Genomic DNA, 40,449 nt, shown 5'->3' with positions numbered 1-40,449 from the left:
TGCAGCATAACTAAGACGATGATCATGAAGAGACATCAACGCATCGCAAAACTATTTGATGAAAATTTCTGGGTGAATCGTTGACGAAGTCAGGAAAAAGAGTTGCCTGACCCCAGGCAACTCTTTTTTTTTGTATTCATGTTTGTGTTTTCAATCTTTATTACTTTCTGCCTTCATTTTTCACCACCCCGGCAGGGGTGAAATTATGGATAACCCCGGGTGCCAACCCGGGGTAGCGAATCTATCCTCTCTCTTTCTGAACCCCGAAGTGGGTTCAACCCGCTTCGGGGTTGCGTTGTGTGGGGATGGACAATCCACCCCGGGTTGGCACCCGGGGTTATCCATGTGAAAGCCCTTTCGGGCTTTTCTGCTTACAGTATCTAAGCTATTGTAACTTAAGAATAAGTTGACATGTCATTCCTCATTCCTCATTCCTCATTCCCCACTATCTCGGTGCCTTCGTATAAAGGAACACCGCAATGACCGTATAGATGATATTCGGGATCCAGGCGGCTACCATGGGGCTTACATAGCCATTGATAGCGAAGGTGGAGGTGACGGTCGTAAAGAGGATATAGGTGAAGCTCAAGCCGATCCCGATCCCGATATTCAGCCCCATGCCCCCTTTTACTTTGCGGGAAGAGAGTGAGACTCCAATGGTGGTCAGGATAAAGGCCGCCATGATACCGGCATATCGTTTGTGGTATTCTATTTCAAACTGCTGGATATTGCCGATCCCTCGCTGCTTCTGCCGTTTGATATAGGTATAGAGCTGCGGGGTGGTCATCGTTTCGTTATCGTTGACTGCAATCATAAAGTCGGAAGGGATAATCGGAATGATGGAGTCTATTCGCGAGCCTTCGGTGATGGTCTCACGCATGCCGTCGAAATCGCGGATCATATAATCCATTACCGTCCACTGGTACAGGGTGTCATACTTGATAGAATTCGCTGTTAGGCGAGACACCAATTGTTTGTCTTCAAAATGCTCCAGGGAAAAACGATACCCCATGCGTGATTTCGTTTCGTAGCTGCCGAAATAGGCAATCACCCCCGGCTCTACCTCCAACTGAATATCCCGGGCATATTCCACCCTTTTGTTCTTTATGTAGTTGTTTTGAAACTCAATACGTGTGATATTGGCCGGAGGGATAATAAAGGCATTCAGGATAAAGGTCGCTATGGCAATCACTGCCGCCGAGATCATATAGGGCAGCATCAATCGCTTAAAGCTCACCCCACTCGCCAGCATGGCAATGATTTCCGACTTGTCGGCCAGTTTGGAGGTGAAAAAGATAACGGCAATAAAGGTAAACAGCGGGCTGAACAGATTCGCGAAGTAGGGAATGAAGTTCATGTAGTAATCAAACACAATCGCCCGCAACGGCACTTCCGGATTCAGGAACTTATCGATCTTTTCGTTGATGTCGAATACCACCGAAATAGAGATAATCAGGGCAATCGCGAAAAGGTATGTGCCCAGAAATTGTTTGATAATATACCAATCGATCCGTTTGAGTCCCAAGGTGAGTTTCATGCTTACAGGCGGTTTGAAAGTTGAACAACCATGTCGCGTTTCCATGCAACAAAATCCCCGGCGATAATGTGCCGGCGCGCCTCTTTGACCAGCCATAGATAGAAGGCCAGGTTGTGTAACGAAGCAATCTGAAGGCCTAATAGCTCTTCCACCTTAATCAGGTGGTGCAGGTAGGCTTTACTATACAGGGTGTCAACATAGGAATGGGCATCCGGATCGATGGGCGAGAAGTCGTCTTCCCATTTTTTGTTCCGTATGTTGATGGTACCATATTGTGTGAACAGTTGCCCGTTGCGTCCGTTGCGTGTCGGCATGATGCAGTCGAACATATCAACGCCCCGCTCGATGGCCTCCAACAGGTTCACCGGTGTGCCAACGCCCATCAGGTAGCGCGGTTTGTCTTCCGGCAATATCTCGTTCACCACTTCAATCATTTCATACATCTTTTCCGTCGGTTCGCCCACTGCCAGGCCACCGATCGCGTTGCCATCCGCGCCTTTCGAGGCCACATTCTCCGCTGCTCTCCGCCTAAGGTCGGGGTATACACAGCCTTGTACGATAGGGAAAAGGGTTTGTTTGTATCCGTATTTCGGTTCTGTCTCGTTGAAACGCTTGAAACAACGATCCAGCCAGCGCTCTGTCAGTTCCAGTGATTGCTTGGCATAGGCATACTCGGCATCTCCCGGCGTACATTCGTCGAACGCCATGATGATATCGGCTCCGATAGCCCGCTGGATATCCATCACGTTCTCGGGTGTGAACAGGTGTTTGGATCCATCGATATGTGAACGGAATTCAGCCCCTTCCTCTTTGAGCTTGCGGTTTTCCGAGAGGGAAAAAACCTGGAACCCGCCGCTATCGGTCAGGATCGGGCCGTTCCAACTGTTGAACTTATGCAGTCCTCCTGCCTTTTCCAAGATCTCGATGCCCGGGCGAAGGTAAAGATGATAGGTGTTTCCCAGGATGATCTGCGCACCGATATCGCTTGTCAGCTCAGGCATTTGCACCGCCTTCACTGTGCCCTGTGTTCCTACGGGCATAAAAATAGGCGTCTCGATCACTCCATGGTCTGTTGTGATCGTTCCGGCTCTGGCATGGGAGTGAATATCCTTTTGTTCTACTTCAAATGTCATCTTGCGGTAAATTGTCAGCAAAGGTAATATTTCCGTTGGTATTTGGCAATAATATATCTGCGTACTATCTTTGTTAAGAATATAATTCCATTTATGAAAGAATCATTTCAGGCAGGATTGATGGATGATGTATTTATCCTTAAATTAATACAGAAAGGCGACAAGCAGGCTTTTAAGTATCTGTTTGATTCTTTTTTTGCTGCTTTATGTCGCTTCCTGCGTATCTATGTGGGGGATCATTCGGTGGCGGAAGAGATAGCACTGGATGTGTTTACGGCCGTATGGGAAAAGCGGGAAAGCCTGGAAATCAAAATATCCTGGAAAGCCTATCTCTTCCGGGCGGCTCGGAATAGAGCGTTTAATTATATACGCGATAATGATCGTTTTGTGTTTGTCTCCGACTGGTCTTTGCACGATAAAACAGAGATTGATCATTCTCTGGAACTGAAAGAACTCGAACACCTTATTCAAGAAGCCGTCTATACGCTCCCTGATCTTTGCCGGGATATTTTTCGGCGAAGCCGCATGGATCACCAAACGAATAAAGAGATTGCCGGCGAGCTGAATATATCGGTGAAGTATGTGGAAGCCCAGATCACCAAAGCCTTGAAACTGATTAAGAAATACCTGGGCGATTCGTACCATTATCTGTGGTAGTGAAAAAATAATTCTCTTTTTTTCTGAAAATTTGTAGGGTTCTATTGTTTTGTTGTGTCTTACCTAAAAAGCATCAAACAATTATGGAAAGACATATACCTTGGGATCTATTGATTGCTCACCTCAAGAAAGAAGCGGATGAGGAGGCGGAAGAAGCGTTGCTGATATGGCGCACTCAGGCTGACAATCATATACTGTATAACGAGATCGCCTCTTTATGGGAGGAGATCATAAAAGAATCGGCCGCCTATAACCCGGATACCGATTATTATTGGAAACAATTGGAGATGCGTATGGAGGCGATGGAAAAGAAGCGGAGAACTCTTTCTATACCTTTGCGCAATATACGAATCGCTATGGCGGCAGCCTCTGTTTTATTACTTGTGGCCATCTCTTCTTCCTATTTTATTACCAAAAAATATTTCCAGCCGGCTGTTAGCCTCCAGACTTATAAAGCCTTGAATGGTAAATCGCAGATGATACTGCCGGATGGGAGTGTCGTTTGGCTGAATGTCGGGTCGACATTGACCTATGAAACCGCTTTCCTGAAGAATCGTCGGATCGACTTGGAGGGACAGGCCTTGTTCGAGGTTGAGCGAGATGAGAAACATCCTTTCGTTGTATCGACGGGCGACGTAACCGTGGAGGTGCTTGGTACCCGCTTTCATGTAGAGGCCTATCCGACAGATGAAGAGATACGGGTTGCCTTGCTCGAGGGGCGGGTAGAGGTGTCTGCTTTCGAGCAGGCATTTGTTATGGATCCCGGTGAGGTGGTTGCTTTCGACCGGCATTCCCGGTCGCTCTCTAAGATAGAGGGGGATGTTGTCTTTGAATCGTTCTGGGCAGACGACTCCTATACCTTCGATGCCAAGCCGTTGAGTTATATCTGTCGATACCTGGAGCGTTGGTTTAATATCGATATAGAGCTCGATCCTGCTATTGCCGACTCACAGGTCTACACCTTCACCATCACCGACGAGCCGCTGGAAACCATCTTGCAAATCATGTCACGGATCAATCCGATTCAATACTCTTTTGAAGACGATAAACGTGTATTTATAAAGAATGTGTCACCCGTTAAAAAGTAAATGCCTATGATATAGTGAGCCATAGAACAAAAAAGCTGCCCGATAAATACTACCGGACAGCTTCCCGGAGGAAACCTCCGTTGTGAAAACACCCTGAGTCTTATTCAAAATTGGACCTTTGGAGAGACTCAACATGTTAACTTTTAATTTCTACAAAAATATGAATAATAAAAAAAGATTCACGCATAAAAGATTATATTTTGCTTTATTTCTGCTTTTATTCCTTTTCTCATTACCCATACATGCTACACAAGCACCCGGAAAAATCACCATCCGTTTTGCAGACATTCCCTTGTCAGAGGCGATCAAAAAGATAGAGACGGCGAGTAATTATAGCTTCTTCTATGATGTAAACAAGACCGATCTGCAGCAGCGCGTAAGCCTTACGGCAAACGATTTGCCTATGGAAGAGGCTATCGCCCAGTTGCTTCGGACGACCAATCTGACATTTAGTATCACGAACCGACAGATTGCACTCATTTTGCAGTTGCCATCGAGCGATTTGCCTGTAAAAACCGTTACAGGGATCGTGACCGACCATCGAGGTGAGCCGATTATCGGTGCCAATATTGTGGAAAAAGGTACCACAAATGGTGTGGTGACAGATATCGATGGCAACTTCTCCATCTCCGTGCCGGGCAATGCCACCCTGCGTATCTCTTACATTGGTTACATAGGGCAGGAGCTCTCTATCCTGAATCAATCGAACATTTCTGTTATATTGAAAGAAGACCTACAACGCCTGGAAGAGGTCGTGGTCGTTGCCTATGGTACACAGATCAAACGAAATGTGACCGGAGCCATGGAAACGCTTGACTTCAAGGAATTGTCGGATATGCCGGTGGCACAGTTTGCTCAGAAGATGCAAGGACAAATCGCCGGCGTACAGGTGAACCAGACGACGGGGATACCCGGACAGGGAATGAATATCCGTGTGCGAGGCTCAGCTTCTATCTCTACCAATTCTTCTCCGCTCTATGTGGTAGACGGTTTTCCTATTGTGGGAGATATAAACAATATCAACCCCAATGAGATCGAGACCATGACCGTATTGAAAGATGCGGCAGCCACCTCTTTGTATGGATCCAGAGCGGCTTTTGGTGTGGTGTTGATTACCACGAAAGCGGCCAAAGGAGGAAAAACCCGGGTGAACGCGAATGCCTATATGGGGATTCAGCAAGTGCCGCAGAAGGGAAGAACGGAGATGATGGACGGAACCGAGTGGGCGCAATTCAAGAAAGAATACTATGAAGACTTAGGGCGCGAGGTGCCCGAGGCTTTTCGGAATCCGGAACAATACGGTAAAGGCTATGATTGGTATGACGCCATGCTGCGTACGGCGATGATCAGTGATTACAGCATCACCATTACTTCGGGCAATGACAAGCTGAATACCTCTGTTATCCTGGGCTATTTCCGTCAGGAGGGTGTTGTGCATAATTCAGATTACAATCGTTTGTCGATACGTTCCAATACCACCTATAACATCACCAAGAATCTGAAAGCAGCCTTCAATGTGGCGCCCAGTTTCAGTTATGAGAACAGCCCCTCTTCCGATGGTGCTTTCTTTAGTGGCGGTGGTTTCCTGGCCAATGCCGAGTTGACACCTCCCATACTGCCCTATCGAAATGAAGACGGCTCTTATCCTGTCTCTATCACAACGCCGGGCATTACCTCTTTTGAGACACCCAACTGGGTTCGTTCCATACAGGACATCACCAACAAACGCAAGGTGAACCGTCTGTTGACTAATGCCCAATTGGAATATGAACCGATCAGGAACCTGATATTAAAGACCAGTATTAATGTCGATTTGGGACAAACCTTCCATCATGTGTTCCAACCGTCGACTGCCGGACGGGCTTTTGCTGCCGCGCCCAGTGCTATTATGGCCAATCTTACCGAAGCCAACAACAGGTATTATTCCTGGTTGTCCGAAAATACCGTCTTCTATTCCAAGGAGATTAACGATCATTATTTTGACATCTTAGGCGGTTACACGGCTCAGAAGTTTCGGAGTGATTATCAGTCCATGAGCGGATCGAATTACCCGGATGATAGAATCCAAACGATAAATGCCGCGTTGGTGAAGAACAACCCGACAATGGATGTGCAGCAATGGAGCATGATCTCTTACCTGGCACGTTTGAATTATAGCTATAAAGGAAAGTATTTGTTGGGTGCCAGTATCCGTCGCGATGGCTCTTCCCGTTTTGGAGCCAATAATAAGTGGGGTAATTTCCCGGCTGCCTCTGCCGGTTGGATTGTTTCGGACGAAGGATTTATGGACGACTTCAGATGGATGTCATTCCTGAAGCTGCGTGGTAGCTACGGGATGATTGGAAATAACAATATTGGTAACTATACGCATTATAACACAGTCAGCAGTTCTGCCAATGTCGTTTTTGGCAATACGGCAGCCAGCGGTGTGGCGGTGACCAACCTGGGCAATGATGATCTCGGGTGGGAGAAGACAAGTCAGCTGGACTTGGGTGTTGATGTTGGGTTCCTGAACAACAGAATCAGCTTCACCTATGACTACTACAACAAGGTGACCACCGACCTGCTTTATTCTTTGTCGGTACCTCGTGAGTCGGGCTTCTCCAATCTGATGGGGAATGTTGGGGAAGTAAAGTTCTGGGGACATGAATTCAGTCTTAACTCCCGCAATCTGGTGGGCGACTTCAAATGGACGACCAACTTTAACATTGCCTTTAGCGATAATAAAGTATTGGCCTTGTCGGGCTTGAGCGATGAATTGTTTGCCTATTCCGGCTTTGTCTCTACGGTCTCTCGCGTAGGGGGACGGATCGGCCAATTCTACGGATTGATTCAAGATGGCGTCTATGTCAATCAGGCCGATTATGACAACTCACCCAAAGCGGTAGATTCGCAGGTGGGAACGATTAAGTTCCGCGATGTAAACGGAGATAAAGAGATTACTTTCGGTGATGTCGATGGCGACAAAACAGAAATAGGGAATCCTTTCCCTAAATTCACTTTTGGGATGACAAACACTTTCTCGTATAAGACTTTTGATCTTTCCATCATAGCCGCCGGTTCCTATGGGAATAAGATCGCTACCCCTTCTGAGCAGGGCACGGCGAATCTGGATGGACCGTTTAACGTCATGAAAGAGGTGAAAGACAGATGGCGTTCGCCCGAAAATCCGGGAGCCGGTTTGTACGGAAAAACAACCAGTGGCACGTCGCGGGAACGGGATGTGTTCCATTCTCGCTTTATCAAAGATGGTAGTCACATTACCATCAAGAACATCACGTTGGGCTATACCTTGCCTTCTAACCTGATTAAGCATATCAGCGATCTTCGCGTGTATGCCAGCGTGCAACAGCCGTTTGTCTTTACCAAATATAAATATGCCAATCCGGAGGTAGGAGTAGGCTTTAGCGGAGAAACACCCAGTTCACTGTTGCAGGGGATCGACTATTCGACTTACCCTGTTCCGAGAACATTTACGATTGGCTTAAATATTACGTTTGAATAACTAAAAATGAAAATATAAGATGATGAAAATACAAAAAATAATCCTGCTGTGTTTGGTTGTTTTAATGAGTAGTTGCGATGACTCATTCCTGGATTTGCCATCAAAGACATCCTTGAGTACACCCGTTTATTTTAAGTCGCAGAGCGACTTTGAGCAGGCCATCAATGGCGCGTACGCTCCTTTGCGTGGTTTCTATAACGGTTCGCATGCCGCCTGGGTGATGGGAGAGATGCGGGCCGATAACTCCACATATAAGTATAACCCCAACGACCGCGGAACGATCGATGCCGAGTTTATCTGCGACTATTTAAGTGATGCGTCGAATCCGGTGATACATAATAAATATGTGAATAACTATACGATTATCTCCCGTGTCAACTACCTGTTGGATCCGATTGACAACATCGAATTCGACACGAATGTGAAGAACAACATCAAAGGGCAAGCCTATTTCCTTCGGGCGCTTGCCTACTTTGATCTGGTGCAATACTTTGGAAGCGTTCCGATGCATCTGAAGCCGGCGAAGACATTGGATGATACGGCTCAGCCATTGGCTTCCACCGAGGCTATCTACAATCAGATTATCGCAGACGCGAAAGAGGCCGCCTCATTGTTGCCTAATAAGGCAGCGCAGGAACCGGGACGCGCGACTTCAGGCGCAGCCAAGACTCTGTTGGGCAATGTCTATATCGCACAGAAAAAATGGGCGGAGGCAGAATCTGCTCTGAAAGAGGTGACAGGCTATCGCTTGATGGATAAGTACGAGGATGTCTTTGATCCGTTATATAAGAATCATGCCGAGTCTATTTTCGAAGTGCAGTATAAAGAGGGCAATGACGGTTATGCCAGCCATTTCTTCTATACCTTCCTGGTGCAGCCGATCAGTGCCGAAGAGGCCTCTGCCATTACAGGCATACCTGAAATAGCCCGCACGGTAGAGGGGTATAATATCCCAACGCCCGATATGATCGACGCCTATGAAGCCGGTGACCTGCGTAAGGATGCTTCGATCGGCATGTTGATTGCTCATGGCATGCCTTATCCCTATATCAAGAAGTATTGCCATACGCATGCTCAGACGGGTAACACCAATGACAACTGGCCGGTGTATCGCTATGCCGAAGTCTTGTTGTTTATGGCCGAGGCCTTGAACGAACAGAACAAAACGGCGGAAGCCTTGGAATACCTGAATAAAGTAAGACAAAGAGCCGGTTTGGCTGATTACACTTCGGGTAGTCAGGGCGAAGTACGCGAAGCCATTCTGAAAGAGCGACGCGTAGAATTGGCTTTTGAAAATAAGCGCTGGCTCGACCTGGTGCGCGCCAATAAAGCGGAAGAAACGATGAAAGCCTATGGACAAAGGGTGAAGGCGAATCCTCAAGCCTACTATTTCCCAGAAGGCTTCACCGTAGGACCTAATTCCTATACGAATATAGAGACCCTCTTCCCGTTGCCTGCTTCGGAGGCCGCTCTAAGCCCTTATTTCTGATAAGGTTTCGGGTTTAAATAAGTTTAATAGTTCCTCTACCCCAAAAGAGGAACTATTAAACTATTTTTATTGCCTGAATGCTCATTTAGTAACAAGTAAATAATGAAATAATACCATGATGAAACATAGTAACCTGTTCACTTTCTTCTTCTTTTTATGTGCTGCTACCCTTTTGGGGGCAGAAACGCAGATCCGGAACTTAAAAACGGAATATACCACGACCCCGCTGGGAATCGATGTGGAGAAACCGCGCTTCAGTTGGCAAATGCATTCCGAAGAAAGCGGGATGAAGCAGCAGGGGTATCAGATTGTCGTTACCGATGAGACCGGGCAGATCGTATGGGATTCCGGGCGGGTCGGGAGTGATGTCTCGTTGAATATCCGCTACGAAGGAATGCCATTAAAACCGGCTACGCGTTACGATTGGAAACTAACGGTCTGGGATCGGAAAAACAAACAACACGACGTGGCTTCCTGGTTTGAAACCGGTTTGATGAACTCTGACATCTCCGCCTGGCATGGTGCTCAGTGGATTGGCGGGGGCGACGAGGATATGGTTCTCTATGCGCATTATCTTCCGGTATTCCGGATGGAGTACACTCTTCAGTTAGACGAAGCAACGAAATCGACCAGAGCCGGCTTTGTCTATGGAGCTAACGATGCGCGTCTGATGGATAAGAACATGAATATCTTTCATCTGGAAAACGCTCCGGATGCTTCTTATTGTATGTTGGAGATCGACATCGCACCTTTGTCAGCCGGTGCGGAAGCTCTGTTACATATCTACCGGAAAGGCTATCATCCCGATGATAAAAAGGAGGAGCCATTCAGGAGCTTTCCAATACCTTTATCGCTTATTCACGATCAGAACAAATACGAAAAACAGCGGATACGTTTGAGCACCAATCTGGGGCATACCCAGGTGGCTATCAACGATACGATCGTTGCCACCCTGGGAATGAACCCTATCAATCAAGGGGGTGATTACATCGCTTTCCCGGTGGTGGGCGACATCGGCTATTGCGTTCCTCCCCACCAAACGGCGACCTTCTCGGATATCGAGATTCGTCATTTTCGCCGGCCTTCTGCGGTGATTGCCCAAGGGAGAAATGAAACCGTAGCGGGCGGCGAAGAGGGCTCGTTCAAGACCTACGATCCAAGCCGCAATGCGATGCCCATGTTGCGCACCACCTTCGCCACCGGGCAGCCCGTGAAAAAGGCGCGCCTCTATGTGACGGCACGTGGCATTTATGAGTTTTATATAAACGGAAAACGGGTAGGCGATGATTTCTTTAATCCCGAGATGACGCAATACAACAAAACCCATATGTACCAAACCTTCGATGTGACCGCCCTTATGCAGTCAGGAAAAAACGCGATGGGTGCTATCCTGGGCGAAGGTTGGTGGAGTGGCGGAGCTACCTATACCGGCGACAACTGGAACTTTTTTGGCGACCGACAGTCGCTCTTAGCCAAATTGGTGGTGACCTACGCGGATGGGAAAGAGGATATTATCGTTTCCAACCCCGACAACTGGCAGTGTTTCAACGACGGCCCTGTGGTTTATGGCAGCTTCTTCCAAGGGGAGGTCTATGACGCCTCGAAAGAGAAAAAGATAAAAGGATGGAGCCATGCGTCGTATGATGCTTCCGGTTGGAAAAAGGCTGTGGCGGTTCCGCTTACGGGCACGATCGCCTTTCCGGAGGAGCGTTATGCGGGTATGCAGCTTATCGGGCAATATGGACAAACGGTGAAAGCCATCAAAGAGCTGACAGCTCAGTCGGTGGAAGAGGTGCGTCCGGGTGTGTTTGTGTATGATATGGGGCAGAATATGGTCGGCGTGCCCCGCATTCATCTTTCGGGACAAAAAGCGGGGCAGCAAATCAACCTGCGTTTTGCCGAGGTGAAATATCCTGACCTGCCGGAATATAAAGAACAGGAGGGTATGATCATGCTCGAGAATATCCGTGCGGCGATGGCACAGGATATCTATTATACCAAAGGAGGGGAAGAAATGATTCAACCTCGCTTTACCTTTCATGGGTATCGCTTTCTGGAGATCACCGGCATCGACCGCCCGTTGCCTCTGGAAGCGGTCAAAGGCGTGGTAATCAGCTCCGTTCACAACCTGGCCTCTTCGTATGAGACATCCAACGAGAAGGTCAATAAACTATGGGAAAACATCACCTGGTCGACCTATGGAAACTTCCTCTCTATCCCGACCGATTGTCCGCAGCGCAATGAGCGGATGGGATGGAGTGGCGATATCTCTGTCTTTGCCCGCGCCGCCAGCTACCTGGCCGACGTGCCTCAGTTCCTGCGCCGCCATATGCTCGCCATGCGCGATTCGCAGCGTGAGAACGGCCGCTTCCCGGATGTGGCGCCGATGGATGTCGGCTTTGGTGGTTTGCTTTGGGGAAGTGCCGGTATTACGGTTGCCTGGGAGGCTTACCAACAATACCAGGACGAGGATCTATTGGCCGAACACTATGATGCCATGAAGCGTTATATCCATTTCCTTCAAGATGAAATGATGGATAAGGAGAGCGGTCTGATTGTGCAAACCCGCGCCTGGGGTGATTTGGGCGACTGGTTAGGTCCCGAGGAGAAGCGCGACGATAAGTCGTTATTGTGGGAAGCCTACTTTATCTATGACCTGGATATTATGCAGCGGGTAGCCACGGTGCTTGGAAAGACAGCGGATGCCTCCCGGTTTGCCACCCTATTGGCGGAGCGGAAAGCCTTCTTCAAGGAAACCTATATCCATCCCGCCACCGGGAAAACAATCTTTTCGGCATTCGATGAAGAACGAAAAGGAGAATGGGTCGATACACAAACCTCTTATATCCTTCCCCTTGTTTTCGATCTGGTAGAGGGCGAAGCGAAGGACAAATTAACTGCCCGTTTTATAGAAGCCCTGCGTCGTGAAAACAAAGCGGATAACGGGGTGATTTGTCCGCCCTACTCATTGATGACAGGATTTATCGGTACCACCTGGGTAGCGAAAGCCCTGTCGGACAATGGCCATACGGCCGATGCCTACCGGTTGTTGCAACAAACCTCGTACCCCTCCTGGCTCTATCCGGTAGAACAGGGAGCAACCACCATCTGGGAGCGCCTGAACTCCTATACGCATACCCATGGCTTTGGCGGCAACAATTCGATGAATTCGTTCAATCACTATTCCTTTGGCGCCGTAGCCTCCTGGATGTATAACTATTCCTTAGGAATCGAACGCGATGAGAACGAGCCGGGATTCAAACACTTCCTGTTGAAACCCGAACCCGACCCGACTGGCGAAATGGCCTTTGCCAAAGGATATTACGATTCGATGTACGGACGCGTTGAGAGTGCCTGGGAGATGGTCGGCGAGGCGTGTCATTATGCTTTTGTTGTACCGGCGAACACCACGGCTACCCTTTCCCTGAGTGCCACTTCCGAAAAGCATATAAAGAGTGGAAAGAAGGCGTTCAAAAAGGTCAAAGGCGTAAGTTATATTGGTTTGAAAGATGGTAAACATATCTTCCGGCTCGCTCCCGGCAGCTACCGGGTGCAATGCGATTAGGTGTATGTGGCGGTTTGTTCGTATAATAACAAAGTCGATCGTTATAATATGAACATACATACACCTTAAAAATAACAGTCATATGAACAAAAGAGTATTTATTTTTTCACGAAGCATTCTATCATGCCTGCTTCTGTTGATCGTTGCCTCCTCTGTCATGGCGGAGAACAAATTGGTGACCTACCCGGCTCCGGAAGGCGCGACGTTGAACAACGACTTTACGGTGAAAGTGCGTCAACCGGGAGGGAAATGGCAAGCGGCTCCCTCTTACATGGTCAAAGTGGCCGCTATGGTAAACTATAAGAAGACAGAAGAAAAGTCCTCTATTGCCAGCTTTGACTTTTCCGGCGAAGTGGAGGTGGCAGTGACCTTCAATCATGGCAAGATACAAACCGCTCGGGTGCGTCCGCTCTCTTATGAGATCGAACCCACTGTCAAAGGCAATACCCTTACCTTCAAACTGAATCAGCCGCGCAACCTCTCGGTGGAGGTAAATGGCGATATATTCCATAACCTGCATCTGTTTGCCAATCCGGTAGAGGTGTATATTCCTGATCCGCAAGATCCGAACCTGATTTATTTCGGACCGGGCATCCATACCCCGGAGCAGGAGCGTTTCCATATCCCTTCCGGCAAGACGGTTTACCTGGCAGGAGGTGCTGTGTTGAAGGGCGGATTGCTTATGGAGGGTGTCCGTGATGTGAAGGTATTCGGTCGGGGCATGGTCGATCCGGCGGAGGTGAAGATGGGTGTGCGGATCGCTAATTCAAAGAATATATCGGTAGAAGGGATCGTGACCTCGCAATGTGCTACCGGTGGCTCCGACAGCGTGACTATCCGCAATGTGAAGAGCATCAGCTCCCATCAGTGGGGTGACGGGATGAATGTGTTTGCCAGCAACAACGTCTTGTTCGACGGTGTTTTCTGTCGTAACTCCGATGACTGTACCACCGTCTACGGCACCCGTTTAGGGTTTGTCGGAGGATGCAAGAACATCACCATGCAAAACGCGACCCTCTGGGCCGATGTGGCGCATCCGATTTTCATCGGTATCCATGGCAATGTGGAATATCCGGAGATACTGGAGAATCTGAATTATATCAATATCGATATCCTCGACCACAACGAACCGCAGATCGACTACCAAGGATGTATGTCGATCAATGCGGGTGATGAGAACCTGATACGTAACGTGCGGTTTGAGAATATCCGGGTGGAAAATTTCCGCGAGGGACAACTGGTGAACCTGCGCATCTTCTACAACGAGAAATATTGCAAAGCGCCCGGCCGTGGCATTGAGAATATCTTGTTCAAAGACATCTCCTATACGGGCGAAAATGCCAATCTGTCGATTATGGCGGGCTACAACACCGAGCGGATAGTGAAAGACATCCGTTTTGAAAACCTGCGCATCAACGGCAAACTGATTTCCGACGACATGCCCGATAAGCCCGGTTGGTATAAAACCGCCGATATGGCTCCCTTCTCCGTCGGTGAACACGTGAAAAATGTCACCTTTAGTAAATAAAACATCTAAACTCTAAAATCAGACGAGGCTGCTTCCATTTTATGGGGGTAGCCTTGTTTTTTTGTAAACACCAAAATATTTATTGAGATTTTAATGAGATGATTCACAGTTTGTTTTTACAATTAAAATTGTATCTTTGTGTAGGTAACAAGGTCTTTTATGAAGCGAAAAAAACCAATAGATAGATTAAAGCAAATCCTGAGGAATAGCTATTACTCGGATATACAGGTGGTGCTGTTTGGCTCAGAAGCACGGGGAGATGCACGTCCTGATAGTGATATAGATCTGTTGGTTATTGTTGATCGAGATAATATCACAGAGAGTGAGAGACAGGAAATAGTAAATCCATTGTTCGGGGTGGAATTTGAAACTGGAATTTTGATAAATCCGATCGTGGTACTTAAAAAGCAGTGGGAGGGAATGGTGACGCCATTTCAAGAAAGAGTGATGAAAGAAGGAGTTGTGTTATGATAACAGATGAAGACAGACAGGAAATCGTTAAGCTGAGAATTGAAGAAGCTTATAATACGATGAAAGAGGCGCAGTTACTCATTGATAACTCTTTTTGGAATGCTGCTATAAACAGAATGTACTATGCTTGCTATTATGCTGCCACCGCTCTTTTAATAAAAAATGGTATTGAAGCACAAACACATGCTGGTGTTAGGCAAATGTTGGGGTTACATTTTATACGCACGGGTAAATTGACTGTAGAATTAGGGAATTATTATTCTAACCTTTTTGCTAAAAGGCAGAGTGGAGATTATGATGTATATATTTTTTTTGATAAGAATACGGTTGAGACGATTTATCCGCAAGCCAATGAATTTATAGCGGGTATAGTAAATCTAATTTCTGTTTAATAAACCTCCATACCTCTTTGCTTAAATCATACAACAGTCGACTTTTGGGGCAACCCTGGAGAAATAAGCTGAATATCTTTAGCCGAATAGATGATTCATGGAGGAAAAGCTCTTTTTTAGGCTTCAGTTTGTCTTAATGAATGTTAAACGACCTCTTTCTGCCCAAATCTCAAACTATCATTTTGATATTTCCGCCCGACTTTCTTTCCAAAAACGCAGGGGTATTTAAAATTAGCCAAGCGGGTAACACTTTTTAACGTATCATATTGTAAAGCAAAATATCCTTTTTGCTTACACTTTGCATTTTAACATTTCGAGGCGCATGATGCGTACGATTTTTTCTCAGTCCTAAAAAACGTACCCACTTCCTTTCCTATCTTGTGCCTGATTAAGTTCAACTAATCTTGTTATATCGATTATTTTTCTATTTTTGTCAGACAGAATAGGTTTCAATGACTGACAAAGAATCATATTCAACGCATATAGTAGAACAGCTATTCAGAAAGCACTACAAAATTCTCCGCGCATACGCTTATCGTTTGTCTGGTGACAAAGATGTGGCAGAAGACTTGGTGCAGGATGTCTATTATGACTTGTGGAAGAAAAGAGATGAACTGGTGATGGAAGAGGCTATTAAATTTTATCTCTTCCGTGCTATTTACACAAAGACACTCAACTATCTGAACAGTAAAAGTTATACGGAGCAGGAATCCTTTGAACAAACCACCGAAGAGCGTATCCAACAAATCTATTGGCAATCCCACAGTTCCAACCAGGAAGACTCCCTGATCTATAAAGAATTACAGCAAGAGGTAACACAGGCGATCGATGCTTTACCGGAACAATGCCGAAAAGTATTTATTCTCAGCCGGAAAGAAGAATTGAAAAACCGGGAGATCGCCGAACAGCTGGGTATTTCTGTGAAAACAGTAGAAAAACACATCACAAAAGCCCTCTCTCTCCTGCGTGTTTCTCTGAAAGATGCAGGATTTATTTTATTGCTCCCTCTTTTCTTATAAAAAAATCCTGCCGGAGGTAGGGTGTTTATGTTATCACTTGTTTTACCTTAAAGAAACATAGATTGTAATGATACATCCTATAGAAGATATCATCAATAGCTACCTGAATAAATCGGCAACAGAAGAAGAAAAGAACTATCTTCTTCAATGGTTAGATGAAAAAGAGGAAAACAAAATACAATTCCGCGAAACGTACGACCTTTGGTTGCAAGCAAACGCAGCCCTGATTGACGATGCGGAAATGGAATCCGCCTGGAATCGCTTTGAAAAGCGAACAAAAATACAAAAGGGCAGCTCCCAGCCTCTATCCCTCTCCCGTTTCTCTTTCCTGCGCATAGCGGCATCTATCCTGCTCCTACTGGCCGTCGGATATGCCGGATACCTATTAGGTAGCCGGGAGGAAGAACCGGTTATCGTTTACAATCACCTGTTGACAGGGGCAGACGGGAAAGGAGAATACACCTTGCCTGACGGTTCGACGGTATGGCTTAATGCGAACAGTGTATTGAAATATCCTGAAGTCTTTACCGGAGAGAAACGAACCGTCCAGCTGGAAGGAGAAGCTCTGTTTGAAGTAAAAAAAGACAAGAAACGCCCTTTTTATGTAGAAGTGGAAGGGATGGATATCGAAGTGACCGGAACCCGGTTCCTGGCGCGCAATTATCCGGAGAAAAACCAGGTAGAAGCCGTTCTGGTCAATGGAAGTGTAAAAGTGAGCGGCGAGTATTTCCCGGAAACTCAGACACTGCATCCCGGCGAATTGCTTATCTATGACAAACAATCCGGGCAGATCGAGCGGCAACAGGTCGATACGGATAATTACACCAACTGGATCCATGCCAAACTGGTATTCGACCGGACCAATCTGGCGGATGTCATTATCAATTTGGAAAAATGGTTCGGTATCGAGATCATGGCTTCTCCCGAATTGACGCGTAACATACATATGTCGTTCACTATCCGTCGGGAGTCATTGGAAGAGGTACTTTCTTATATGACTTTGACCTCGCCGATAGCCTACGAATGGAAAGGCGAGGTATTACACTTGAAAAACAAATGAGAACGAATCAATCCATAGTATTAACACTTTAAACAAGACTGCCTATGTAGAAAGAGAAAAGCACAAAAAAAGATAGGCGAATGCGCGAACATTCACCTATCACGTAGATCTTAAATTAACAAACATTCCTCTCCCCAGAGTAATGCTCATTATTAATTAAAAACCCATACAAAGTTATGAATAAATCAATTGAGAGAAAGCATTCACGCTTTTTCTTAACAGAAAAAAACATCCGTATTATGAAACATACGTGTTTTATGTTAATCTTATTTGTGTTTCAATCCGCGGCGACCTCGTACGCACAGAGTACGCGCATCGACCTGGATGTGAAACAATCCACCCTGAAACAACTCTTCAAAGAGATCGAATCGAAAACCGATTTCACCTTCTTCTACAACGACGAAGTGATCGATCTGGATCGGGTCGTAGATGTACATGCCCGGAAAGAAACAGTAGAAAATATCCTCAACCGAGTGTTAACCAACTGCACATTTACGATTGAGAATAAGAATATTCTTTTGATTCCAAAGGGAGAGGAGGTATCTTCTGCTTCTCCGCAACAATCTACACGCAGTATTACTGGAACGATTACCGATGAATTGGGAGATCCGGTGATCGGAGCTAATGTGGTGGAAAAGGGAACGACGAATGGGGTCGTGACAGACATTGATGGGAATTTTACCCTTACGGTGGCAGAAAACGCTACCTTGCAGATCTCCTATATTGGCTATATGATGCAGGAAGTGCCCGTAACGGGAAGAACCTCTTTTGCCATCACACTAAGCGAAGACTCGCAAGCATTAGATGAGGTGGTGGTCATTGGATACGGAACAGCCAGAAAAAGTGACCTGACAGGAGCCGTGATGCGTGCCGACCTGTCGGTGATGCAAAACTCATCGACAGTAAACGCGTTTCAAGGGTTGAAAGGCGTGGTGCCGGGCCTCAATGTAGGCGTAAGTACAAAAGCCGGAGACGATCCCTCTACTTCGATACGCGGACGTAACTCCATATCCGGAACTACCAGCCCTTTGGTTGTATTAGATGGTATCATATACCGGGGGAATATTTCAGATATTAATCCGAGTGACATTGAATCGATCGACGTACTGAAAGATGCGAGTAGTGCTGCTATTTATGGCTCTCAAGCGGCAAACGGCGTATTGTTGATCACGACCAAAAATGCGCAGAGTATGTCTAAGCCTGTTATTGAGTATAATGGAACTTTTGCTTATCAAACTTTGATAAAGAATCTGAAACCATTAGACAGGGATGGCTTTATACAATTACTCACCGACTCGCACATGAATAAAAGCCGTACCGGAAGTGACCTGCACATCAATCCTGATTATGAAATTACAGCAGATTTTATGACCAAAGAGGATATGGATGGTTATGCGAATGGAACGAATACGAATTGGCTCGATTTGCTTTCAGAAGATGTGCCTTATACACAGAATCACAACCTAAGTCTTCGTGGAAGAAATGAGCTGGTCTCTTACTTCCTTTCATTTGGGATTACCGATCAAAAAAATGTTATTGTAAACGACACCTATAAACGCTATAACTTTCGCGCAAATATTGACGCCAACGTGTTTGATTGGCTCAAAGTCGGTACACAATCATTCTTTACGGTTAGCGATTTGTCAGGAAACAATCCGAATTTCAGAGATGTCTTGCATACATCACCCCTCGTGACGCCTTATGACGAAAATGGGGATCCCGTGACACTCTATTGGCGCGGTCTTGTTAATCCGCTTTTATATCTGGAAATGCCGGACGAAGAGGTACGTTATAACCTGAGTGGCAACTTTTTCGCCGAGGTCAAACTGCCTGTCAAAGGGTTGAGTTATCGTATTAATTATTCACATAACCTGACCTACTATAAACACAATCTCTTCAACCCATACACCAATGGTCTATTGGGTAAGGCGGAAAAGAACAATAACTTCACCCAATCGTGGACATTAGACAATATTGTCAATTATAAAAACCGATTCGGGAAGCATGAAGTTGATGCTACCTTTGTCTATGGTATTGAAAAGCGGCAGTATGATTCAACGTCGGCAGCGGCGAACAACTTTACAGATCAAACGTTGGGTTACAATAGTCTGGAGTCCGGGCAAAGTGACTTAAACGTCCTTTCGTCAGACGCTTGGAAAGAGACAAGCCTTTATATGATGGGGCGTTTGAACTATATTTTCAATTCTCGCTATCTTGCAACAGCCACCATACGTTATGATGGTTTCTCCGGGTTTGGTGCCGATAATAAGACCGGTGTTTTCCCTTCCGCATCTTTAGCTTGGCGATTGAGTGAAGAAGACTTTTTCAAAGATACGTTTGAAGATGTTATTGATAATCTAAAGATCAGAGCATCGTATGGTACCAGTGGTAACCGGACAGCCGGACGTTATGCCACGATGGCCTCTATGTCATATGGTAATGGCTATGTTTATGGTGAAGGTGGCTCTCCAGAGTTGAAACAATCCATTAATAAAATGTCTAACTCTGAGTTGAAATGGGAAACGACCACTTCACTCAATCTTGGATTGGATTTTAGCCTACTTAGAGGACGTTTGTCAGGAAGTTACGAATACTACAATTCGAAAACGAAAAACCTGATTTACAATATAAATATTCCGGTGATGAATGGTGTTAACACCACCAGCATTGCAACGAATATCGGTAAAATTAAAAATTATGGGCATGAATTTACCATCACTGGCATACCTGTTATGACAAAGGACTGGGAATGGGTATCGACCTTTAATTTTTCTTTGAATCGTAACCGGGTAGTCAGTATTCTTGGATTGGATACTGATGGTGACGGACGCGAAGATGATCTTGTTTCTTCAAAGATCTTCATAAACCATCCCTATGGAGTTGTTTATGACTACAATATTATCGGTATGTGGCAGCTCGATGATTACAATAAAGGAATCATTCCACAGGGCTCTACTTACGGGACATATAAAGTAGAGGATATCAATGAAGACGGAAAGTACAGCGCGGATGCCGACCGTAAAATCTTAGGTTATACCGATCCTTCGTATCGCTTTAGCTGGCATAATAAAGTGCGTTATAAGAATGTTGAGTTAAGTGCTTTTATCAACGCTGTTCAGGGTGGCTCCAAGTATTATTATGGTACACCGATGTCGTCTTTGGGTACTAATGTTGGGATATTAACTAACTATTTCAAATTTGATTACTGGACACCGGAAAATACAAGTGCTAAGTACCGTCAGCCCTATCAATGGAATCAGGCGCTCGGCTCTAATTTCCATCCGTATCAACAACGCAGTTTCATTCGCTTGCAAGAGCTTTCCATTGCTTATCACTTGCCAAAATCATTGTTGAAAAAGACTTTCATCAACCGGGCAAAGGTATTCATAAGTGGCACAAATTTATTTACCCTTACGAATTGGGAAGGTTGGGATCCGGAAGCGAATCAAGGACTGACCCAAGACTTAAGCGGTTATCCTACGATGAAGAACTATACGATTGGATTAAACTTTGAATTATAATGTTTTACCACCATGATAAAACAGAGCATAGAACAGATTCGTTTTATACTAAAAAATAAAAATCAAATGAAAAAAATAGCTATATCAATTATCATTGCATCTGCCAGCCTCTTTACTTCGTGTTCTGTGGATAGTTGGTTGAAAGAAGAGCCATTAGATTTCATGACTCCTGACAATGCCTACCAGACAACTGTCCAGTTTCGGCAATCGCTGAATTTTCTATATGATGCTTATCGTAATTTATGCTGGAACTCGAACGAGGACTTTCGCGTTACGCTATTCTGTACGGATTATGCGCATGGAGGATATGACTTCCCTGACATGAAATACAACAACTTCAAAGGATGGATAACACCTGAGTCATCGTATGTACAAACGCTATGGACCACCTGCTATAATGCTATAGGAAATGCCAATGTGATACTCGGTCGCTTACCCAATGCCAATGAGATAAGCGATACCGATAAAGCCACAATTCGCGGTGAGGCGTTGTTCTTTCGCGCGTTTTATTACCGTATCCTGGCGAATATGTATGGCGGGGTGCCTCTTGTAACGGAGGAATTGAACGCTCCCAAACGTGATTTTACCCGAAACACCCGTGCGGAAGTCTATGAACAATGTCGTGCCGATTTGGAAGAAGCTGTTTCTTTATTAAAAGATATTGACCAGGCTGGTGATGGTTATATCAACAAGCAAGCCGGACAACACCTGCTTACAGAAATTTATATTTGTACGGGACAGTACGAGCAAGCTGTTCAATCAGCCTCAGCGGTTATCAATCATCCATCAATGGCTTTGATGACAGATCGGTTCGGCTCTCGTAAAGATGAACCGGGCGATACGTACTGGGATTTATTCCGCGTGAATAATCAAAATCGTTCGTCAAGCGGCAATACCGAAAGTATCTGGGTTTTGCAATATGAGTATCAGAATGCCGGGTCAAGCTATAATTGCAACACTGCGCGTCAAATTATTCCCGGGTATTATTCAATTGTTACCGAATCGGCAGAAGAAGGCAAAACGGTTCCTGCTTTTACGACATGGACAGCGGAAAAAGGGGGACGAGGTATCGGAGCTGTTCAGCCAAATCCGTGGTTTTTTGAGGAATTATGGGATGACGCTGCCGATATGCGCAATTCAGACTATAATATTATCAAGGATTTTAGAATTGATAATCCCGCGGCAAAAGGATACGGACAGTGGTTTGTGAAAGATGGATGGTTAAGAGAAAGCGATAAAATACGTCTTTGGTATCCGTTTATTCAGAAATTCAGCAGAACCAATAACTATCCTGCTGAGGCTTATGCTAAAAACGCGGATGGCACAATGAAGTTAACAGCATTAGGCGAACACGGATTATTAAACAGTCAGGGACTGGCGCATGGATCTTTCAAAGATGAATACGCGTTCCGTTTGGCAGAAACTTATTTGCTCCGCGCGGAAGCTTATCTTGGTGCGAATAATAAAGAACAAGCGGCCGCAGATATAAATACGGTGCGTATTCGAGCTAATGCCGCTCCGATAACTGCTGCCCAAGTGGATATAGACTATATTCTGGATGAGAGAATGCGGGAATTGTATAGCGAAGAAATCCGAATCATTACATTATGCCGACTGGGGAAAATGGTAGAACGGACACGGAAATATAATCTGACAGGTTATAATATCGGTGACCACCAGAATCTTTGGCCTATACCATATGGTGAGATCGAGAAAAATATTCTTGCGACTATCGAACAAAATCCGGGTTATAATTAAATAAATACAAATATCTATGATTATGAATCTATTAGTTCTCAAGCCCTGCTGCTTTTGCAGAAAAAAGATTTCAGGTTTGATCATCCTAATTCTATTCTTGATGGGTTCTTCTCCTGTTTGTTTTTCTAATGACAATGTCAGAACAAAGGAGAATTTCGATTTTGGCTGGAAGTTTCATCTGGGTGATATAAAAGAGGCTGCTTCTACGAATTACAACGATGCGCAATGGGAAGAAGTGCAATTGCCTCATGATTGGAGCATTGGTTTGGTAACCGACTCTACCATGCACAGAGGTGGATCTATGGGCTTTTTCCCGGGAGGGATCGGATGGTACAGAAAAACATTTGAAGTACCGGAAGCATACAAAGGACAAAAAATCTCCATTCTTTTTGATGGCGTCTACCACCAAAGCGATGTCTATATCAATGGAAAACATCTTGGATTCTATCCATACGGATACATCGGCTTTGAGTACGATCTCACACCCTACCTGAAATACGGGAAAGAGAACACCATTGCCGTACGTGTTGATCATTCAAACTGCCCCACTTCACGTTGGTATTCCGGGTCAGGTATATATCGTCATGTCTGGTTGAATGTTGCTCAACCGATACATATTCCTACTTGGGGCACGTACGTGACAACCCCTGTTGTTACCAAAGAGTCGGCGGAAGTAAAACTTGTTACTACTATCGAGAACTATTCTTCTCCTCGGAAAAAGATAAGTTTAGAAAGTATCATTGAAGATGCCGGAGGGAAGCAGGTTGCAACTACTGTTTCAGAAATTTCCATCACGAAGAAAGGGAAAAACGATATATCCCAAAGCCTGACGGTTAAGAGCCCGGTGCTGTGGTCAGTCGATCAGCCCTATCTATACCGTATCAAATCGCTCATAAAAGCAGATGGGCAAGTGATCGATCAGTATGAAACACCTCTGGGAATCCGTTATTTTGAATATGATCCGGATAAAGGTTTCTCGCTTAACGGTGTTCCGATGAAAATGAAGGGAATGAACGTGCATCATGACGCGGGTTCTTTTGGAGCGGCTGTGCCTGACAGATCTTATGAAAGGAGACTGCAAATATTGAAGGAATATGGTTGTAATGCTATTCGATGCAGTCATAATCCCCCCAGTCCGGAGTTTTTGGATCTATGTGATCAGTTAGGATTCTTGGTTATCGACGAATCTTTCGATAAGTGGAAGTCTGGCTATTATGGTGAATATTTCGACAAATGGTGGCAAAAAGACCTTGACGCTATGTTGCGCAGGGACAGAAACCATCCGTCAATAATCATGTGGAGCGTCGGTAATGAGGTCGGTGAGCAGGGTGACAATACCGGCGTAGGGGTTGCCCGTGCTAAAATGCTACAAGACTATGTGCATAAAACAGAACCGACACGACCGGTGATGGTGGCTATCGCTCCGGGAAGTAATATGCTGGAAAGGACTTATAATAAAAGCGGATTCACGGAAGCACTGGATATTGTCGGCTACAACTATCAGGAACCCTGGTATGTGACAGATAAAGAACAATTTCCCAACCGCATTATGTTTGGCTCCGAGGTGTACCCTTATTACAGAGGTCGTGAAGGAAAGGCTATTGTCCGCGATTATTCTCCGAAAAACCCTTGGTATGACGTGGTCAAGAATGATTTTATATTCGGGCAATTCCTTTGGACAGGAATAGATTATTTTGGTGAGAGCAGTGGCTGGCCAAGCAAAGGATGGCCTACCGGTTTGTTCGATATTTGTATGTTTGAAAAACCGTCGGCTTCGTTTCATCGTTCTGTTTGGAATGATCAACCGATGGTTAGTATTGCAGTTGTCGACCAATCGCTCGATATCGATCCAGGGAAAGATCATTGGGCGTGGCCCTATTTGGCTTCACATTGGAACTTCCCGCAATACAAAGGGCATATCATATTGATACAAACTGTCAGCAATTGTCAGGAAGTAGAGGTGAAAATTAACGGCAACAGTATGGGTAAAAGAAAAGTAGCCGATTATGATAACAATACGATTCCCTGGCATGTCCCTTATGCCGCGGGAACCATAGAGGCTATCAGTTATAATAATGGCAACGAAGCGGCACGCCATGAGTTGAAAACCTCCGGTGCCCCCCATCGCATCGTGCTGTCGCCCGACAGATCTTCGGTCAAGGCTGATGGACAGGACGTTTCACATATCACAGTTACGATTGTCGATAAAGAGGGAATACCCGTTCCCAATCAGGATATTCCTATCACTATCAAAGTGACAGGGAATGGCAAACTGATCGGCTTAGATAGTGGTGATTTGAGAAATAATACGCCATACAAGACGGCCACACGCACAACCTATTTTGGAAAAGCTTTAGCTCTTATTCAGGCATCGCGCACTCCCGGCGAAATAACCGTAGAGGCGACAGGAAAAGATATGCCGATAAGCACGACTGTTATCTTCTGTAAATAATTGTTGGTAACAAGTCTTATGATGGACTCCTGCAAAATTGGTAAAACATTTTGCAGGAGTCTTTTTTATCTCTCATCGTATCAAAGAATTTTCAACTTCCCGCGAATTTCATACCTTTGAATCCTCAAATCGACGATGAAGATGAAAAAGAAAGAGAAACAAGGGGTTAATAGAAGGCTGTCCTGGTGGGTAGGGCTTTGCCTGGTGATACTGTTGGGGACGTCAACCCGCTTATCGGCACAGGCGACTTTGAGCGATCAGGCGGAGATTAGTTTTCTGATATCCGCGCCTTATGATGAGGCGGCTTTTACGGTGTTTGGGCACGCGGCTATTCGGGTGTATGATCCGGTTACCCGATTTGATGGGGTATTCAATTACGGGATATTTGATTTCTCCAGTCCCAATTTTGTGTGGCGGTTTGCGCTGGGGCATACGGATTATATTCTCGGCATAAATGACTACAAGCAATATCTGGCGAATTATCAGATGCGGGGGAGTGATGTGACGGAATTGGTGCTTAATCTGACACCCTATGAGAAGCAGGGTTTGTTTGAGGGGTTGATTCTCAATGCACAACCGGAAAATAGAACCTATCGCTATAATTTCTTTTTCGATAATTGCGCGACCCGCCTGCCGGCGATGGTCGAGCGATATACCCGGGGAGAGGTGATCTATCATAATCCGCCAGCGCCTCAAAGCTTCCGGCAAATGGTGCATGATTGTACCCGCCATCGCACTTGGCTCACCTTCGGCATCGACCTGGCATTGGGCAGTCCCGCCGACCGCGTGGCCACCCCGCATGAGATGATGTTTCTTCCCTCTTTCGTGATGCAAGCGTATGAACACGCTTCTATTCTCGACCCGGAAGGCACGGAGCGCGAAATGGTATCGGAGAAGCGGGTAAACAAAGCCTTCGAAGAGGAGGATACGTTTGATATCCTGGACGATTTATTGACGCCTATGGTGTGTGGATGGCTGTTGTTTTTGGTGGTTCTCTTCTTTACCTACCGGGCGTGGAAGCAAAAAAGAGCCTATAACGGATTGGATATATTGCTCTTCTCTTTGGCGGGAATAGGGGGCTGTGTCTTGTTTTTCCTCTGCTTCGTGTCGGTTCATCCTTGCATCTGGCCTAACTGGTCGGTGGTGTGGTTGCATCCATTACATTGGGTAGGGGTTGTCCTGTTTTCCGTAAAAAAGATGAATAAAGCGGCATATTGGTATCATTTTATTAACTTTGCGGCGCTTTCTTTGTTGCTCATCGGATGGTTTTTCATTCCGCAACAAATGAACGCGGCTTTTATTCCGCTTATCCTTATCCTGTGGATGCGTTCCGGATATAGGATATACGACAAAAAAAGAACAAAGAAATAATAATGAGAAAGATACTCTCTTCGTTGATCCTTTTACTGGCAGTCACCAATATGGATGCCCAATTGCAGGCGCCTAAACTGGTGGTATGCATTACGGTTGACCAGCTGCGGGGAGAGTATATCGACTATTTCTATAATACCTTTGGCGAACGGGGATTCAAACGATTACTCAATCAGGGATTGGTGTACCGGAACATCCGCTTTGAGTTTTCCGATATCGACCAGGCCAGCGCCTTTGCTACGCTGTTTACCGGCTCGAACCCTGCTTTTCATGGTATTCATAACAATCGAATATATGATTTCGAAAAGGAGAGAGAGGTCTCTATCCTATATGATTCGGAATTCTTAGGCAACTATACACGCGATAACTATTCACCTAAAGCCTTGATCAGTTCCACCATTGGTGACGAATTGAAGATCGCCTCCAAAGGCAGAAGCGACGTGTTTGCGATTGCTCCTGACGCGGAAAGTGCGATTATCTCGGCCGGGCATGCCGCCAACGGTGCTTTCTGGATGGACGATTACAATGGGAAATGGGCGACTACTACCTATTATAAAGAGGTTCCCTGGTATGTGGATCGCTACAATAATGGCACGGAAGCCCTGTCGGCACGTCTGAACCAGATGGCATGGACTCCCTCGCTCGCGCTCGACCAATACAAAGGGTTCCCTTATCTATTGGATGATATACCTTTCAAATATACCTTCAACGAGAAGACAGCCAATGTCTACCTGAATCTGAAGACAACACCGTTTGTCAATAAAGAGATCAACCGCTTGGCATTGCAATTCCTGGAATATGCGGCATTCGGAACGCGGTCGACTCCCGATATGCTGGCGCTGACCTATTATGCCGGCAACTATCGCCCTTTGATGAACAAGGAATACAACCGGGAGATACAGGATCTGTATTATCAACTGGACAAAGACCTGGAGCAACTCTTGGATGCGATCGACAAGAAGGTCGGATTGCAAAACACCCTGATTGTATTCACCGGAACCGGTTATTTCCGCAGTGAAGAGGAGTATCCGGAAGGTATGTTATTGGGGGGAGGCGACTTTCATCCGAAACGTTGTATCGCTCTGTTGAATATGTATCTGATGGCGGTCTACGGACAGGATCAGAACTGGGTGACAGGCTATTACAACCAACAGATATTTCTGAACCGGAAAGCCATTGAAACGGCGAAGCTCGACCTGGCAGAGGTACAGCAGAAATCGGCCGAGTTTGTGCAGGAGTTTAGCGGGGTGCAATTGGTGACCACCGATCGTTCGTTGCTTATTGGTGACTGGAACGAAGGGACTGCCAAATTCCGCCACGGCACACACCATCTGGGACGGGGCGATCTGATTATCGAACTGCAACCGGGCTGGAAAGTAAACCTGGAAAAGGCGGGTGAAAAGGTAAAAGTAGTACGCAACAACGCGGTCATGACTCCGCTTATTTTCTTCGGGAACGGAGTAAAACCACAACATATCTACCGCGAAGTAAAGGCAACGGAGGTAGCTCCTTCCGTTACCCATGTGCTTCGTATCCGGCCACCGAACGCGTCTCAAAGCGTTCCGCTTTTCGAGTTGATAGTTGAAAAGTGAAAGTTGAAAATTCATTCGACAGGGCGTAAAGCAATCATTCATGGCATGTTTTTTGCCATTTCCTCAACAAACAGAATATAAACGTACGAGAATTGTTCAAGTTGGATACAGGCATTTTATTGTCAATTTTCAACTTTCAATTTTCAATTAAACATAAGATTATGGGATTTAACGAATTCATGACGAAGCTATTCGGTAATAAGTCGCAGCGAGACCTGAAAGAAATCACGCCGTATGTTGACAAGATCCGGGCTATTTATCCGTCGATCGAGGCGCTCAGCAACGATGAACTGCGCGCGCGCACCGAAGCTATCAAACAAAAAATTCAGGACTATGTGGCCGATGAACGGGCACAGGTTGCCAAACTGCGTGAAGGCATCGACGACAAAGAACTGGAAGAACGCGAAACGATCTGGGCCGAAGTAGATAAAATTGAAAAAGAGATCACGGAGAAGATGGAAGAGGTATTGGAAGAGGTGCTTCCTGAAGTCTTCGCGATCGTGAAAGATACGGCGCGCCGCCTGAAGGAAAACGAAGAGACGGTGGTTACGGCTACCGATTTCGACCGCGACCTGGCTGCCAAACATGACTTTGTGCGCATCGAAGGCGACAAGGCGATCTTCCTGAACCACTGGGTAGCCGGTGGTAATGAGATCACCTGGGACATGGTACACTATGATGTGCAGTTGTTTGGTGGTGTGGTATTGCATAAAGGAAAGATTGCGGAAATGGCAACCGGGGAAGGAAAAACCCTGGTGGCAACCCTGCCGGTGTTCCTGAACGCCTTGACACGCAACGGGGTACATGTGGTGACGGTGAACGACTACCTGTCGAAGCGTGACTCGGAATGGATGGGGCCGCTTTATATGTTCCATGGACTGTCGGTGGATTGTATCGACAAGCACCAGCCTAACTCCGATGCCCGCCGCGCGGCTTACAATGCCGATATCACCTTCGGTACCAACAATGAGTTCGGTTTCGACTACCTGCGTGACAATATGGCCATCAGCCCGAACGATCTGGTGCAACGCAAACATAATTACGCGATTGTCGATGAGGTCGACTCGGTATTGATTGACGATGCGCGTACTCCGTTGATTATCTCCGGTCCGATCCCACGCGGTGAGGAGCAGTTGTTTGAACAATTCTGTCCCAACGTAGAGGTGGTTGTGAATGCCCAAAAGAACCTGACAACCAAATTGCTAACCGAAGCCAAACAGAAAATGGCCAGCGACGATCCGAAGGTGCAGGAAGAGGGTTCACTTTTATTATACCGTTCTTTCAAAGGTTTCCCGCGCAACAAGGCATTGATTAAGTTCCTTAGCGAGCCGGGTGTTAAAACGCAGATGTTGAAGACTGAGGCGCTCTATATGGCGGAGAATATGCGCAATATGCACTTGGTAACCGATGATCTTTATTTTGTGATCGACGAAAAGAACAATAGCATCGAATTGACTGATAAGGGTATCGACCTGTTGACCGGTAAAACGGATGATCCACACTTCTTCGTGCTTCCCGATATCGCTTCTGAACTCTCCCAGCTCGACAATATGCAGGGTAACGAAGAGGAAATACAGGCTAAGAAAGATGAGATACTGGCCAACTACTCTGTAAAGAGCGAACGCGTTCATACGATCAACCAGTTGTTGAAAGCCTACACCCTGTTTGAGAAAGACGATGAATATGTGGTGATGGATAATAAGGTAATGATCGTTGACGAACAAACCGGCCGTATCATGGATGGACGCCGTTATTCTGATGGTCTTCACCAGGCAATCGAAGCCAAGGAGCGCGTCAAGGTAGAAGCCGCTACGCAGACCTTTGCGACCATTACTTTGCAGAACTACTTCCGTATGTACCACAAGCTATCGGGTATGACCGGTACGGCAGAGACGGAAGCCGGTGAGTTGTGGGACATCTACAAACTGGATGTAGTAGTGATCCCTACCAACCGTCCGATTGCCCGTAACGATATGAACGACCGTATCTACAAGACCAAACGAGAAAAATATACCGCTGTGATCGAAGAGATCAACCGCTTGGTTGATGCCGGACGCCCGGTATTGGTGGGTACTACCTCGGTGGAGATATCCGAGTTGTTAAGCCGTATGCTTAATATGCGTAAGATTCAACATAATGTATTGAACGCGAAGCTGCATCAGCGCGAGGCAGAGATCGTTGCTCAGGCCGGGCAGAAAGGTATGGTGACGATCGCTACCAATATGGCAGGTCGTGGTACCGACATCAAGCTCTCGCCGGAGGTGAAAGCAGCCGGTGGTTTGGCTATCTTAGGTACCGAACGCCATGAGAGCCGTCGCGTCGACCGCCAGTTGCGCGGACGTGCCGGACGTCAGGGTGACCCGGGTTCTTCGGTTTTCTTCGTGTCGCTGGAAGACGATTTGATGCGTCTGTTTGCTTCTGAGAAGATCGCCGGATTGATGGACCGCATGGGCTTCAAGGAAGGCGAAGTGTTGGAACACAATATGCTGAGCAAATCGGTAGAACGGGCACAGAAGAAGGTGGAAGAAAACAACTTCGGTATCCGTAAGCGTCTGTTGGAATACGACGACGTGATGAACTCGCAACGTAACGTGATCTATACCCGCCGCCGTCATGCCCTGATGGGTGAGCGTATTGGTCTGGACGTATTGAACACCTTGTTTGATACCTCTACCAGCCTGATCGAACAACATACCGGCGACTTCGTAGACTTTGAAGGATTCAAACTGGAACTCTTCCGCACCTTTGCGATGGAGTCGCCTTTCGATCCGGAAACATTCAAGTCGACCCGGGCAAACGAATTGATCGACCGCCTCTTCGACGAGGTATTGGCAACCTTCAAACGTCGTATGGATCGTATGGTGCAGGTGGCCAACCCGGTAATCCAGCAGGTATATGAAAACCAAGGTGCGATGTATGAAAACATCCTGATCCCGATCACAGACGGAAAACGGATGTATAACGTACAATCCAACCTCAAAGAGGCTTACGAAACGCAGAGCAAGGCGATTGCCAAAGCGTTCCAGAAGGCTATCACCCTGCATACGATCGATGAGTCCTGGAAAGAGCACCTGCGCGAAATGGACGAACTGCGTCATTCGGTACAGAACGCCAGTTATGAAAACAAGGATCCTCTGTTGATCTATAAACTGGAATCGTTTAACCTCTTCAAGGTGATGGTTGACACGATGAACAAGAAGACCGCTGCCATCCTGATGCGCGGACAGATCCCTGTGCGCGAAGAACAGCCCTCGGCAGAGCAACAGGCTGCCGCTGCCGCCGCATCACGTCGTATTGCGGTACAACAGGCTGCTCCGGAACGTCGTCAGGATATGAGCCGTTACCGCACGGAAAAGGCTGAGATCGGCAGTGGAAGCAGTCAGGCTGTTCCCAATCCGAACGCCGGAGCCATGGCGCAGCAACAGCAGCAAAAACTGGAACCGATCCGCACCGAAAAGAAGGTAGGACGTAATGATCCATGTCCATGCGGAAGTGGCAAGAAGTATAAGTCTTGCCATGGGAAAGGATTGTAAATAGGTGGAAAATACCCATGTATAAGCATAAAAGAGAGGGTGATATGCCCTCTTTTTTATGTCCGATTTTGTTTTTCTGTTTAACTATTTGCTTGAATGAAAGATAAAGTCTAATTTTGCAGCCTATTTGAACAAAGAAGTTATAAATTAATCATATAAATCATTCAGAATGAACATTTCGCTAACGAATAAGGATGCTTCCCGTGGTTTGATAACCATGGAGATTGTAAAAGAAGATTACGCTGAACAGGTAGAAAAAAGCTTACGTAATTTCCGTCAGAAAGCCAACGTTCCGGGGTTCCGGAAAGGCATGGTGCCGATGGGAATGGTAAAGAAGATGTATGGAAAACATGTATTGGTTGAAGAGGTAAACAAGCTGGTTTCAGATAATCTGTATAAATACATCCGCGAAGAAAAACTGAATATCCTGGGTGAGCCGCTACCGAACGAAGAGATACAGAAACCGTTGAACTTTGATACGGATGAAGCGTTTGAATTTGTTTTCGACGTAGCGTTGGCTCCTGAAATTGACATAGAACTCAATAAAAAGACTAAAATTCCTTTCTACCAGGTGACGATCGATGATGACATGGTAGAGAAACAGGTTGAATCATACCGTCAGAACTTTGGCACCTATGAGCAGGTGAAAGATGTGGAAGAGAAAGACATGATCAAAGGACTGGTAGCCGAATTGGAAAACGACCTGCCGAAAGAGGGTGGAATCCGCACCGAAGAGGCTGTTGTTATGCCGATGTATATCAAAGATGAGGCTGAAAAGGCCAAGTTTATGGAGGCAGGGGTCAACTCAGTGGTTATATTCAATCCTTTCAAGGCCTACGAAGGTGCTGAAGCGGAAATCGCTGCCTTCCTGAAAATCGAGAAGGATCAGGTAGCCGCGACCAATACGGATTTCAGCTTTGAGATTCAGGAAATCACTCGTCACCAGATGGGCGAACTGAACCAGGAGTTGTTTGACAAGGTATTTGGTGAAGGCGTAGTGACTACGGAAGAGGAATTCAAATCACGCATCCGTGAGGTATTGGCTGAACAGTTTGCTCCGCAGGCGGACTATAAGTTCCTGACAGACGCGCGCGCGGTGCTTGTGAAAAAAGCGGGCGACCTGCCGTTTGCCGATGATCTGTTGAAACGCTGGTTGCTTCTTGCCAATGAGAAGAACACACCGGAAAAGATAGAAGCTGAATATCCTCAGATTATTGAAGACCTGAAATTCCACTTGGTAAAAGAAACAATCATTCGCAAGAACGATATCAAAGTGGAAGAGGCTGATGTGAATCTCTTCGCCCGTCGCGTGGCTAAGTCGCAGTTTGCCCAGTATGGCATGCTTTCTGTGCCCGATGATATCCTCGACAACTACGCCAAGGATATGCTGAAGAATAAAGAGACATTGCAGAACGTGATCGACAGAGCGGTGGAAGATAAATTGACCGCCTGGCTGAAAGAGCATGTGAAGTTGGATACCAAAGAGGTGACGATCGACGAATTCAATAAGCTGTTTGAAGAATAAGCATTCTTTATTCGGCAAATAAAATATAACCGCAGGGTTAATAGGTGTTTTCTATTGGAAAAGAATCTGTTCCCTGCGGTTATTTATGTCTTTTCGTGTTGTTTTGTTTTTGATATTCAGTCGTTTATCTTGATTATCTTAGGGGTAAGCAAAAAAACAGCCCGCGCGGAGTGAAATATTTGTAGGTTTTAGAAATTTATTTATAACTTTGCTATTCCGTTAAAATGGAATGAGGTTTTTTGAAGTGTGTTTATAGAGATAAAAACAATAATTTAGAAGTATGAAAGATTTTAGAAATTATGCTACAAAGCATTTGGGTCTGAGTGGCACAGCCCTTGACAGCTATATGGACATAACAAGTAGCTATATATCTCCGACGATTATAGAAGAGCGCCAGTTAAACGTTGCACAAATGGATGTATTCTCCCGTTTGATGATGGATCGTATTATCTTTTTAGGAACACAGATAGACGACTATACCGCTAATGTGATACAGGCACAATTGCTTTATCTGGATTCAAGCGATCCGGGTAAGGATATTTCTATCTATATCAACTCGCCGGGAGGGTCTGTTTATGCAGGCTTTGGTATTTATGATACGATGCAGTTTATCGGCAGTGACGTATCAACGATCTGTACCGGTATTGCCGCTTCAATGGCGTCGGTATTGCTCGTGGCCGGAACGAAAGGAAAACGTTTCGGTTTGCAACACTCACGCGTGATGATTCACCAGCCGATGAGCGGAACGCAGGGACAGGCTTCCGATATGGAGATTGCCGTACGCGAGGTGTTGAAGGTAAAGAAAGAATTATACCAGATCATTGCCGACCATTCCGGAAAGACGATTGAAGAGATCGAACGCGATAGTGATCGTGACTATTGGATGACCTCCGCGGAGGCCAAAGCATATGGCATGATTGATGATATATTCACTAAGAAGGAAAGATAAATATGGCCAAAGTAGGCGACGTTTGTACGTTTTGCGGTAGAGGAAGTCGGGATGTTAATCTTTTGATTAATGGCATCTCCGGAGCGATATGTGATGAATGTGCATTGCAGGCGTACGAGATAGTAAATGAACAAATGCCCGCAAAGGCAACCTCCTTCCGGTTGAATCAGAAAGATCTGCCTAAACCGGAAGATATCAAGGCTTTTCTGGATCAATATGTGATCGGACAGGATGCCGCAAAAAAGCGACTTTCCGTGTCGGTCTATAACCATTATAAGCGATTGATCCAGAAAGTGACCTCCGATGATGTGGAGATCGAAAAATCGAACATCATCATGGTAGGGGCGACCGGTACGGGAAAAACCCTATTGGCGCGCACCATTGCCAAGTTGTTGCATGTGCCTTTTACGATTGTCGACGCGACAGTCTTGACCGAAGCTGGCTATGTGGGTGAAGATATCGAAAGCATCCTGACACGTTTGCTGCAGGCTGCCGATTACGATGTGGAAGCGGCTCAGCGGGGGATTGTCTTTATTGACGAGATCGATAAGATAGCCCGTAAGAGCGACAACCCGTCGATTACCCGCGATGTAAGCGGGGAGGGCGTTCAGCAGGGACTGTTGAAGCTGTTGGAAGGCTCAGTAGTGAATGTGCCGCCCCAGGGAGGACGTAAGCATCCGGAGCAGAAAATGATACCGGTTGATACGAAGAATATCCTCTTTGTTTGTGGTGGCGCTTTCGACGGCATCGAGAAAAAGATTGCCCAGCGGTTGAATACGCGTGTGGTAGGCTATGCCTCCAGCAAAAACACCAAAGGGATCGACCGGGAAAATATGCTGCAGTATATTACACCGACCGATTTGAAATCGTTTGGTTTGATCCCTGAGATCATCGGGCGTCTGCCGATTCTTACCTATCTGGATCCGCTCGACCGTAAGACATTGCGCAACATTTTGACCGAACCGAAAAACTCGATTATCAAACAATACATCAAGTTGTTCGAAATGGATGATATCCAGTTGTCGTTTGACGATGATGTATATGAGTATATAGTAGACAAAGCGTTAGAGTTTAAATTAGGAGCTCGCGGACTACGTTCTATTGTTGAAGCCATTATGACGGATGCCATGTATAGCATGCCGTCGACCAATGAGAAATCATTGCATGTGACAATAGAATATGCGGAAGAGAAATTTGAGAAATCGGATGTGCGTCGTCTGCAGATAGCGTAAAATTAAGAATGTTAGTATGAAGGACCACTTAGCAGAACAACTGAAAGTTAATTTTGGCTTTGATTCATTCAAAGGAAACCAGAAAGCCATTATTGAAAATGTGCTGGCTGGGAACGACACCTTTGTACTGATGCCAACGGGCGGAGGTAAATCGTTGTGCTATCAGCTACCCTCCCTGTTGATGGAAGGGACGGCTGTTGTCATCTCTCCGCTGATTGCCCTGATGAAAAATCAGGTAGACGCTATGCGTACCTTTAGTGAGGAAGATGGAGTGGCGCATTTCATGAATTCCTCCCTAAACAAAGCGGCGATCGACAAGGTCAAAGAAGATATCTTGTCGGGAAAGACCAAGTTGTTGTATGTGGCGCCGGAGTCTTTAACCAAAGAAGAAAATGTTGATTTTCTTCGCCAGGTGAAGATCTCTTTTTATGCGGTCGATGAGGCGCATTGTATTTCGGAATGGGGACATGATTTCCGCCCGGAATACAGACGGATCCGTCCGATCATCAATGAGATCGGAAAGAAACCGTTGATCGCCCTGACGGCCACGGCAACCCCTAAGGTGCAGCACGATATACAAAAGAACCTGGGTATGATCGATGCGACGGTGTTCAAATCCTCTTTTAATCGGACGAATTTGTATTACGAGGTACGTCCGAAAGGAGCGAACGTGGACCGTGAGATCATTAAGTTTATCAAAGGACAGGAGGGAAAGTCCGGTATTGTTTACTGTCTGAGTCGCAAAAAGGTAGAAGAGTTTGCGGAGATACTAAAAACAAACGGGATATCGGCGCTGGCCTATCATGCCGGCATGGACTCTCAGCAACGATCGGCGAATCAGGATGCCTTCTTGATGGAGAATGTAGACGTGATCGTGGCGACGATAGCCTTCGGTATGGGTATTGATAAACCGGATGTGCGTTATGTGATCCATTACGATATGCCGAAAAGCCTGGAGGGCTACTACCAGGAGACCGGCCGTGGTGGGCGTGATGGCGGCGAAGGACAATGTATCTCTTTTTATACCTATAAAGATCTTCAGAAACTGGAGAAATTTATGCAGGGTAAACCGGTAGCCGAACAAGAAATAGGCAAGCAGTTGTTGCTTGAAACAGCCGCGTATGCGGAAACATCTGTTTGCCGAAGAAAGGTTTTGTTGCATTATTTTGGCGAGCCTTTCGAAGACGATAATTGTGGTAATTGTGATAACTGTTTGAATCCCAAGAAGCAAGTGGAAGCAAAAGAATTATTATCTACCGTATTGGAAGCGGTAGGCGTATTGAAAGAAAAATTTAAGACGGAATATATCATAAATGTTTTAATTGGAAATAAAACATCCGAGATCCAATCTTATAAACATGACGAGTTAGAAATTTTCGCGTCGGGAAGTGATGATGATGAGAAAACGTGGAACGCGGTGATCCGGCAAGCCCTGATAGCGGGATATCTGAATAAGGATATTGAGAACTACGGGTTGTTGCGCATGACGGATGAAGGAAAGAAATTCCTGGAAAATCCGGTATCGTTCAAAATTACCAAAGACAATACATTTGAAGAGGAAGAAGAGGAGACGCCAATGCGTGGCGGAGGCTCTTGTGCTGTCGATCCGGTGTTGTACGCGATCATGAAAGACCTGCGGAAGAAGATGTCTAAAAAGCTGGAGGTGCCTCCTTTTGTGATCTTCCAGGATCCATCCCTGGAGGCCATGGCGACAACCTATCCGATCACCTTAGACGAATTGCAGAATATCCCGGGCGTAGGAGCGGGAAAGGCTAAACGGTATGGGAAAGAGTTCGTTGAGCTGATCAAAAGGCATGTAGAGGAAAATGAGATCGAGCGTCCGGAAGACCTGCGTGTGCGCACGGTAGCCAATAAGTCGAAATTGAAGGTGTCGATCATTCAACGTATCGACCGGAAAGTTGCCTTAGACGAGATTGCTTTGACCAACGGGCTTGAATTTGCAGAATTGCTGGATGAGTTGGAAGCTATTGTCTATTCAGGCACGCGGATCAATATCGATTATTTTGTGAACGATGTGATGGATGAAGATCACGTTGAAGATATCTATGAATACTTTAAAGACTCGGAAACAGACGACCTCGAAGAGGCCATAGAAGAACTGGGTGGCGACTACACGGAAGAAGAGATACGTCTTGTCCGGGTGAAGTTCCTGTCGGAAATGGCTAATTGATAAAAAAGACTAAATTTTGAGAGGCGTATACTATTCCTGCATGCTCTCCGTTTATATAATGTTATATTAAGCTCATTTGCATTATGAAAAAGGAAATGCTAAGAAGGTATATTATCGTTTTTACTTGTATGTTAAGTGTCTCACTGGTAGTCGGGGCGAAAAGTCTTCCGGACTCCGTCATTATGACTGTCGGTGGCAAACCAATACCTCTTTCGGAATTTATTTTTATCGCCCAGAAAAATGGCGAAGCCGATTTCTCCAATACCAAATCAATCAATGAGTATGTTGAGTTGTTCAAGAACTTTAAGCTGAAAATTGTCGAAGCGGAAGAAATGGGTCTTGATAAGACTCGCGCATACGCCAGTGAGTTCAATATGTATCAGGCTCAGTTGGAAGCAGACTATCTCTCGGATCGGAAAGCGGAGGAAAAAGCGATAAAAAACCTCTATGACAGAGGAAATGTGATTCCCGAACTGAGCTATATCCTTTTCAAGCTGCCGGAAGGAAACACCCTGCTCAACGATACGATTCTTCCTTACCAGGAGGCGTTGAAGGCGCGGAAGCGTTTACTCGACGGCGAGAAGATCGATGTGTTGGGAGAGCAACTGGCGGCTGAGAACAGTGAATTGGTTCAGTATGAATATGTGCCCATTTTGTTCCCTATGCGTACCTCGAAAGCGCTGGAAGATGCGGTGTATACTTTGCCTATCGGAGCGATTTCTGAGCCGGTTCATACCTCTCGTGGCTATTATATTGTGCAGGTGCATGCCCGTCGTCCGAATCCCGGCAAGGTAAAGGTGGCCCATATCCTGATTAGCTTCCCGCCCGATTCGGCAGCCTTGAAGGAAGAGGCCTTACAGAAAGTGCAGACTCTTTACAAGCAGATTCAGGAAGGGGCTGATTTCGGCGAATTGGCTAAGGAGCATTCGGCAGATATCGGATCGGCAACAGAGGGGGGCGTATTGCGACCAATCGCTATAGGCGAAACAGTGGCTCCGTTTGAAAAGGCTGCTTTTGCGATGACTACACCCGGAGAATTGTCGCCTATTGTGGAGTCGGTTTTTGGCTACCATATCATCAAATTCTTAGGAAAGGAGCCCCGTGAGTCTTTCGAGAGTCAGAAATCGCTGATCGGGAAATTTATGAGCGAAGGCGAGCGTAACTTTGAACTATACAAAGCCTTTGATGATAAATTGCGTCGTGAATACAAATACAAATTCTATCCGGAAGCCTATGCGGAGTTGGTGAATCTATGCGCCGACTATTTCCCAAGCGATAAGCTTTTCTACGAAGAGGCCAAAGAGATGGATAAGATCCTTTTTGATTTGGAAGGAGAGTCTTTTACGCAGGCGGAATTTGCCTATTACATGGTGACTCAGCCCTTCTCTGTGAAGACCTATGGCCCCGATTTTATGCAGGAGGTATATGATCTGTTTATCCGGGAGCTGACGAAAGGTGCGGAGAAAAAGAACTTAGAGGCGAAGCATCCGGAGATGAAACATCTGCTGCAGGAATATCGTGACGGGATCTTGTTGTTTGAGATATCCAATCAGAAGATATGGAGTAAGCCAGCCGAGGAACAAGCTGCGGCCGAAGCCGAATGGATTGCGGAATTAAATAAAAAATACCCTGTAGTCGTAAATAAAAAGTTGATAAAACGATTGAAGAAATAATGCCGCTTATGCGAAAACTGATATTTCTGTTCCTTCCCTTTGTTTTACTTGCTTGCAAAGGAAAACAAAGTGTTGATAGCGACGTTGTCGCGAGTGTAGATGAAAAAGTGTTGAGGAAATCGGAAGTCAAAGCCATGATTCCACGTGGTGTCTCCTCGGCCGATAGCCTTATTATGGCTGAGAGTATCATCAAAAAATGGGTGAAGGACGCCTTGGTTTACGATGTGGCATCTCGTAATTTGGATGAAAAGGCTGAGATTGATAAGTTGGTCGATGACTACCGCAATTCACTGGTGCGTTACAGATACCAGGAGCGGCTGATTAAAGAACGACTTTCCGCTAATATTCAAGAGAGCGACAAATTGCGCTTTTACGAAGAGAACCAACAGAAGTTTACGTTAGACAAGGCCTTGGTGAAAGGCCTTTTTCTTAAAATACCGATAGATGCTCCCGGCTTGTCGGACATAAAAACATGGTATAAACAAACAAATGAAGAGGCTTTAGAAAAAATTGAGAAATTTAGTGTGCAAAATGCCACAGTTTATGACTACTTTTACGACCGTTGGGTAGAATTTGACCAAATTGTCGACAATATGCCTACCCGCGTGCCGGATGCGAATGCTTTTTTAAAGATAAACAAATATGTTGAGGAGGCGGATAATAACTACTGTTATCTGCTTGCTATTACAGAATATCTGCCGGCTGGGAGCGTGGCTCCTTATGAATATGTGAATGCGCAAATAGTAGAAATACTGATTAATCAGCGGAAAGTTGATTTCTTGCGTGCGTTTGAAGAGGAATTGTATACGAATGCTATTCGTCAGGGAAAAGCAAAAATCGTAGCAGAGCCATAGTCGGAAAAGATTAAATTGAAAAATAACATGATGAAGAAGTTTTTATTTCTGTTTTTATTGGTTTGCTCAGCCGGTGCAGCGTTTGCACAGAGCCAGCCGAACGTGATTGATGAGGTAGTATGGGTGGTTGGAGATGATGCTATTCTTCTTTCTGATATTGAGAACCAGCGCTTGTATCTACAAAGCGAAGGCCAACGATTTGAAAATGACCCTTATTGTTATATTCCGGAACAAATAGCGATACAGAAACTGTTTCTGAACCAAGCTAAGATCGATAGTATCGAGGCGAACGAGGCCTCTGTTATTCAGCAGGTCGATTATTGGATCAATAGTGCGGTGAGTAGTATTGGCGAT

At 45.9% G+C, this 40,449-nt stretch carries 25 protein-coding genes (1 of these 25 running past the window's edge); 23 read left to right on the top strand and 2 right to left on the bottom strand.

The features are described from left to right. Positions 1-445: 445 nt before the first annotated feature. Both M2134_RS07160 and tgt read right to left on the bottom strand, forming a co-directional pair. A complete protein-coding gene (locus M2134_RS07160; RefSeq protein WP_280750598.1) occupies positions 446-1,537 on the bottom strand; it encodes an LptF/LptG family permease in 1,092 nt (363 codons plus the stop codon). 2 nt (positions 1,538-1,539) lie between these two features. Further along, positions 1,540-2,670, bottom strand: coding sequence for a tRNA guanosine(34) transglycosylase Tgt (gene tgt, locus M2134_RS07155; protein WP_280750597.1), 1,131 nt, complete (start codon positions 2,668-2,670; stop codon positions 1,540-1,542). Positions 2,671-2,763: 93 nt separating this feature from the next. Here tgt and M2134_RS07150 point away from each other — a divergent pair, with 93 nt between their 5' ends. From M2134_RS07150 to M2134_RS07040, 23 genes are all read left to right on the top strand, one after another. Next, positions 2,764-3,327 carry an RNA polymerase sigma-70 factor gene (locus tag M2134_RS07150; protein WP_280750596.1) on the top strand — a complete coding sequence of 188 codons (564 nt, stop codon included), beginning with the start codon at positions 2,764-2,766 and terminating at the stop codon, positions 3,325-3,327. Between the two features lie 83 nt (positions 3,328-3,410). Continuing rightward, on the top strand, positions 3,411-4,415 hold the full coding sequence (locus M2134_RS07145; RefSeq protein WP_280750595.1) for a FecR domain-containing protein: 1,005 nt from the start codon (positions 3,411-3,413) through the stop codon (positions 4,413-4,415). 160 nt (positions 4,416-4,575) lie between these two features. Continuing rightward, complete coding sequence (locus tag M2134_RS07140; protein WP_280750594.1) at positions 4,576-7,920, top strand: TonB-dependent receptor; 3,345 nt, start codon at positions 4,576-4,578, stop codon at positions 7,918-7,920. Between the two features lie 19 nt (positions 7,921-7,939). Then, positions 7,940-9,409: a RagB/SusD family nutrient uptake outer membrane protein gene (locus M2134_RS07135; RefSeq protein ID WP_280750593.1), complete on the top strand. Its 1,470-nt coding sequence runs from the start codon at positions 7,940-7,942 to the stop codon at positions 9,407-9,409. Positions 9,410-9,527: 118 nt separating this feature from the next. Beyond that, positions 9,528-12,974 carry an alpha-L-rhamnosidase gene (locus M2134_RS07130; RefSeq protein ID WP_280750612.1) on the top strand — a complete coding sequence of 1,149 codons (3,447 nt, stop codon included), beginning with the start codon at positions 9,528-9,530 and terminating at the stop codon, positions 12,972-12,974. A gap of 82 nt (positions 12,975-13,056) precedes the next feature. Then, positions 13,057-14,502 (top strand): glycosyl hydrolase family 28 protein, encoded by a 1,446-nt coding sequence (locus M2134_RS07125; RefSeq protein WP_280750592.1) that lies wholly within the window; start codon positions 13,057-13,059, stop codon positions 14,500-14,502. A 159-nt stretch (positions 14,503-14,661) separates the two neighbouring features. After that, the gene (locus tag M2134_RS07120; protein WP_280750591.1) at positions 14,662-14,973 is read left to right on the top strand and encodes a nucleotidyltransferase domain-containing protein; all 312 of its coding nucleotides are present in this window, start codon (positions 14,662-14,664) and stop codon (positions 14,971-14,973) included. After that, positions 14,970-15,365, top strand: a complete 396-nt coding sequence (locus tag M2134_RS07115) for a HEPN domain-containing protein (protein WP_280750590.1) — start codon at positions 14,970-14,972, stop codon at positions 15,363-15,365. Before M2134_RS07120 ends, M2134_RS07115 begins: the two co-directional genes overlap by 4 nt. 452 nt (positions 15,366-15,817) lie before the next feature. Then, positions 15,818-16,384, top strand: coding sequence for an RNA polymerase sigma-70 factor (locus M2134_RS07110; RefSeq protein ID WP_280750589.1), 567 nt, complete (start codon positions 15,818-15,820; stop codon positions 16,382-16,384). Between the two features lie 67 nt (positions 16,385-16,451). Next, a complete protein-coding gene (locus M2134_RS07105) occupies positions 16,452-17,444 on the top strand; it encodes a FecR family protein (RefSeq protein ID WP_280750588.1) in 993 nt (330 codons plus the stop codon). Between the two features lie 239 nt (positions 17,445-17,683). After that, a complete protein-coding gene (locus M2134_RS07100) occupies positions 17,684-20,965 on the top strand; it encodes a TonB-dependent receptor (RefSeq protein ID WP_280750587.1) in 3,282 nt (1,093 codons plus the stop codon). 66 nt (positions 20,966-21,031) lie between these two features. Beyond that, positions 21,032-22,723 carry a RagB/SusD family nutrient uptake outer membrane protein gene (locus M2134_RS07095; protein ID WP_280750586.1) on the top strand — a complete coding sequence of 564 codons (1,692 nt, stop codon included), beginning with the start codon at positions 21,032-21,034 and terminating at the stop codon, positions 22,721-22,723. 76 nt (positions 22,724-22,799) lie between these two features. Then, positions 22,800-25,175: a sugar-binding domain-containing protein gene (locus tag M2134_RS07090; protein ID WP_348525034.1), complete on the top strand. Its 2,376-nt coding sequence runs from the start codon at positions 22,800-22,802 to the stop codon at positions 25,173-25,175. Positions 25,176-25,316: 141 nt separating this feature from the next. Then, positions 25,317-26,546: a DUF4105 domain-containing protein gene (locus tag M2134_RS07085; RefSeq protein ID WP_280750585.1), complete on the top strand. Its 1,230-nt coding sequence runs from the start codon at positions 25,317-25,319 to the stop codon at positions 26,544-26,546. A gap of 2 nt (positions 26,547-26,548) precedes the next feature. Beyond that, positions 26,549-28,138 carry an alkaline phosphatase family protein gene (locus M2134_RS07080; protein ID WP_280750584.1) on the top strand — a complete coding sequence of 530 codons (1,590 nt, stop codon included), beginning with the start codon at positions 26,549-26,551 and terminating at the stop codon, positions 28,136-28,138. Between the two features lie 161 nt (positions 28,139-28,299). Next, the gene (gene secA, locus M2134_RS07075) at positions 28,300-31,671 is read left to right on the top strand and encodes a preprotein translocase subunit SecA (protein ID WP_280750583.1); all 3,372 of its coding nucleotides are present in this window, start codon (positions 28,300-28,302) and stop codon (positions 31,669-31,671) included. A 169-nt stretch (positions 31,672-31,840) separates the two neighbouring features. Further along, complete coding sequence (gene tig / locus M2134_RS07070) at positions 31,841-33,196, top strand: trigger factor (RefSeq protein ID WP_280750582.1); 1,356 nt, start codon at positions 31,841-31,843, stop codon at positions 33,194-33,196. Between the two features lie 280 nt (positions 33,197-33,476). Then, positions 33,477-34,145 (top strand): ATP-dependent Clp endopeptidase proteolytic subunit ClpP, encoded by a 669-nt coding sequence (gene clpP, locus M2134_RS07065; protein ID WP_280750581.1) that lies wholly within the window; start codon positions 33,477-33,479, stop codon positions 34,143-34,145. Between the two features lie 2 nt (positions 34,146-34,147). Then, on the top strand, positions 34,148-35,377 hold the full coding sequence (gene clpX / locus M2134_RS07060) for an ATP-dependent Clp protease ATP-binding subunit ClpX (protein ID WP_280750580.1): 1,230 nt from the start codon (positions 34,148-34,150) through the stop codon (positions 35,375-35,377). Between the two features lie 16 nt (positions 35,378-35,393). Then, positions 35,394-37,568: a DNA helicase RecQ gene (gene recQ, locus M2134_RS07055; RefSeq protein WP_280750579.1), complete on the top strand. Its 2,175-nt coding sequence runs from the start codon at positions 35,394-35,396 to the stop codon at positions 37,566-37,568. Between the two features lie 128 nt (positions 37,569-37,696). Then, complete coding sequence (locus M2134_RS07050; protein WP_280750578.1) at positions 37,697-39,241, top strand: peptidylprolyl isomerase; 1,545 nt, start codon at positions 37,697-37,699, stop codon at positions 39,239-39,241. Between the two features lie 8 nt (positions 39,242-39,249). Further along, positions 39,250-40,095, top strand: coding sequence for a peptidyl-prolyl cis-trans isomerase (locus tag M2134_RS07045; protein ID WP_280750577.1), 846 nt, complete (start codon positions 39,250-39,252; stop codon positions 40,093-40,095). Between the two features lie 27 nt (positions 40,096-40,122). Beyond that, positions 40,123-40,449 carry the 5' end (the start) of a peptidylprolyl isomerase gene (locus tag M2134_RS07040; protein WP_280750576.1) on the top strand. Its footprint extends 1,047 nt past the window's final position, so the window shows 327 of its 1,374 coding nt (coding positions 1-327); its start codon is at positions 40,123-40,125; its stop codon lies beyond the right edge, outside the window.

This window comes from Parabacteroides sp. PM6-13, assembly GCF_029892605.1.
In the GTDB taxonomy this organism is placed as follows: Bacteria; Bacteroidota; Bacteroidia; order Bacteroidales; family Tannerellaceae; genus QVMG01.
Note: the sequence above shows the minus strand (reverse complement) of the source record. Positions and strands in the feature narration are given on the sequence as shown.

Coding starts and splice junctions, on each gene's coding strand:
- M2134_RS07160 (WP_280750598.1), bottom strand. CDS start 1,537: ATGAAACTCACCTTGGGACTCAAACGGATCGATTGGTATATTATCAAA.
- tgt (WP_280750597.1), bottom strand. CDS start 2,670: ATGACATTTGAAGTAGAACAAAAGGATATTCACTCCCATGCCAGAGCC.
- M2134_RS07150 (WP_280750596.1), top strand. CDS start 2,764: ATGAAAGAATCATTTCAGGCAGGATTGATGGATGATGTATTTATCCTT.
- M2134_RS07145 (WP_280750595.1), top strand. CDS start 3,411: ATGGAAAGACATATACCTTGGGATCTATTGATTGCTCACCTCAAGAAA.
- M2134_RS07140 (WP_280750594.1), top strand. CDS start 4,576: ATGAATAATAAAAAAAGATTCACGCATAAAAGATTATATTTTGCTTTA.
- M2134_RS07135 (WP_280750593.1), top strand. CDS start 7,940: ATGATGAAAATACAAAAAATAATCCTGCTGTGTTTGGTTGTTTTAATG.
- M2134_RS07130 (WP_280750612.1), top strand. CDS start 9,528: ATGAAACATAGTAACCTGTTCACTTTCTTCTTCTTTTTATGTGCTGCT.
- M2134_RS07125 (WP_280750592.1), top strand. CDS start 13,057: ATGAACAAAAGAGTATTTATTTTTTCACGAAGCATTCTATCATGCCTG.
- M2134_RS07120 (WP_280750591.1), top strand. CDS start 14,662: ATGAAGCGAAAAAAACCAATAGATAGATTAAAGCAAATCCTGAGGAAT.
- M2134_RS07115 (WP_280750590.1), top strand. CDS start 14,970: ATGATAACAGATGAAGACAGACAGGAAATCGTTAAGCTGAGAATTGAA.
- M2134_RS07110 (WP_280750589.1), top strand. CDS start 15,818: ATGACTGACAAAGAATCATATTCAACGCATATAGTAGAACAGCTATTC.
- M2134_RS07105 (WP_280750588.1), top strand. CDS start 16,452: ATGATACATCCTATAGAAGATATCATCAATAGCTACCTGAATAAATCG.
- M2134_RS07100 (WP_280750587.1), top strand. CDS start 17,684: ATGAAACATACGTGTTTTATGTTAATCTTATTTGTGTTTCAATCCGCG.
- M2134_RS07095 (WP_280750586.1), top strand. CDS start 21,032: ATGAAAAAAATAGCTATATCAATTATCATTGCATCTGCCAGCCTCTTT.
- M2134_RS07085 (WP_280750585.1), top strand. CDS start 25,317: ATGAAAAAGAAAGAGAAACAAGGGGTTAATAGAAGGCTGTCCTGGTGG.
- M2134_RS07080 (WP_280750584.1), top strand. CDS start 26,549: ATGAGAAAGATACTCTCTTCGTTGATCCTTTTACTGGCAGTCACCAAT.
- secA (WP_280750583.1), top strand. CDS start 28,300: ATGGGATTTAACGAATTCATGACGAAGCTATTCGGTAATAAGTCGCAG.
- tig (WP_280750582.1), top strand. CDS start 31,841: ATGAACATTTCGCTAACGAATAAGGATGCTTCCCGTGGTTTGATAACC.
- clpP (WP_280750581.1), top strand. CDS start 33,477: ATGAAAGATTTTAGAAATTATGCTACAAAGCATTTGGGTCTGAGTGGC.
- clpX (WP_280750580.1), top strand. CDS start 34,148: ATGGCCAAAGTAGGCGACGTTTGTACGTTTTGCGGTAGAGGAAGTCGG.
- recQ (WP_280750579.1), top strand. CDS start 35,394: ATGAAGGACCACTTAGCAGAACAACTGAAAGTTAATTTTGGCTTTGAT.
- M2134_RS07050 (WP_280750578.1), top strand. CDS start 37,697: ATGTTAAGTGTCTCACTGGTAGTCGGGGCGAAAAGTCTTCCGGACTCC.
- M2134_RS07045 (WP_280750577.1), top strand. CDS start 39,250: ATGCGAAAACTGATATTTCTGTTCCTTCCCTTTGTTTTACTTGCTTGC.